The 54,839-nt window shown below is 66.6% G+C and carries 53 protein-coding genes and 1 tRNA gene (1 of these 54 running past the window's edge); 29 read left to right on the top strand and 25 right to left on the bottom strand.

The annotated features are described in order from the left end of the window. The 4 genes from kdsA to ftsB form a co-directional block, all read left to right on the top strand. On the top strand, window positions 1-734 hold the 3' portion of the coding sequence (gene kdsA / locus ACGLHR_RS18205) for a 3-deoxy-8-phosphooctulonate synthase (RefSeq protein ID WP_267606122.1). Its footprint begins 139 nt before the window's first position; the window shows 734 of its 873 coding nt (coding positions 140-873); its start codon lies off the left edge, out of view; the stop codon is at window positions 732-734. 90 nt (window positions 735-824) lie between these two features. After that, complete coding sequence (locus tag ACGLHR_RS18200; RefSeq protein WP_006160203.1) at window positions 825-1,115, top strand: DUF1330 domain-containing protein; 291 nt, start codon at window positions 825-827, stop codon at window positions 1,113-1,115. 124 nt (window positions 1,116-1,239) lie between these two features. Continuing rightward, a complete protein-coding gene (gene eno / locus ACGLHR_RS18195; protein WP_043344931.1) occupies window positions 1,240-2,529 on the top strand; it encodes a phosphopyruvate hydratase in 1,290 nt (429 codons plus the stop codon). Between the two features lie 82 nt (window positions 2,530-2,611). Continuing rightward, entirely contained in the window at window positions 2,612-2,950 is a 339-nt protein-coding gene (ftsB, locus tag ACGLHR_RS18190; RefSeq protein ID WP_174422818.1) for a cell division protein FtsB, read from the top strand. 107 nt (window positions 2,951-3,057) lie between these two features. On the opposite strand, the gene ACGLHR_RS18185 is transcribed toward ftsB, so the two are convergent. The 3 genes from ACGLHR_RS18185 to ACGLHR_RS18175 form a co-directional block, all read right to left on the bottom strand. After that, complete coding sequence (locus ACGLHR_RS18185; protein ID WP_400095670.1) at window positions 3,058-3,453, bottom strand: hypothetical protein; 396 nt, start codon at window positions 3,451-3,453, stop codon at window positions 3,058-3,060. Between the two features lie 112 nt (window positions 3,454-3,565). Beyond that, entirely contained in the window at window positions 3,566-4,594 is a 1,029-nt protein-coding gene (locus tag ACGLHR_RS18180; RefSeq protein WP_400095668.1) for an Hsp33 family molecular chaperone HslO, read from the bottom strand. A gap of 47 nt (window positions 4,595-4,641) precedes the next feature. Then, complete coding sequence (locus ACGLHR_RS18175) at window positions 4,642-5,166, bottom strand: gamma carbonic anhydrase family protein (protein ID WP_400095667.1); 525 nt, start codon at window positions 5,164-5,166, stop codon at window positions 4,642-4,644. Window positions 5,167-5,292: 126 nt separating this feature from the next. Here ACGLHR_RS18175 and ACGLHR_RS18170 point away from each other — a divergent pair, with 126 nt between their 5' ends. Continuing rightward, window positions 5,293-6,180: a ferritin-like domain-containing protein gene (locus ACGLHR_RS18170; protein WP_400095665.1), complete on the top strand. Its 888-nt coding sequence runs from the start codon at window positions 5,293-5,295 to the stop codon at window positions 6,178-6,180. Here the strand turns inward: ACGLHR_RS18170 and ACGLHR_RS18165 are convergent. Then, window positions 6,174-6,533 (bottom strand): hypothetical protein, encoded by a 360-nt coding sequence (locus ACGLHR_RS18165; protein ID WP_400095664.1) that lies wholly within the window; start codon window positions 6,531-6,533, stop codon window positions 6,174-6,176. The two genes, ACGLHR_RS18170 and ACGLHR_RS18165, sit on opposite strands and share 7 nt — an antisense overlap. 408 nt (window positions 6,534-6,941) lie before the next feature. Beyond that, a complete protein-coding gene (locus tag ACGLHR_RS18160) occupies window positions 6,942-8,675 on the bottom strand; it encodes an acyl-CoA synthetase (protein WP_267606132.1) in 1,734 nt (577 codons plus the stop codon). A 171-nt stretch (window positions 8,676-8,846) separates the two neighbouring features. Here ACGLHR_RS18160 and ACGLHR_RS18155 point away from each other — a divergent pair, with 171 nt between their 5' ends. Beyond that, a complete protein-coding gene (locus tag ACGLHR_RS18155) occupies window positions 8,847-9,740 on the top strand; it encodes an alpha/beta fold hydrolase (protein WP_400095662.1) in 894 nt (297 codons plus the stop codon). Between the two features lie 28 nt (window positions 9,741-9,768). On the opposite strand, the gene ACGLHR_RS18150 is transcribed toward ACGLHR_RS18155, so the two are convergent. Continuing rightward, on the bottom strand, window positions 9,769-10,881 hold the full coding sequence (locus ACGLHR_RS18150; protein WP_400095660.1) for an FAD-dependent oxidoreductase: 1,113 nt from the start codon (window positions 10,879-10,881) through the stop codon (window positions 9,769-9,771). Between the two features lie 214 nt (window positions 10,882-11,095). Between ACGLHR_RS18150 and ACGLHR_RS18145 the strand changes: the two genes are divergently transcribed. The 8 genes from ACGLHR_RS18145 to ACGLHR_RS18110 all read left to right on the top strand — a co-directional run bounded on the left by ACGLHR_RS18145 (window position 11,096) and on the right by ACGLHR_RS18110 (window position 18,468). Continuing rightward, the gene (locus ACGLHR_RS18145) at window positions 11,096-11,941 is read left to right on the top strand and encodes a 3',5'-nucleoside bisphosphate phosphatase (RefSeq protein WP_400095658.1); all 846 of its coding nucleotides are present in this window, start codon (window positions 11,096-11,098) and stop codon (window positions 11,939-11,941) included. 141 nt (window positions 11,942-12,082) lie between these two features. After that, window positions 12,083-12,706 carry an L-threonylcarbamoyladenylate synthase gene (locus ACGLHR_RS18140; RefSeq protein WP_267606633.1) on the top strand — a complete coding sequence of 208 codons (624 nt, stop codon included), beginning with the start codon at window positions 12,083-12,085 and terminating at the stop codon, window positions 12,704-12,706. 48 nt (window positions 12,707-12,754) lie between these two features. Then, complete coding sequence (locus ACGLHR_RS18135; protein ID WP_400095656.1) at window positions 12,755-13,420, top strand: site-2 protease family protein; 666 nt, start codon at window positions 12,755-12,757, stop codon at window positions 13,418-13,420. A gap of 88 nt (window positions 13,421-13,508) precedes the next feature. Further along, window positions 13,509-14,711, top strand: a complete 1,203-nt coding sequence (locus tag ACGLHR_RS18130; RefSeq protein ID WP_400095655.1) for a tryptophan--tRNA ligase — start codon at window positions 13,509-13,511, stop codon at window positions 14,709-14,711. Then, window positions 14,708-15,304 (top strand): class I SAM-dependent methyltransferase, encoded by a 597-nt coding sequence (locus ACGLHR_RS18125; RefSeq protein ID WP_400095653.1) that lies wholly within the window; start codon window positions 14,708-14,710, stop codon window positions 15,302-15,304. Before ACGLHR_RS18130 ends, ACGLHR_RS18125 begins: the two co-directional genes overlap by 4 nt. Before the next feature lie 150 nt (window positions 15,305-15,454). Next, window positions 15,455-16,339 (top strand): 4-hydroxy-tetrahydrodipicolinate synthase, encoded by an 885-nt coding sequence (gene dapA, locus ACGLHR_RS18120; protein ID WP_400095651.1) that lies wholly within the window; start codon window positions 15,455-15,457, stop codon window positions 16,337-16,339. Window positions 16,340-16,385: 46 nt separating this feature from the next. Then, window positions 16,386-17,600 carry an outer membrane protein assembly factor BamC gene (gene bamC, locus ACGLHR_RS18115; protein WP_400095649.1) on the top strand — a complete coding sequence of 405 codons (1,215 nt, stop codon included), beginning with the start codon at window positions 16,386-16,388 and terminating at the stop codon, window positions 17,598-17,600. A 79-nt stretch (window positions 17,601-17,679) separates the two neighbouring features. Next, entirely contained in the window at window positions 17,680-18,468 is a 789-nt protein-coding gene (locus ACGLHR_RS18110) for an MBL fold metallo-hydrolase (RefSeq protein WP_400095647.1), read from the top strand. Between the two features lie 99 nt (window positions 18,469-18,567). On the opposite strand, the gene ACGLHR_RS18105 is transcribed toward ACGLHR_RS18110, so the two are convergent. Further along, complete coding sequence (locus tag ACGLHR_RS18105) at window positions 18,568-18,813, bottom strand: hypothetical protein (RefSeq protein WP_400095646.1); 246 nt, start codon at window positions 18,811-18,813, stop codon at window positions 18,568-18,570. Between the two features lie 199 nt (window positions 18,814-19,012). Further along, the gene (locus ACGLHR_RS18100) at window positions 19,013-20,221 is read right to left on the bottom strand and encodes a JmjC domain-containing protein (RefSeq protein ID WP_400095644.1); all 1,209 of its coding nucleotides are present in this window, start codon (window positions 20,219-20,221) and stop codon (window positions 19,013-19,015) included. 11 nt (window positions 20,222-20,232) lie between these two features. On the opposite strand from ACGLHR_RS18100, the gene ACGLHR_RS18095 reads away from it, so the two are divergent. Further along, window positions 20,233-20,766 carry a peptidylprolyl isomerase gene (locus ACGLHR_RS18095; protein WP_267606142.1) on the top strand — a complete coding sequence of 178 codons (534 nt, stop codon included), beginning with the start codon at window positions 20,233-20,235 and terminating at the stop codon, window positions 20,764-20,766. A 95-nt stretch (window positions 20,767-20,861) separates the two neighbouring features. Here ACGLHR_RS18095 and ACGLHR_RS18090 read toward each other — a convergent pair whose 3' ends face one another. The 6 genes from ACGLHR_RS18090 to ACGLHR_RS18065 all read right to left on the bottom strand — a co-directional run bounded on the left by ACGLHR_RS18090 (window position 20,862) and on the right by ACGLHR_RS18065 (window position 30,071). Further along, a complete protein-coding gene (locus ACGLHR_RS18090; RefSeq protein WP_400095641.1) occupies window positions 20,862-21,920 on the bottom strand; it encodes a hypothetical protein in 1,059 nt (352 codons plus the stop codon). Further along, window positions 21,917-24,631, bottom strand: coding sequence for a DNA mismatch repair protein MutS (gene mutS / locus ACGLHR_RS18085; protein WP_400095640.1), 2,715 nt, complete (start codon window positions 24,629-24,631; stop codon window positions 21,917-21,919). The genes ACGLHR_RS18090 and mutS overlap by 4 nt, the downstream gene beginning before the upstream one ends. Before the next feature lie 224 nt (window positions 24,632-24,855). Then, window positions 24,856-25,875: a potassium-transporting ATPase subunit C gene (locus ACGLHR_RS18080; protein WP_400095639.1), complete on the bottom strand. Its 1,020-nt coding sequence runs from the start codon at window positions 25,873-25,875 to the stop codon at window positions 24,856-24,858. A gap of 46 nt (window positions 25,876-25,921) precedes the next feature. Further along, on the bottom strand, window positions 25,922-28,066 hold the full coding sequence (gene kdpB / locus ACGLHR_RS18075) for a potassium-transporting ATPase subunit KdpB (RefSeq protein WP_400095637.1): 2,145 nt from the start codon (window positions 28,064-28,066) through the stop codon (window positions 25,922-25,924). Window positions 28,067-28,124: 58 nt separating this feature from the next. Further along, window positions 28,125-29,939, bottom strand: coding sequence for a potassium-transporting ATPase subunit KdpA (gene kdpA, locus ACGLHR_RS18070; protein WP_400095635.1), 1,815 nt, complete (start codon window positions 29,937-29,939; stop codon window positions 28,125-28,127). Between the two features lie 36 nt (window positions 29,940-29,975). Next, window positions 29,976-30,071: a potassium-transporting ATPase subunit F gene (locus ACGLHR_RS18065; RefSeq protein ID WP_267606146.1), complete on the bottom strand. Its 96-nt coding sequence runs from the start codon at window positions 30,069-30,071 to the stop codon at window positions 29,976-29,978. 446 nt (window positions 30,072-30,517) lie between these two features. Between ACGLHR_RS18065 and ACGLHR_RS18060 the strand changes: the two genes are divergently transcribed. Continuing rightward, window positions 30,518-30,943, top strand: a complete 426-nt coding sequence (locus tag ACGLHR_RS18060) for a universal stress protein (protein ID WP_267606147.1) — start codon at window positions 30,518-30,520, stop codon at window positions 30,941-30,943. A 20-nt stretch (window positions 30,944-30,963) separates the two neighbouring features. Here ACGLHR_RS18060 and ACGLHR_RS18055 read toward each other — a convergent pair whose 3' ends face one another. Together ACGLHR_RS18055 and ACGLHR_RS18050 are read right to left on the bottom strand one after the other, a co-directional pair. Then, the gene (locus tag ACGLHR_RS18055) at window positions 30,964-32,931 is read right to left on the bottom strand and encodes an APC family permease (RefSeq protein WP_400095632.1); all 1,968 of its coding nucleotides are present in this window, start codon (window positions 32,929-32,931) and stop codon (window positions 30,964-30,966) included. Window positions 32,932-33,117: 186 nt separating this feature from the next. Further along, window positions 33,118-34,590, bottom strand: a complete 1,473-nt coding sequence (locus ACGLHR_RS18050; protein ID WP_400095630.1) for a PLP-dependent aminotransferase family protein — start codon at window positions 34,588-34,590, stop codon at window positions 33,118-33,120. Window positions 34,591-34,749: 159 nt separating this feature from the next. Between ACGLHR_RS18050 and ACGLHR_RS18045 the strand changes: the two genes are divergently transcribed. Together ACGLHR_RS18045 and ACGLHR_RS18040 are read left to right on the top strand one after the other, a co-directional pair. Further along, window positions 34,750-35,445, top strand: coding sequence for a pyridoxamine 5'-phosphate oxidase family protein (locus ACGLHR_RS18045; RefSeq protein WP_400095628.1), 696 nt, complete (start codon window positions 34,750-34,752; stop codon window positions 35,443-35,445). A gap of 14 nt (window positions 35,446-35,459) precedes the next feature. Continuing rightward, window positions 35,460-35,765 (top strand): EamA family transporter, encoded by a 306-nt coding sequence (locus ACGLHR_RS18040; RefSeq protein ID WP_400095627.1) that lies wholly within the window; start codon window positions 35,460-35,462, stop codon window positions 35,763-35,765. Window positions 35,766-35,804: 39 nt separating this feature from the next. On the opposite strand, the gene ACGLHR_RS18035 is transcribed toward ACGLHR_RS18040, so the two are convergent. Next, window positions 35,805-36,626 (bottom strand): inositol monophosphatase family protein, encoded by an 822-nt coding sequence (locus ACGLHR_RS18035; RefSeq protein ID WP_400095626.1) that lies wholly within the window; start codon window positions 36,624-36,626, stop codon window positions 35,805-35,807. Window positions 36,627-36,763: 137 nt separating this feature from the next. Here ACGLHR_RS18035 and ACGLHR_RS18030 point away from each other — a divergent pair, with 137 nt between their 5' ends. Genes ACGLHR_RS18030 through cysE form a run of 3 tightly spaced genes read left to right on the top strand, consistent with a single transcriptional unit; the run spans window position 36,764 to window position 39,315 of the window. Further along, window positions 36,764-37,777, top strand: a complete 1,014-nt coding sequence (locus ACGLHR_RS18030; RefSeq protein WP_400095624.1) for an RNA methyltransferase — start codon at window positions 36,764-36,766, stop codon at window positions 37,775-37,777. Between the two features lie 4 nt (window positions 37,778-37,781). Then, complete coding sequence (locus tag ACGLHR_RS18025; protein WP_400095622.1) at window positions 37,782-38,363, top strand: PrpF domain-containing protein; 582 nt, start codon at window positions 37,782-37,784, stop codon at window positions 38,361-38,363. Between the two features lie 31 nt (window positions 38,364-38,394). Continuing rightward, complete coding sequence (gene cysE / locus ACGLHR_RS18020; protein WP_318230752.1) at window positions 38,395-39,315, top strand: serine O-acetyltransferase; 921 nt, start codon at window positions 38,395-38,397, stop codon at window positions 39,313-39,315. 57 nt (window positions 39,316-39,372) lie between these two features. Here the strand turns inward: cysE and ACGLHR_RS18015 are convergent, their stop codons facing one another. The 4 genes from ACGLHR_RS18015 to ACGLHR_RS18000 all read right to left on the bottom strand — a co-directional run bounded on the left by ACGLHR_RS18015 (window position 39,373) and on the right by ACGLHR_RS18000 (window position 42,130). Beyond that, window positions 39,373-40,161: a UDP-2,3-diacylglucosamine diphosphatase gene (locus tag ACGLHR_RS18015; RefSeq protein WP_400095620.1), complete on the bottom strand. Its 789-nt coding sequence runs from the start codon at window positions 40,159-40,161 to the stop codon at window positions 39,373-39,375. An 82-nt stretch (window positions 40,162-40,243) separates the two neighbouring features. After that, window positions 40,244-40,744, bottom strand: coding sequence for a peptidylprolyl isomerase (locus ACGLHR_RS18010; protein WP_267606156.1), 501 nt, complete (start codon window positions 40,742-40,744; stop codon window positions 40,244-40,246). 32 nt (window positions 40,745-40,776) lie between these two features. Then, window positions 40,777-41,361, bottom strand: coding sequence for a peptidylprolyl isomerase (locus ACGLHR_RS18005; RefSeq protein WP_318230754.1), 585 nt, complete (start codon window positions 41,359-41,361; stop codon window positions 40,777-40,779). 70 nt (window positions 41,362-41,431) lie between these two features. Next, window positions 41,432-42,130: a tetratricopeptide repeat protein gene (locus ACGLHR_RS18000; protein ID WP_400095618.1), complete on the bottom strand. Its 699-nt coding sequence runs from the start codon at window positions 42,128-42,130 to the stop codon at window positions 41,432-41,434. A 243-nt stretch (window positions 42,131-42,373) separates the two neighbouring features. Between ACGLHR_RS18000 and cysS the strand changes: the two genes are divergently transcribed. The 7 genes from cysS to ACGLHR_RS17965 all read left to right on the top strand — a co-directional run bounded on the left by cysS (window position 42,374) and on the right by ACGLHR_RS17965 (window position 49,750). Then, window positions 42,374-43,762 (top strand): cysteine--tRNA ligase, encoded by a 1,389-nt coding sequence (cysS, locus tag ACGLHR_RS17995; RefSeq protein ID WP_400095616.1) that lies wholly within the window; start codon window positions 42,374-42,376, stop codon window positions 43,760-43,762. Then, entirely contained in the window at window positions 43,759-44,682 is a 924-nt protein-coding gene (locus tag ACGLHR_RS17990; RefSeq protein WP_400095615.1) for a DNA-3-methyladenine glycosylase family protein, read from the top strand. The genes cysS and ACGLHR_RS17990 overlap by 4 nt, the downstream gene beginning before the upstream one ends. 114 nt (window positions 44,683-44,796) lie before the next feature. Beyond that, a complete protein-coding gene (locus tag ACGLHR_RS17985; RefSeq protein WP_006163150.1) occupies window positions 44,797-45,768 on the top strand; it encodes an acetyl-CoA carboxylase carboxyltransferase subunit alpha in 972 nt (323 codons plus the stop codon). Beyond that, a complete protein-coding gene (gene tilS, locus ACGLHR_RS17980; protein WP_400095613.1) occupies window positions 45,734-47,191 on the top strand; it encodes a tRNA lysidine(34) synthetase TilS in 1,458 nt (485 codons plus the stop codon). Before ACGLHR_RS17985 ends, tilS begins: the two co-directional genes overlap by 35 nt. A gap of 164 nt (window positions 47,192-47,355) precedes the next feature. Beyond that, a complete protein-coding gene (locus ACGLHR_RS17975; protein WP_183030978.1) occupies window positions 47,356-48,606 on the top strand; it encodes an aspartate kinase in 1,251 nt (416 codons plus the stop codon). A gap of 150 nt (window positions 48,607-48,756) precedes the next feature. After that, window positions 48,757-48,850: transfer RNA gene (locus tag ACGLHR_RS17970), tRNA-Ser, on the top strand. A 357-nt stretch (window positions 48,851-49,207) separates the two neighbouring features. Then, window positions 49,208-49,750 (top strand): gamma carbonic anhydrase family protein, encoded by a 543-nt coding sequence (locus tag ACGLHR_RS17965; RefSeq protein WP_400095612.1) that lies wholly within the window; start codon window positions 49,208-49,210, stop codon window positions 49,748-49,750. Between the two features lie 24 nt (window positions 49,751-49,774). Here ACGLHR_RS17965 and ACGLHR_RS17960 read toward each other — a convergent pair whose 3' ends face one another. From ACGLHR_RS17960 to wrbA, 3 genes are all read right to left on the bottom strand, one after another. Continuing rightward, window positions 49,775-51,196 (bottom strand): FAD-binding oxidoreductase, encoded by a 1,422-nt coding sequence (locus tag ACGLHR_RS17960; protein ID WP_400095610.1) that lies wholly within the window; start codon window positions 51,194-51,196, stop codon window positions 49,775-49,777. Window positions 51,197-51,282: 86 nt separating this feature from the next. Then, entirely contained in the window at window positions 51,283-51,714 is a 432-nt protein-coding gene (locus ACGLHR_RS17955) for a DUF2069 domain-containing protein (protein ID WP_400095608.1), read from the bottom strand. Then, entirely contained in the window at window positions 51,711-52,316 is a 606-nt protein-coding gene (wrbA, locus tag ACGLHR_RS17950) for an NAD(P)H:quinone oxidoreductase (RefSeq protein ID WP_267606164.1), read from the bottom strand. Before wrbA ends, ACGLHR_RS17955 begins: the two co-directional genes overlap by 4 nt. A 156-nt stretch (window positions 52,317-52,472) precedes the next feature. Here wrbA and ACGLHR_RS17945 point away from each other — a divergent pair, with 156 nt between their 5' ends. Further along, window positions 52,473-53,837: a YihY family inner membrane protein gene (locus ACGLHR_RS17945; RefSeq protein ID WP_400095606.1), complete on the top strand. Its 1,365-nt coding sequence runs from the start codon at window positions 52,473-52,475 to the stop codon at window positions 53,835-53,837. 12 nt (window positions 53,838-53,849) lie between these two features. On the opposite strand, the gene ACGLHR_RS17940 is transcribed toward ACGLHR_RS17945, so the two are convergent. After that, window positions 53,850-54,167, bottom strand: a complete 318-nt coding sequence (locus ACGLHR_RS17940) for an Mpo1-like protein (protein ID WP_400095604.1) — start codon at window positions 54,165-54,167, stop codon at window positions 53,850-53,852. Window positions 54,168-54,839 lie beyond the last annotated feature (672 nt).

The raw sequence follows: 54,839 nt of genomic DNA, 5'->3' as shown, positions 1-54,839 counted from the left end.
TTATCTACAAGTCCTCGTTCGACAAGGCCAACCGCTCGTCGGGCCGGACCTTCCGCGGCCTGGGCATGGAGAAGGGGCTCGAGATCCTCGCCACCGTCAAGCGCGAGATCGGCGTGCCGGTGCTGACCGACATCCACGAGATCGACGAGGTCAAGCCGGTGGCGGCTGTGGTCGACGTGCTGCAGACGCCGGCCTTCCTGTGTCGCCAGACCGACTTCATCCGTGCCTGCGCGCAGAGCGGCCGCCCCGTCAATATCAAGAAGGGGCAGTTCCTCGCGCCGCATGACATGAAGAATGTCATCGACAAGGCGCGCGATGCCGCGCGCGAGGCCGGGCTGCCGGAAGACAGCTTCATGGCCTGCGAACGCGGCGTTTCCTTCGGCTACAACAACCTGGTCTCGGACATGCGCTCGCTGGCGATCATGCGCGAGACCGGCGCGCCGGTGGTGTTCGACGCCACCCACTCGGTGCAGCTGCCGGGCGGCCAGGGCACCAGCTCGGGCGGCCAGCGCGAGTTCGTGCCGGTGCTGTCGCGCGCGGCCGTGGCGACGGGTGTTGCGGGCCTGTTCATGGAAACGCATCCGGACCCGAGCAAGGCCATGTCGGATGGCCCCAACGCCGTGCCGCTGTCGCGCATGAAGGAACTGCTGTCGGTGCTCAAGGATCTCGATACGCTGGTCAAGCGCTCGGGCTTCCTCGAAGACAATTTCGGCTGGCCGGCGGCTTGCGCCTGAGCTTGCCGTGCCACCGCGATCATGGCCGTCATCAGGCGGCCATGATCAGCCAAGTAGAATCAACATCATAAGAACATACGGAGATACGCCATGGCCAGCGGCTATATCATTGCCCACGTCGATGTCACCGATCCCCAGCAGTATGAAGAGTACAAGGTGCTCTCCAGCCATGCCATGAAGGTGCATGGCGCCGAGGTACTGGTGCGCGGCGGCAAGACCGAGAAGCTGGAGGGCGACTGGGCCCCGACGCGCGTGGTCGTGCTGAAGTTTCCCAGCTATGACGCGGCAAAGTCGTTTCACGACAGCGAGGAATACCGCGCCGCGCGCAAGTCGCGCGAGCACGCCGCGCGCATGAACATGATCGTGGTGGAAGGCGCTTAAGCGTTGTTCGGCGTTAGTCGGCGTTAGTCAGCGTTAGTCAGCTTCTCATTCAGTCAGCGGTAGTCCAGGGCATGGCGCCCGTGTAGTAAGAAGTCATCAAGCATCAACAGTCCAAGAGGAATCCATGAGTGCAATCGTAGATATCATCGGTCGCGAAGTTCTCGACTCGCGCGGTAACCCGACGGTCGAGTGCGACGTCCTGCTCGAATCCGGCGTGATGGGCCGCGCGGCAGTGCCGTCGGGCGCATCCACCGGCTCGCGCGAAGCCATCGAGCTGCGTGACGGCGACAAGTCGCGCTACCTCGGCAAGGGCGTGCTGAAGGCGGTCGAGCATATCAATACCGAAATCTCCGAAGCCATCATGGGGCTGGACGCTTCCGAGCAAGCGTTCCTGGACCGCACCTTGATCGACCTCGACGGCACCGACAACAAGGCCCGCCTGGGCGCCAACGCCACGCTGGCCGTGTCGATGGCCGTGGCGCGCGCCGCTGCCGAAGAGGCCGGCCTGCCGCTGTACCGCTACTTCGGTGGTTCGGGCGCCATGCAGATGCCCGTGCCGATGATGAACATCGTCAACGGTGGCGCGCACGCCAACAACAGCCTGGACATCCAGGAATTCATGATCATGCCGGTGTCGCAGACGAGCTTCCGTGAAGCCCTGCGTTGCGGCGCTGAAGTGTTCCACGCACTGAAGAAGATCCTGTCCGACAAGGGCATGTCCACGGCGGTTGGCGACGAGGGCGGCTTTGCCCCCAACTTCGCTTCCAACGAAGAGTGCCTGAACACCATCCTCCTGGCCATCGAGAAGGCCGGCTACCGCGCTGGCGAGGACGTGCTGCTGGCGCTGGACTGCGCGGCGACCGAGTTCTATCACGAAGCCGAAGGCCAGTACCACCTGGACGGCGAAGGCCTGAAGCTGACCTCGACCCAGTTCGCCGACTACCTGGCCAACCTGTGCGACAAGTTCCCGATCGTGTCGATCGAGGACGGCATGGGCGAAGGCGACTGGGACGGCTGGAAGGTGCTGACCGACAAGCTGGGCAAGCGCGTGCAGCTGGTGGGCGACGACCTGTTCGTCACCAACACCAAGATCCTGAAGGAAGGCATCGAGAAGGGAATCGGCAATTCGATCCTGATCAAGATCAACCAGATCGGCACCCTGACCGAAACCTTCGCCGCCATCGAAATGGCCAAGCGCGCCGGCTACACGGCCGTGATCTCGCACCGTTCGGGCGAGACCGAGGACAGCACCATCGCCGATATCGCGGTGGGCACCAACGCCGGCCAGATCAAGACCGGCTCGCTGTCGCGTTCGGACCGTATCTCGAAGTACAACCAGCTGCTGCGCATCGAGGAAGATCTCGGTGATATCGCCAGCTACCCGGGCAAGAGCGCGTTCTACAATCTGCGCTAAGCTCGTGTCCTGCGCCGGCCGCGCTCAATGCCGCGGCCGGCGCAGGACGCAACTCCCTTTTTTTGCTTAAGCGCCAGAACCCATGCGCCTGATCTCGTTGCTGTTGTTTGTGCTGTTGCTCGCCATCCAGTATCCCTTATGGCTGGGCAAGGGCGGCTGGCTGCGTGTGTGGGATATGGACAAGCAGGTGCAGGAACAGAGCGCGCACAACCAGGCGCTCAAGCTGCGCAATGCCAAGCTGGAAGGGGAAGTGAAGGACCTGCAGGATGGCACCGGGGCCATTGAAGAGCGTGCCCGCTACGAGCTGGGCATGGTCAAGGATGGCGAGGTGTTCGTGCAGTTCGTGGCGCCGGCCCCCAAGGTCAGCGCCACGCCGCCGCTGCCGCCTCCGGCGAACTCCCCGGCATTCAATCGCCATTGACTGGCGTCAGCCTCGATCGGTAGCGGGCGCCCGCCCCCTCTCCCGCTGAGGGGCGAGGGAGCAAACACCGTCGTCATTTCAGTCGGTTTTGGCGCATTCCCGCAAGCTCACCACCAGTATGGGTAGCCGCCCCAACCCCGGTAGTATCCCGGGCTGCTGAAGCCAACCCCGCCGCCCCAGTGGCCACCTCCCCATCCGCCGTAATACAGGTTCCAGCTTGGCGAAGGATAGCCATAGGTTGCGGCCCGCGCCATGGCCTCCGCCTGTTGCTGGCGGGCAATCGCGGCCTCCTGCTCGCGCAGCACCTGGCGGTTCAGCGCATCGATCTTCTGGATATCTTCTGCGGTGACGGGAGGCGGCGGCACGCCATTGGGCGCCAGGCGGGCAGTCGGCGGCGAGCCGTTGATGTCGCGCGGCAACTGGGCGCAGCCGCCGCAGGCCAGTACGGTGCCTAGAAGCAGGGCGCTGATCGTGGCGCACGGGTGAGAAGGCAAAGCGGGCATGATGACTCCCTGACTCTGGTGGGTCGCTGACGCTTGGACCCCGGCGCAGGGCAGAAAGGTTCCTGCCGCTGCGCCTGGTGTCGTCGCTTGCATCGTCCGCCGGCGCTGCCGCTCAGTGCTGCTGGCCCGCGCCGTCGCCGGCGCCGGTAGCCACGGGGACCGGCGTGAACAGCTGCGCGCAGTCGACCGGGTCGAAGTGGTATTGCTGGCCGCAGAAATCACACTGGATTTCCACTTCGCCGCGTTCCACCAGGATGTCTTCAATCTCCACGCGGCCCAGGTTCTGCAGCATGCCCGCCACCTTGGCGCGCGAGCACGAGCACTGGAAGTGCGGGGTCAGCGGCTCGAACACACGCAGGCCGGTGGCTTCCAGGTCTTCCCAGAACAGGCGGCGCAGCAAGGTATCCGGCGTCTCGGCCAGCAGTTCGGCGTCCTTCAGCGTGGCGCCGAGCTGGCAGGCACGGTCCCAGGTGTCGAGATCCTGTGCGCGGCCGCTTTCCCCTAGCGGCGCACCGGTTTCGCCGACTTCCGCGGGCGGGCGTTCGGCGTGGCCTTCCAGCGTGCCGCCGTAGGACGGCAGCTTTTGCAGCAGCATGCCCGCGGCGATCTTGTCGTCGGCGGCCAGCCACAGCCGCGTGTCGAGCTGCTCGGACGTCTGCATATAGTGCTCGAGCACGGCGGTCATGGATGCCATCGGGCCATGCTTGTCGGCCAGCGGCACGATGCTTTGGTAAGGCTGCTGCCCGGGGAGCTTGTCCTGCGGGTCCAGCGTGATGGCGAAGCGGCCGTGGCCGCTGACGTTGACGAGATCCGCCAGCGTGGCGTCGTCGGCCAGCGTCACGCCTTCGGCGAGCTTGGCGGTTGCGCGCATCGACAGGTCGGACAGGCACTCCACCACCAGCATGCGCACCGGGCCGTCGCCGTGCACTTGCATCACCAGCGCGCCGTTGAACTTCAGGTTGGCTGAAAGCAGGGCGGCGGCCGACATCATTTCGCCCAGCAGCCGGCGCACCGGCGTGGGGTAATGATTGCGGCGCAGCACTTCTTGCCAGGTGGCCTGCATGCGTACCAGCTCGCCGCGCACGGGGGCCGCGTCGAACAGGAATTTCTGCAGGGTGTCAGGGGTGGTGGTGTCAGTCACGATGATCCGTCGGTAAATCGGTGCCGCTGGCGCGGCGCCTTGGTCGCTTAGTCGATGCGTTTGAGTTGCGTCTTGTACATGGCCTGGCGCGTGGCGTAGGTCTCGGCATTGCGATACAGGTTGGCCACGTCCTGCTCGGTGAGCTCGCGCACCACCTTGGCCGGCGCGCCGAGGATCAGCGAGCGGTCCGGGAAGACCTTGCCTTCCGTGACGACGGCGCCGGCGCCGACCAGGCACTCCTTGCCGATCACGGCACGGTTCAGGATCACCGCCTGGATGCCGATCAGCGAGCCTTCGCCCACCGTGCAGCCGTGCAGCATGGCCTGGTGGCCGATCGAGACCTTGTCGCCGATGGTCAGCGGGTAGCCGGGGTCGGTATGGAGCACGGTGCCTTCCTGCACATTGCTGGACTCACCCACCACGATCGGCTCGTTGTCGCCACGGATCACCACGCCTGGCCAAACGCTGGCACGTGACTTAAGCGTCACGTTGCCGATGATGGTGGCCTCCGGCGCCACGTAGGCATCCGGATCGATGGTGGGGGCAACGTCGCCGAGCTGGTAAAGCGCCATGGGGTCTCCTGCACAAGTTCGTATGGGTATATGGGGTTTGCCGCCAGGCTTTAAAGGGTGCGGGGCGGGGGTGCGACTGCGCGGTCCGCGGCACCCTACAATGGCGGCAACCCGGATTTTACGCTTATGCCAGCAAACCTTCCTGATCCCGATGCCGGCGGCGCGCCGCTTGCTGCACCTGAGCTGCCGCGCGGCTTCGCATCCCTGTCCTTGCGCCGCCAGGCGCTTGCCATCCTGTGCCTGAGCGATGCGCACCATAAGGCCGCCGCCACGCGCTGGATGCGGCAGGCGGTCGCCGCCGTGACGCCAGAGGCGCTCGGCATCGATGAGTCGATCCTGGCCGAGCTGCCGGTACCGGGCCGGCCGCCACTGCCCGAACTGGTGCCTCCGCAAAGGGTGGAACGGCGGCGCTCCATCCATACGCCGGCCGGCCGCGCGGCGCTGATCCACGCGCTTGCGCATATCGAGTTCAATGCCATCAACCTGGCGCTGGATGCGATCTGGCGCTTTGGCGGGATGCCGCCGGCCTTCTACGTGGACTGGCTGCGCGTGGCCGACGAAGAAGCGCTGCACTTCAGCCTGCTGGCGGGGCACCTGGCCACGCTGGGCGCGCGTTACGGCGACTTGCCCGCGCACAACAGCCTGTGGGAAATGGCGGACAAGACCGCTGGCGACGTGCTGGCACGCATGGCGCTGGTGCCGCGCACCCTGGAGGCGCGGGGGCTGGACGCCTCGCCGCCGGTGCGGGCCAAGCTGGCCGCGGCCGGCGATCATGACGCCGCCGCTATCATAGACATCATCCTGCGCGATGAGGTTGGCCACGTGGCGATCGGCAACCACTGGTATCGCTGGCTATGCGCGGGCCGTGGCCTCGACCCTGTCGCCACCTACGCAGAACTTGCCGAGCGCTACCAGGCGCCGCGCCTGCGCCCGCCTTTCAACCTGGCGGCGCGGCGCGCGGCGGGCTTCGACGAGATCGAGCTGGCCTTGCTGGAAGGGCAAGCGGCTCAGTAGTAGTCGGCCATCAAGACGATGCCTTGCCGGCTGCTGCCGGGATCGTTGCCTTTCACGAACTGCACGGCCTGGACGGATGTCCGTGCAGTCTTCAGCATGGCCACCTTGCCGGGCACCGGCGGCAGCGCGGCGAATTCCGCGGAATGGCTGCCGTTCGCCGGACAACTCACCGAGGGGGTTCCGCTCGCGCTCATCTGTGCGGTGCAGGACGGCGCCACGATGGCTCCCTGGAAGATGATGACGCCATCCGCGGCCCACGCGCAGACGGATAGCGCTGCACTCGCCAGGACGAGAGGCAGGCGCCTTGCGAGTTGTTGGGCGGCGCAGTGGCCGGTGAGTTCAAACGTGCTCATCGTGACCCCCTGTTCAGCATCGAGTTGAAGCGCGTTAGGAAATTTCTGCGCGCTCTTTGGGAATTTTATTTCCAATAATCAGAAAAAATATTCACGCTAATCTGAATTTTCCTAAACATATTTTTGCACTATTCTGTTTGGTCAGATTGGCGCTGATAGGTGTATTGAGCGCGGCAGAGAGCGGTCATAGGAATATTCCTAGTTTAAAAGGGGATCTGGTTTGTTTTCAGGGTTTTTATAAGAACATTCTTATAAATATTCCTGGAATTTTGAATTGCCATAGGCGACTCCCCGGGCCTGGCGTTGCATGTCCTTGCTAACGTCAGATTCGGGGAATACTTGACCGGGGGGAGGGGGCGATGAAAGGCGATAGGCGGGCGGCAGCCTTGCGGCCGCGCCCGCGCCAGGCTACGGGCGCGTAGCGGTATTGCGCTTGGCTTCCATCTCGCGCAGCAGGCGGCGCTGGATCTTGCCGGTGGTGGTCATCGGCAACTGCGCGATGAACTCGATGGCCTTGGGATATTCATACGGCGCAAGCTGGCCGCGCACATGCTGCTGCAGCTCGGCAACCAGCGCGGCGTCGGCTTGCGCCGAACGCGCGACCGATGGCACCAGCACGATGAACGCCTTGACCACCGCGCCGCGCTCCGGGTCCGGCGAGGGCACCACCGCGCAGTTCGACACGGCGGGATGCTTGAGCAGGCAGTTCTCGATCTCGCTCGGGCCGATGCGGTAGCCGGAGGATTTGAAGACATCGTCGGCGCGCCCCTGGTACCACAGGTAGCCGTCTTCGTCGATGCGCGCCAGGTCGCCCGTGCGGCACCAGCGCAGCCCGTCACGCTCCAGGTACTTGCCGGCAGTGGCGTCCTCGTTGCGCCAGTAGCCGAGGAAGAACACGGGGTCGGGGTGGCCGTGGACGTCGGTGCTGCACACGGCCACCTCGCCGTCCTCGCCCGCCGCGCAGGGCTTGCCCTCGTCGTCGACCACGGCGATGCGGTGGCCGGGGTAGGGCCGGCCCATCGAGCCCGGGCGCGCCGGCCAGCCTAGCTGGCCATCGTCGTTCTGCGCGGTGCAGTTGCCCACGATGTAGTTGATCTCGGTCTGGCCGAACATTTCGTTGACGACCACGCCAAGCGCGTCGCGGCACCAGGCGAACACGGTTTCCCCCACGGCTTCGCCCGCGCTCATCAGCGCGCGCAGGTGCAACTGATAGTGCTCGCGCGGCGCGGGGCAGGTCTTCATCATCTGCTTGAGCGCGGTGGGAAACAGGAAGGTATTGGTGACGCGATAGCGCTCCATCAGCGCGAAGGCGGTTTGCGCGGAGAACCTGCCCTGATAGCCCACGATGGTCTTGCCGAAATACAGCGTGGGCATCAACGCATCCCACAGCCCGCCGGTCCAGGCCCAGTCGGCCGGGCTCCAGAACACGTCGCCGGCTTGGGGAAACCAGTTTTGCGAACAGACGAAGCCGGTGAGATTGCCGATCAGCGCGCGGTGCGGGATCAGGGCGCCCTTGGGCTGGCCGGTGGTGCCGCTGGTGTAGATCAGCACCGCGGCCTCGTCAGCCTTGGTTTCCACGGCGGTGAATTCAGGCAGTTCCGCGGCGAGCATCACGTCCCAGTCATGCTCCGCGCGGCCCACGGCAGCGCCGACGCCGATCACCGAGGCCAGGGCGGGGCACTGTGCGCGCGCGGCCAGCACGTTGTCGATCGAGGATTCGTCGGCGATGGCCACGCTGGCCTCGCTGTGCTGGAGGCGGTAGGCCAGCGCTTCCGGGCCGAACAGCATCGACAAGGGCATGGCAATGGCGCCGAGCTGGTAGATCGCCATGTGCGCAATCACCGTCTCGATGCGCTGGGGCATGACGATGCCGACGCGGTCGCCGCGTGCCACCCCCAGCGTGCGCAGCGCCCGCGAGAGGCGATCGGCCTCGGCCTGGATGAAGGCGTAGCTGTAGCTGGCGCGGCGCCCGTCCTCATGCTCGGTGTGGACCGCGATGCGGTCCATCGTGGCGGGGTCGCGTGCCCAGCGGCCGCAGCATGCGTCGGCCAGGTTGAATAACTCGGGCACATGCCAGTGGAATTGCGTGTAGAGCGCGGGATAATCGTCGCGCCGGCTTGCTGGCAGGGCGGGTGCGGCCATGCTGGGTCTCCTGGGTTGCGCTCGCTTTGCGCCGGAGGCGGGCCGGGATGTGGGCCGGGCCGGCTTGCCGCTATAATCCGCAAACGAACGATCGTTCTATTTTTAGGCTTCCCCGTTGTCGCGGGTGAAAGCGTCCGCCACGATCAGGGAAAAGGCACCCGGGGAGACACCATGACAATAAGAGAAACCTCGCGCTCGGAATTTATCACGTTGCGCGGCCTCAACATGCACGTGCGCCATTGGGGCGAGCCCGGCGCGCCCACCTTGTTCCTGCTGCACGGCTGGATGGACGTGGCGGCCTCGTTCCAGTTCATGGTGGACGCGCTGGAACGCGAGTGGCACGTGATCGCCCCGGACTGGCGCGGCTTTGGCCAGACCGACTGGCCCACGCGCTATCCCGGCACGGAGTCCTACTGGTTTCCCGACTATGTCGCCGATCTCGAGGCCGTGCTCGACCACTACCAGCCGGACGCGCCGGTGAACCTGGTGGGGCATAGCATGGGCGCCAACGTGGCCTGCTTTTATGCTGGCATCCGTCCCGAGCGGGTGCGCCGCGTGGTCGACCTGGAGGGATTTGGCATGACGGGCACGCGCGCCGAGCAAGCGCCCGGTCGCTATGCGCGCTGGCTCGATGAGTTGCGCCAGCGCCAGCCGTTGCGGTCCTATGACAGCGTGGGGGCGGTGGCGGCACGGCTGCAGAAGACCAACCCGCGCCTGCCCGATGACCGCGCAGCTTTCCTGGCTGAGCACTGGTCAGCGCGCAATGCGGATGGCCGTTGGGAGGTCCTGGGCGATGCCGCGCACAAGATGGTCAACCCGGTCCTGTACCGGCTCGACGAGGTGATGGCGATCTGGGCGCAGGCCACCGCGCCGGTGCTGCATGTGGAAGCGCGCAATTCGCAGACGCTCAGCCATATCGCAAAGGGGCAGCCGCTGGAGGCGTTCAAGCAGCGCTTCAAGGCGTTCCGCGATTTCCGCGAGGCCGTTGTCGATGACGCCGGCCACATGCTCCATCACGACCAGCCGCGGATGGTTGCCGGTCTGGTGGAGTCCTTCTGCGCCTGAAGCTGCGCGGCTGTCGCTGCTGACGCGCTCAGGCGTGCGTCAGCTTTTCCTTGAGCGTGGCGTTGTTGCTGGTGTGGACATGGACCAGCGCCTTTTCGGGGAAGGCGTAGTGATACGCGCGCCGCAGCGCCAGCGCGGCCTCGTGGAAGCCCGACAGGATGAGCTTTTGCTTGTTGGGGTAGAAGGCGATGTCGCCCGCGGCGAAAATGCCGCGCCGGGATGTCTCGTAGGTGGTGGTATCCACCATGATGCGCCCGGCGTGCATGTCGAGGTCCCATTGGGCGATCGGGCCGGGCTCGGAGACCAGGCCGTACAGCGCCACGAGTTCGTCGGCGGGCAGGCTGATGGTGTCGTCGCGGGTACGGATGTCGACGCTGGCCAGGGTGTCGCCCTCGGTCTTGATCGCGCCCAGCATGCCCACCACGAAGTCCATCTCGCCGGCGGCGACAGCCGCGCGCATCTCGGCTACCGTGCCGTCGGCCGCGCGAAAGGCTTCCCGGCGATGCAGCAGCGTGACGCGCGCGGCGGTCTTGCGCAGCGCCAGCGCCCAGTCCAGGGCGGAGTCTCCGCCGCCGGCCACCACCACGCGCTTGCCCTTGAAGCGCGCGGTATCGCGCACGGCGTAGTGCAGGTGGCGGTCTTCCAGCGCGGCAGCCTCGGGCAGCGCCACGCGCTGCGGGGCGAAGGCGCCGGCGCCGGAGCACACCAGCACCGCGGCCACGTCGAAGCGCCTGCCGGTGTCGGTTGTGACCAGCAGGCGGTGCGCGTGCTCATGGCCGGCCGCGGCGTGATGTTCGCGCGGGATCTCGGTCAGTCCGTTGGCGCGCTCGTTGAAATGCATGGGAAAGGCGAACGGCGCGCATTGCTCGAGCAGGCGGTCGACCAGGTCCTGCGCCAGGCAGCCGGGCACCGCGGGGATGTCGTAGATCGGCTTTTCCGGATAGAGCTCGGTGCACTGGCCGCCGGCGCGGTCCAGCACGTCGATGAGCTCGCACTTCAGCCCCAGCACGCCCGCCTGGAAAGCGGCGAACAGGCCGACCGGGCCGGCGCCGACGATCAGCACATCGGTGCGGATCACGTCGGTCGGGACGGTTGGGGGGCGGGCATCGGGCGTGGCGGAAGCAGGGGCTTGGGTCGGCATGGCTTGGCAGGCGGCGCGCGCGGCGGCGCCAGGCAGGAGGGTCGTCAGGCCCCAACTATACCGCGCAGGGCCGGGCCGGCCGCCTACGCCAGCGTTGGCGGCAGGGCTATCGGCGCGAATGTGTGGGCCAGCCCACGCGGCGCGCATTGGCGCGGGATTAAAGTCGGATTGAAGTTGGATTAACGCGGAATTATCGCGAGAGTAGAATAGACGTATGCAAAATTCACACGCAATCAACGCAGATCTGCATTGCCATTCCACGGTTTCCGACGGCATGTTGTCCCCCGAGGAGGTTGCCGCGCGCGCACACGCCGGCGGCGTGGCGTTCTGGGCGCTGACGGACCATGACGAGGTCAAGGGCCAGGCCAGGGCGCGGGCCGCGGCCGAGGCGCTCGGCATGCGCTACGTGCCCGGGGTGGAGATCTCGGTGACGTGGGCCGGCCAGACCGTGCATATCGTCGGCTTGCAGATCGATCCTGACTGCCAGGTGCTGGTCAATGGCCTGGCCGCCACGCGCTCCGGGCGCGCGGCCAGGGCGCAGGACATCGGCGAGGCGCTGGCCGCGATCGGCATCGAAGGCGCCTATGAGGGCGCGCTGCGCCATGTCGGCAATCCCGACCTGATCTCCCGCACCCATTTCGCGCGCTGGCTGGTGGAGCAAGAGCGGTGCAAGACCATCAGCGAGGTGTTCGACGATTACCTCGGCGAAGGCTGTCCGGGCTATGTCGGGCACCGCTGGGCCAAACTGGCCGATGCGGTGAAGTGGATCCAGGCCGCCGGCGGCATTCCGGTGATGGCGCACCCGGGCCGCTACAACTACACGCAACTCCAGCACGATGCGCTGTTCGACGAGTTCAAGCAGCTCGGCGGGGCGGCGGTCGAGGTGGTCACCGGCAGCCATACGCCGGAGCAGTACCGCCAATATGCCAATGTCGCGCATCACTACGGCCTGCTGGCCTCGCGCGGCTCGGACTTCCATGGGCCGGGCGAGGGACGGATCGAGCTGGGCTCGCTGCCGCCGCTGCCGTCGTCGGTCACCCCGGTCTGGCATGACTGGTAAGCAGCGCCGGCCACTGCCCGCCCGGCGCCAAGGCCGCCCGAATCCGCCATGCGCTCCCTTCGCATCTCCCCATCGCAGAACCGGCCCGGTGTGCGCGCGGCGTTTGCGCGGATCCCGCGGCTGGCCGCCCCAGGCCCGCACATGTCCCAATACTTCGAAATCCATCCGCTCAACCCGCAATCCCGCCTGATCAAGCAGGCCGCGCAGATCATCGGGCAGGGCGGGCTGATTGCCTTGCCCACCGACTCCAGCTACGCGCTGGCCTGCCGGCTCGACGACAAGGCCGCGGTGGAGCGGCTGCGCCGCCTGCGCGGGATCGACGACAAGCACCATCTGACCCTGATGTGCAGCGACTTGTCAGAGCTCGGCAACTTCGCGCGGGTGGACAACCGGCAGTACCGCTGGCTCAAGGGCGCCACGCCCGGGCCCTATGTCTTCATCCTCGAGGCGACCAAGGAAGTGCCGCGCCGGCTCTCGCATCCCGCCCGCAAGACCATCGGCGTGCGGGTGCCCGACCATCCCATCCCGCTGGCGCTGCTGGCCGAAGTGGGCGAGCCGCTGATTTCGGCCACCCTGCAGCTGCCGGGAGACGAAGCCCCGCTCAACGAACCGGAAGTGATCCGTGCCCGGCTGGAAAAGCTGCTGGAACTGGTGATCTGCGGCGGTGCCGCGCCGGCGCAGCCGACCACGGTGATCGACCTGACCGCCGGCGAGCCCGAGCTGGTGCGCCAGGGGGGCGGCGATATCGAACGTTTCGGCCTCTGATTGCCACCGAACAGTCGCTTTGCCGCGGTCCCGGTACAATAGCGACCCATGGATTCTTCCCTGATTCAGACCCTAGCGGTCTACGCCCTGCCGGTCCTGTTCGCCATCACGCTGCATGAGGCCGCGCACGGCTACGTGGCCAAGCTGTTCGGCGACAACACCGCCTACTCGATGGGCCGCGTCAGCCTTAACCCGGCGCGCCATATCGATCCCATCGGCACCATCGCGGTGCCGCTGCTGCTCTATTTCATGACCAGCGGCCAGTTCGTCTTCGGCTACGCCAAGCCAGTGCCGGTCGCCTTCGACCACCTGCGCAATCCGCGTTGGCATGGCATGTGGGTGGCGCTGGCGGGCCCGGGCAGCAATGTGCTGCAGGCCTTCCTGTGGGCGCTGATGGCGGTCGGCCTGGTGGTGGCCAGGGTGCAGGAGCCCTTCTTCACCCAGATGGCGCAGGCCGGCGTGCTGGTCAACCTGGTGATGGCTGCGTTCAACCTGTTCCCCGTGCCGCCGCTCGACGGCGGCCGCGTGCTGACTGCGCTGTTGCCGCAGCGGATCGCGCATGCGGTGTCGCGCATCGAGCCCTACGGCATCTTCGTGGTGCTGGCGCTGGTGGCGGCTGGCGTGATCACCAAAGTGTGGATGCAGCCGGTGATGGGGGCGCTCAGAAGCCTGGTGCTGCTGATGCTGCAACCCATCCTGGCGCTGGTGCAGTAGGCCGCGCCGCGGCGCCGGCGCCCATGGCGGCGCCGACGTCGAATACGAGTACCCGTACCTGCACCGACTCCCACAAATACAGATAGACATGTTCCCCGATCGCGTTCTTTCCGGCATGCGGCCTACCGGCGCGCTGCACCTGGGTCACTATCACGGCGTACTCAAGAACTGGGTCCAGCTCCAGGCCGAATATCCCTGTTTCTTCTTCGTGGCAGACTGGCATGCGCTCACCACGCACTATGAATCGCCGGAGGTGATCGGCGAATCGGTGTGGGAGATGCTGATCGACTGGCTCGCCGCCGGCGTCGATCCCGAGCGCGCCACGCTGTTTATCCAGAGCCGCGTGCCCGAGCATGCCGAGCTGTTCCTGCTGCTGTCGATGGGCACGCCGCTGGGCTGGCTGGAGCGGGTGCCGACCTACAAGGACCAGATCGAGAAGCTCAAGGACAAGGATCTCTCCACCTACGGCTTTCTTGGCTATCCGCTGCTGCAGGCCGCCGATATCCTGATCTACCGCGCCGGCCGCGTGCCGGTGGGTGAGGACCAGGTGCCGCACGTGGAGATCACGCGCGAGATCGCGCGCCGCTTCAACTATCTGTACGGGCGCCAGCCGGACTTCGAGGCGCAGGCGCAGGAAGCCGCCAAAAAGCTGGGCGGCAAGCGCACCAAGGCTTATCTGGAACTGCGCCGCGCCTATCAGGAACAGGGCAAGGCGGAGGCGCTGGAAGAGGGCGGCGCGCTGGTGGCGCAGTCGCAGAGCCTGGCCGCCGAAGACCGTGAATTGCTGCTGGGCTACCTGGGCGGCTCGCGCAAGACCATCCTGGTCGAGCCGCAGGCGCTGCTGACCGCGGCATCGCGCATGCCCGGGCTGGACGGCCAGAAGATGTCGAAGTCCTATGGCAACACCATCCGCATGCGCGAGGACAAGGCGTCGGTGGAAAAGAAGGTGCGCACCATGCCAACCGATCCAGCCCGCGTGCGCCGCACCGATGCCGGCGAGCCGGCGCGTTGCCCGGTGTGGCAACTGCACCAGGTCTATACGGATGCGCCCACCCGCGAGTGGGTCGAGAAGGGATGCCGCAGCGCCGGCATCGGCTGCATCGAATGCAAGCAGCCGGTGATCGAGGGCATCCTGCGCGAGCAGCAGCCCCTGCTCGAGCGGGCGCAAAAATACATGGACGATCCCGTGCTGCTGCGCGCCATCGTCGACCACGGCTGCGACCAGGCCAGGCGGGTGGCGCGCGAGACGATGCGCGACGTGCGCGCCGTCATGGGCCTGGGGTACCGGTGAGCACGGCGGCGGGCCTCCCCCACGCGCCGCTGGGCGCGCCGTCGCCGTGGGTGACGCGCTGGGCACATCTGGTGCGCCCTGGCGGCCGCGTGCTCGACCTGGCCTGTGGCAACGGCCGCCACGCCACCTGGTTCGCGCGCCGCGGCCATGTGGTGCTGGGCGTCGATCGCGATGCGGCGGCATTGGACGCGCTGGCGGCATTGGCCGAAGGCGTCGCCACGCGCCCGGCCGACCTGGAGCAGGGCGCGTGGCCGCTTGCGGACGAGCCGGGTTTCGACGCGATCGTGGTCACAAATTACCTGCACAGGCCTCTTTGGCCGCATTTGTTCGCTGCGCTGGCGCCCGGCGGCGTGCTTCTTTACGAAACCTTCGCGGCCGGCAACGAGACCGTGGGCAAGCCTTCGAACCCTGATTTCTTGCTGCAGCCGGGCGAGTTGCTGGATGCCGTGCGCGGCATCTTGCGGGTGGTTGCCTTCGAAGATGGTATGCTGGAAGTGCCTAAAACTGCCTTTGTGCAGCGTATTTGCGCGATTCGCGAAGAATCAGGCAAAACGGGCGGCCGAGCGCCGCCGCGGTATCCTTTGCCGGGCTGAAGTGCGGCCCCGGTTATGTGCGGGCCCGGTCGGCGAGACCTGGGCTTCACGCGTTGAACTGCCTTGGGTTTTCCCCGGTCGAAGGTGCGGTCGGAAGGCCTTGGGTATCCGGTACAATCGCGGTATTCGTTTCTCGAATTCTCAAACGTTATGACACAGATTAACGGCAGCATCGTCGCTATCGTGACGCCGATGCAGGAAGATGGCAGCCTGGATTTCCCCGCGCTGCGCGCCCTGGTCGACTGGCACGTGGCCGAGGGCACCGATGGCATTGTGATCGTCGGCACCACCGGCGAGTCTCCCACGGTGAACGTGGATGAGCATTGCGAGCTGATCCGCGTTGCCGTGGAGCAGGCCGACAAGCGCATCCCGATCATCGCCGGCACCGGCGGCAACTCGACCAAGGAAGCGATCGAGCTGACCGCGTTCGCCAAGCAGGTCGGCGCCGATGCGTCGCTGCAGGTGGTGCCCTACTACAACAAGCCCACCCAGGAGGGCATGTACCGCCATTTCCGCACGATCGCGGAAGCGGTGGAACTGCCGGTTGTGCTGTACAACGTGCCGGGCCGTACCGTGGCCGACATGCAGCACGACACCATCCTGCGCCTGGCGCAGGTGCCGGGCATCATTGGCGTGAAGGAAGCGACCGGCAACATCGACCGCGCCGCGCAGCTGATCAAGGATGCGCCGGAAGGCTTCGCCATCTACAGTGGCGACGATCCCACCGCGATTGCCCTGATGCTGCTGGGTGGTCATGGCAATATCTCGGTCACGGCCAACGTGGCGCCACGCAAGATGCACGAATTGTGCGTGGGTGCCCTGAAGGGCGACGCTATCACCGCGCGTCGCATCCATATGGAACTGGTTGCGCTGAACAAGGCGATGTTCGTCGAGGCCAACCCGATTCCCGTCAAGTGGGCGCTCCAGCAAATGGGCAAGATGCAGGGCGGTATCCGCCTCCCGCTCACCCCGCTGTCAACGGAATACCACGAAGCGGTGCGCAAGGCGCTGTCGGCGGCCGGCCTGCTCGGCTGATCGTCCGGTGTTTTGCCGTCATCCCATCAACTAGGATTGCGTGTCAATGAAACTCAAGCTTAACCGCCACGGTGCAACGCAAGTTGGCCGTGCCGCCCTGATCTTGCCCGTGCTAGTGGCAAGCGCGATGTCCGGTTGCAGCAGCATCAACGACGCGATGGCGCCCGACAAGATCGACTACAAGTCCGCTGCCAAGCGCACCTCCACGCTGGACGTGCCGCCGGACCTGACCAAGATCGAAGGCGATCGCCGCTACTCCGTGCCGGATCAGAACGGCACCTCCACGCTGTCGACCTACAACCAGGCGACCAAGACCGTGCAACAGCAGGCCGGTAGCGAGAACGTGCTGCCCTCCACGCAAGGCATCCGCATGGAGCGCGACGGCAACCAGCGCTGGCTGGTGATCAGCAACGGCATGCCGGCGGACAAGCTGTGGCAGTCGATGCGTGAATTCTGGCAGGAGAGCGGTTTCCTGCTGGTGCAGGACTCGCCCGAGACCGGCATCATGGAAACCGACTGGGCCGAGAACCGCGCCAAGATCCCGCAGGATTTCATCCGCAATACGATCGGCAAGGTCTTCGATGGCCTGTACTCGACGTCCGAGCGCGACAAGTTCCGCACGCGCGTGGAGCGCTCGCAGAACGGCAACCTTGAAGTCTTCATCAGCCATCGCGGCGCGCAGGAACAGCTGACCGGCATCGACAAGTCGAACACGATCTGGACGCCGCGCCCCTCCGATCCTGAGCTGGAAGCCGAATTCCTTTCGCGCTTCGCGCAGCGCCTGGGCGTGCAGAAGGAGCAGGCCGACCGCATGGCCAAGGACCCCGCCGCACCGGCAGCCGCTGCTGCGGGCACGACGGCGGCAGCCGCAAAGGGTGCTGCGCCTAGCGCCAATTCCAACCTGACCCAGGTCAATGGCAGCCAGGCATTGCAGCTGTCCGAGCCGTTCGACCGCGCCTGGCGCTCGGTCGGCCTGGCACTGGACCGCGTGAACTTCACGGTAGAAGACCGGGACCGCGCGCAGGGCGTGTACTACGTGCGCTATGTCGACCCGCGCGACACCGTGGACAATCGTGGCTTCTTCTCCAAGCTGTTCACCAAGACCGGCACCGAAGACAGCAAGAAGGCGAAGAAATATCGCGTGGCGCTGAAGGGCGACGGCACCGGCACGACCGTGACGGTGCAGAACGATGCGGGCCAGCCGGAAGGCACCGAAGTCGGCAAGCGCATCCTTTCCTTGCTCGACGAGCAACTGCGCTGACCGGCGTGCGGGTCACGCAAACCAGCCCGCGGCGCCCGGCCGCGGGGTGGCCTGCCGGGCTGCAAGGGGAGGCAGGCGCATGATGCGCTTTGCCTTCCTCGGTAGCGGCAGCGAGGGCAATTCCCTGTTGATCGAGTCGCAAGAGGGCATCACCACGACCAGGGTGCTGCTCGATTGCGGATTTGGCATTCGAGAAACCGCACGGCGGCTCGAGCGGCTTGGCGTCACGCCGGACCAGCTCGATGCCGTGCTGGTCACCCATGAGCACGGCGATCATGTCGGCTCGGCCTACGCCTTTGCTTCCCGTCACGATTTGCCGGTGCACACCAGCCACGGCACCTGGCTTGCCACCTCGCATATGCGCGGGGCGGACAAGGCCGACGTGCGCGTGTGCGGTGCCGACCATCCGCTGCTGATCGGCAGCCTCCACATACTCCCGTACACCGTGCCGCACGATGCGCGCGAGCCATTGCAGTTCGTGCTAAGTGACGGCGACGCCCGCCTGGGCGTGCTGACCGATGCCGGCATGGGGACGCCTTACGTCACCGCGCGGCTGGCTGGGGTGCATGCGCTGGTGCTGGAGTGCAACCATGATCGGGAGATGCTGCGCAATTCCGCCTATCCGTATTCGCTGAAGCGGCGCATCGGTGGCGACTTTGGCCACCTTGCCAATGAAGTTGCGGCCGGCATCCTGGAGCGGGTGGCGCATGCGGGGCTGCAGCGCGTGGTGGCCGCGCACCTGAGCCAGCAGAACAATACCCGGGAACTGGCTACCCAGGCACTGGCGACCGTGCTTGGCGTGTCGCCCGACGAAATCCTGGTGGCGGACCAGCACGAGGGGCTGGACTGGCAGCCGGTCAGAGCCTGAGGCGGGGCGGGCAATACGCCGACGAAACCTGCAAGTGCAGATGCTGCAGACGTAAAAAAAGCCGACCCGAAGGTCGGCTTTTTTATCGGTCGAGACCGATTACTGCTTAGCAGCTGCAGCCGATGCGTCAGCAGCCGCGCCGGAAGCTTCAGCAGCCGAGGTCGCTGCGCTCGAAGCAGCAGCCGTTGCGTCAGCAGCAGCAGCCGATGCTTCGGCAGCAGCAGCCGGAGCGGCAGCGGCCGGAGCCGAAGCTTCCGGTGCCGGAGCAGCGGCTTCTTCTTTCTTGCCGCAAGCGGCGAGAGCAACGGCGGCGAGCAGCGATGCGATCAGGAGAGACTTCTTCATTGTTCGTCCTTTAACTTTAATAACAGAAAAACAGGCGATGAATAATTACCGGTAATTATCGCTCTTGAACTGCAAAATAGAGGCTCTCCCGGGTGCCGACAAATGCAGTGGTACACAGTACTAGCCAGCCGGTGATTATATCCGCGTTTTCCCGGCTTGTGTAGCGCTGTCTTTTCCTGTTTTTGGTTGTTACGGATTATTACAGCGACGCGGGTCCGAATTGCAGCCAGCCTTCCAGCGCCCAGTGATGGAAAGTCTCCATCAGATCCGGCAGATCCGCGCAGGCAGCCACTTCCGCGGCGCTCAGGCAGCGCTGGTCCGCCAGCAGGCGCAGCCAGCGCGCCAGCGCCGAGGGCGGTTCGTAGGCTTCGCCATTGATAAAGAAATGGGTGCGGTCATACAACGCAATGGATCCCGGCGCAAGTACTACGCCGTGAGACAAGGCGAGTTTGTTGTATTTCTTCAGCGTGATTTCGGGTATTTCCGCAAACTCCACGCCAGGCTTGGGCTCCGATAGATGCGCGCCCAGAAACTCCGAAACCATGCTACCCGACCAACGGAGGGCGCTCAGTTTTTCGGTCACCGCCCGCACCATCTTGGCCGGCAGCTGGGCCGGATGTGCCGTTGCCGGCTCGCCGGGGTCAGCGTAGCGTCCGCTCAGGTCCTCGTTGTCCTCGACCGTTTCCGACAACCAGGCCAGGAAGTGCCCCGCCAGCTCGCGGTAGGCCGGTGCGCGAAAACCGACCGAGTATGTCATGCACTCGCCCTCGGCCACGCCGTCGTGGGCGTACTGAGGTGGCAGGTACAGCATGTCGCCTGGCTCCAGCACCCATTCCTCTTCGGCCGTGAAGTCCGCCAGGATCTTGAGCGGCAGGTCCGGGACCAGGTCGAGCTTGGTCTGGGACGAGATGCGCCAGCGCCGCCGGCCCGATACTTGCAAGAGAAAAACGTCGTAGGAATCGAAGTGCGGGCCCACGCCGCCGCCGTCGGTGGCGTAGCTGACCATCAGGTCGTCCAGGCGCGCATCCGGGGCGAAACGGAATTGCCCCAGCAAGTCCGCGGCTGCACTATCGTGGAGGTTAACGCCCTGCACCAGCAGCGACCATTGACGGGCTTTCAGGGAGGGCAGGTTGTCAGCGGCGAAGGGGCCTTGCTCGAGCTTCCAGCGGTTGCGAAAGTGCGACACCAGGCGCGACTCGACATCGTCGCGGTCGGCCAGTTGGAAAAGCGACTCGCGCGATACCGGCGGCACGATTCCCGGTACGGCTTGTCGAATCAGCAGGGGTTTGCGGTGCCAGATATCGCGCATGAAAGCAGCTGGCGTCATGCCACCCAGGAGGGTGAGCGGCGCGTCAGGATCGACGGGGCCGGGGGGCAAGGCCTGCGCGTATAATGCGGAATCGTTCATGGAGTCAAGAATTGAAAATCGCTAAGAACACGGTGGTATCCGTGGTGTACAAGCTGTCGGATGCGCAGGGCAATCTGATCGAGGAGTCGGATGAGCCGATGGTTTACTTGCACGGCGGATATGATGGCACGTTCCCCAAGATCGAGGAAGCGCTGGAAGGCCATGAAGCCGGCTTCGAAACCCAGCTGCAGCTCGAGCCCGAGGAAGCCTTCGGCGATTACGACGCCGATATGGTCAAGGTAGAGCCGCGCGACCGTTTCCCCGAGCCGCTGGAAGTCGGCATGCAGTTCGAAGGCGTGCCCGAAGACGGCGACGACGAAGACTCGATCATCTACACCGTGACCGACGTGGCCCAAGACAAGGTCGTGCTGGATGGCAACCATCCGCTGGCCGGCATGGCACTGCGTTTCTGGCTGCAGGTAGCGGAAGTCCGCGAAGCCACGGCCGACGAAGTGCAGCACGGCCACGCGCACGGTGCCTCGGGCATCGAAGTCGTGGACGAGGATGAGGACGACGAAGGCGACAGCAGCCGCACGCTGCACTGAGTGCGCGACGCGCGCGAGCCCTCGCGGAAGGTCCCACGAATAAAGCCGGCATCGCCGGCTTTTTCTTTGTGCTCGCGGGGTTGGACTGACGCCATTCATTCCGCCTCGGGGCCATCCTTGAGCGTGACTTCAAACAGCGAAGGCGACCCCGGCGTGATCGCCAGTTCCGTGTACTGGCCGGGCGCGCCGCTTGGCAACACCACGCGGGAAACATTGCGCAGCGTCTTGCCGCTGGCATCTTTCATCGGCCTGTCGATGCCGAAGCCGCCCAGGCCGGTATGCACCAGCAGGACCTGGCCCCGGTAGCGTCCGGCCAGCTCGCGCAGCTGGCGCTTGAACTCCAGGAAGCCATCGCGCGCGCGCCGGCGCAGGAAACCGTCGAACAGGGAGGGATTGCCGCGCTGCTCCCAGCCGTTGCCGAACTGCGGGTCGGCATGCGTGAGCAGCACGATGCCGGGCAGGTTCTGCTGCTGTGCCAGCGAAAACGCGCGCGCCAGCCATTGGCGGTTGGCCTCGCGGCGATCCTCGAACTCGCCGTTGCGCCCGCCTTCCGAGCGATAGTGATTGTTGTCGCCCGGCAGGTTCAACCCCACCAGCATGACGCTGCCAGCGTGCCAGCGCACGTTTTCCCGATAGCTGCGAAAGGTTGCCTGCTCGGACTGCCGCATCAGCGGCAGCACCCGCTGGCCCAGCGTGGTATCGGCCGGATAGAACAGCTCGCGCAGGCGGTTCAGCCGCTCCACCGCATCGAAGCGCCCGTTGGCGGCGCGAGCGCATTCCGCCCAGTCGGTCTCGCCTGGCAGGTAGACGAGCGGCAGGGGCGACTGGTCGAGCAGCCGCTGGCGAGCGGAAAGCAAGGTGTCGCCGCAGGATTCGGTATCGCCCTTGATGCCGCCCAGATGGACGACAAATTCCAGCCGCCGCGCGGCCAGGAATTCGAGCAGGCGGGCGGTGCCCGCTTCGGCGGCCGGCCACTGCGGCTGGTCGGCGATTAGGGCCACGCGTATCGTTTCCGCGGCCGGAACCTGAGCCGGAACCCGGGCGCGGTTCGCCAGCGCCTGGCCCGGCAGCGCAGGCAGCGCCAGCAACACGCCGAGCATGGCCAGTCCGGCCAGGCGCTGCCAGCGCTGGCGCACGATCCCGATGGGCGTCATGCGGTGGCTACAGCATCCTTGGCGAGCGCGCGCAGCCGATAGAGCGCATCGAGCGCGTCGCGCGGCGTCAGACTGTCCGGGTCAAGCTCGGCCACCGCGTCGAGCAGCGCGGCCTGCTGCGCAGAGATCGCGTTGACCGTCTGGCCATCGCCAATGCGCTCGCCATTGCCTTCGGCTTGTTCCAGGTAGTCGTCGTCATCGTCCGGGGGCGAGGGCGGCGCGGCGAACAGGTCCAGCTGCGGCGTGGGCGTGGCGTCCGCCGACTGTTGCTCCAGCCAGGCCAGGTGCTTGCGCGCAGCCCGGATCACGGGCTGCGGCACGCCTGCCAGCTGCGCCACCTGCAGGCCGTAGCTCTGGCTGGCGGGCCCGTCCTGCACGGCGTGCAGGAAGACGATGCCGTCGCCATGCTCGACCGCGGACAGGTGGACATTGGCCGCCTGCGTGAACTCCTGCGGCAGCTGCGTCAGCTCGAAGTAATGGGTGGCAAACAGCGTATGGCTGCGGTTGTGCGCCAGCAGGTGGCGCGCAATCGCCCATGCCAGCGCGAGGCCGTCGAAGGTCGACGTGCCGCGGCCGATCTCGTCCATCAGCACCAGGCTGGCCGGCGTGGCGTTGTGCAGGATGCTGGCGGCCTCGGTCATTTCCACCATGAAGGTGGAGCGCCCGCCCGCCAGGTCGTCGGCGGCGCCGATGCGGGTGAAGATGCGGTCGATCGGGCCGATCACCGCGCGCCGCGCCGGCACATAGGCGCCCACGCAAGCCAGCAGCACGATCAGCGCGGTCTGGCGCATGAAGGTCGATTTACCGCCCATGTTCGGGCCGGTGATCAGCAGCAGCTTGCGCGCTTCCGTCAGCTGGCAATCGTTGGCGATGAACGGCACGGATTCCGCTGCGAGCTGGCCCTCCACGACCGGGTGGCGGCCCTGGGTGAGGTCGATCACGTTCTCGGCGACGCGCTCGGGCTGGGTCCAGTCCAGCGTCTGCGCGCGCTCGGCCAGCGCCGCGAGGACGTCCAGGCGCGCCAGCGCGCCGGCGACCCGCTGCAACTCGCCGATATGCGGCAGCAACTGCTGCAGCAACGCGTCATACAGCTGCTTCTCGCGCACCAGCGCGCGGTCCTGCGCGGACAGGGCCTTGTCCTCGAAGACCTTGAGCTCGGGCGTGATGTAGCGCTCGGCGTTCTTCAGCGTCTGGCGGCGGCGGTAGTCGTCGGGGACCTTGTCGGCCTGGCCGTTGGTCACCTCGATATAGAAGCCATGCACGCGGTTGTATTCCACGCGCAGGTTGGCGATGCCGGTGCGGGTGCGCTCGCGGGCTTCCAGTTCCACCAGGAACTGGCCGCAGTTCTCGGAGATATCGCGCAGCTCGTCGAGCGTGGCATCGTAGCCGCGGGCGATCACGCCGCCATCGCGGATCACGGTGGCCGGCTCCGGCGCCACCGCGCTGGCCAGCAGGGCATGGCATTCCCACGGCACCGCCAGTTCCGTCAGCGTCTGGTTGAGCAACGGCGCGGCATCGTCGGCGCGCAGGCAGGCCTGCACGTCGGGCAGGGCGGTCAGCGTGTCGCGCAGCGAGGACAGGTCGCGCGGGCGCGCATTCATCAGGGCGAGGCGCGCGGTAATGCGCTCCACGTCGGACAGCCGGCGCAGCGCCGCGCGCAGCGCATCGGTGCCTTGGCCGATCAGCGCGCCGATGGCTTGCTGGCGCGCCTGCGGGATGGTGCTGTCGCGCAGCGGATGGTGCAGCCAGTGGCGCAGCAGGCGGCTGCCCATGGCGGTGGCGCAGGTGTCCAGCAGCGAGAACAGCGTCGGCGACTCGCCGCCGCGCAGGGTCTCGGTCAGTTCCAGGTTGCGCCGCGTGGCGGTGTCCAGGCCAACGAATTCGGATTCGCGCTCGACCGTCACGCCCTTCACGTGGCGCAGCGACTGTCCCTGGGTTGTGGCCGCGTAGTTCAGCAGCGCGCCGGCGGCGCCCAGCGCCGCGCCCAGCCCGGCACAGCCGAACGGATCGAGGCTGGCCACGCCGAGTTGCTCGCGCAGGCGGCGGGTGCCGGCTTCCTGGTCGAAATGCCATTCCGGCAGCCGGGTGCGCGCGCACTCCAGCGCAGGCAGCTCGATGCCATCGGCATACAGCAGCTCCGCCGGGCGGATCCGCTCCAGTTCGCGGCCGAACTGCGCGACATCGCACTCCATCAGGCGCAACTCGCCGCTGGCCAGGTTGAGCCAGGCCAGCCCGGTCTTGCTCACGCCGCGGCGCGTGGTTTGCTGGTGCACCGCCATCAGGTAGGTATCGACCTTGTCCGGCAGCAGCGCCGCGTCGGTCAACGTGCCCGGCGTGACGATGCGCACCACCTTGCGCTCCACCGGCCCCTTGCTGGTGGCCGGGTCGCCGATCTGCTCGCAGATCGCCACCGATTCGCCCAGCTTGACCAGCCGCGCGAGGTATTGGTCCACCGAATGGAAGGGGATCCCGGCCATGCGGATCGGCACGCCGTTGGAGCTGCCGCGCGATGTCAGGGTGATGTCGAGCAGGCGCGAGGCCTTTTCGGCATCGTCGTGGAAGAGCTCGTAGAAGTCGCCCATCCGGTAGAACAGCAAGGTGTCCGGATGGTCGGCTTTCAGGCCGAGGTACTGCGCCATCATGGGCGTGTGCTTTTCCGCGTTGCCGGCCTTGGGCTCGGTCTTGGCGGACTGTCGGGGTTCTACGGACATGCAATCCTCTCGGGCGGTTTTGGCGAAACCACCTGTTTTCGGGTACTCCGGCGGCCCGCGGGCCTGGCGCGGCGTGCGCGGCAGGCGCCGTGGATGGGCGGGCGCGGATAAAACCGGCATTTTACTGCGAGCCGGGCGCCGAAGGGGGCGAGAAGGGGACAGAAGGGTGCAGGAAGGGGGAAGGGGCGGGAAGGGGCGGGGTCCGCGCGAGCCGGCAGCCCGCGCTAGCCTGCCGGTTGGCCGTAGCGCTTGCGCAGTTCGAGGTTGATGGCCAGCACATTGACCATCGGCTCGCCGGCCAGGCCGCCAAGGGGGGCCTTGGCCCGCTGCTGCAACAGGTCTGCGATTTCCTGGCGCACCGGGCCGGCGTCGCGCTTGGTATCGCGCGCCCATGCGCCCGCGACGCGCTCGAGCTGGAATAGTGCGTTAGCCAGGGTGATGTCGGGGTCCAGGCCGGAGCCGGAGGTGGTGACCATGTCGGCGGGCACCGGCGCGATGTCGGCTTGCGGATGGTCCTGCCGCCACATGTCGAAGAAGACCGACTGGATGTCGCTGCCTTCCCGCACGGCCTCGACCGTGCTGACGGTCTTGCCGTCCGCGCCGGGATGGGAAACGTCACTTGGGAACCTGCCGGGTTGCGCGATGGAGAAGGCTTCGAAGAAGGGTACGGCCAGGTCGGCTGCCTTGGGTTGTGGCGTGCCTGGATTGTCCTTGACCCACGCCGCCACCCGTTGCGGGTTGTGCTTTGCCCAAGTGTCGACATAGGCGCCATGCGCCGGGCTGGCGCTGACCCAGGCTTGCGCCAGGCTGCCGTGCGCCTGCGCCCACTGCGCAACCAGGTGCGGCTGCCCCTGGAAGCGGTCGGCCTGGAACCACCGTTCCACATCCGGCCCCACCGCTTGACCCTGCTGCGGCCCGCTGCCATAGCGCGCCACCGGTCCGAGCGAGCGCGCCACGCGGTCGCGCAGCGCGTAGTTGCTGGGCGCCAGCGACGACGAGCCCGAGGCGGAGGCGTCGTACGAGACCGCCGATGGGCGCGGCTGGAAGTATTCGTCCTTGCTGAACGGCTGCGCGATCAGCAGGGAACCGACCAGCTTGCCATCGGGGCCGGCGACCATGCTGCCGTTGGCCTGGAAGGGAAACGCGCTCTGGCCGATGACCCACAGCGCGGCCGGATAGAGGCCGCACACCACCACCACCACGCTGACCAGCAACCCTATGCTCTTGATGACATGGCGAAACATGGCTTTCTCCTTTCATGTCCTTTCGTGTCCTTTCGTGGCACGAGCCTCAGCCCGCCAGCTGCAGCGCCACCAGCAGCAGGTCGATCAACTTGATGCCGATGAAAGGCACCACCACGCCGCCCAGCCCCCACACCAGGAGGTTGCGCCGCAGCAGGGCATCGGCACCCAGCGGCCGGTAGGTGACGCCCTTGAGCGCGATCGGGATCAGCATCGGGATGATGAGCGCGTTGAAGATCACCGCCGAGAGGATGGCCGAGGTGGGCGAGTGCAGTTGCATCACGTCCATCCCCTTGAGCCACGGCAGCGTGCCCGCGAACAGCGCCGGCACGATGGCGAAGTACTTCGCCACGTCGTTGGCGATGGAGAACGTGGTCAGCGCGCCGCGGGTCATCAGCAACTGCTTGCCGATCTCGACCACTTCGATCAGCTTGGTCGGGTCGCTGTCGAGGTCGACCATATTGCCGGCCTCCTTGGCGGCCTGGGTGCCGGAATTCATGGCCAGGCCGACATCGGCCTGGGCCAGGGCCGGGGCGTCGTTGGTGCCGTCGCCCATCATGGCCACCAGCTTGCCCTCGGCCTGTTCGCGCCGCAGGTAGGTGAGCTTGGCCTCCGGCGTCGCTTGCGCGATGAATTCATCCACGCCTGCGAGGTCCGCAATCGTGGCGGCGGTGAGGGCGTTGTCGCCGGTCACCATCACGGTATGCAGTCCCATCTTGCGCAGGTGCAGGATGCGCTCGCGGATGCCTTCCTTGAGCACGTCCTCCAGCACCACCACGCCGAGGATGGCATTGCCGGAGGCCACCACCAGCGGCGTGGCGCCCTTGCCGCCGATCATCCTGAGCATGGCGTCCAGTCCGGGCGGCACCGTGCCGCCGAGCTTGCCGACGTGGGCCAGGACCGCATCCGGCGCCCCCTTGCGCAGCACGCTCCCATCCGGCAGGTCGATGCCGCTCATGCGGCTCTGCGCCGAGAAGGGCACGATGATGGTGCCATGGGGCGGTGCATTGGCGCTGCGGCCAAGGGCTGCCGTCACGATGCTCTTGCCCTCGGGAGTCTGGTCGCCGGCGGAGGCGAGCGCCGCCAGCCGCTGCAGCTCGGCCTCGGAGCAGGTGGCCACGGGCAGGAACTGGGTGGCGCGGCGATTGCCCACAGTGATGGTGCCGGTCTTGTCGAGCACCACGGTGTCGATATCGCCCGCCACCTCGACCGCCTTGCCGCTCTTGGCAATGATATTGGCGCGCATCGCCCGGTCCATGCCGGCGATGCCGATGGCCGCGAGCAGGGCGCCGATGGTGGTGGGGATCAGGCATACCAGCAGGGCCACCAGGGTCGGGATATCGGTGCCCAGGCTCTTGAGCGGCGTGGCCAGCCCGAGGTACGACGTCATGTACTGCTCGGCGTTCAGGGCCATCGGCCACAGTGGCACCACCACGATCAGGAAGATCAGGGTGAAGGCGGACAGGACCAGCGTCAGCGCGATCTCGTTCGGTGTGCGTTGCCGTACCGCGCCTTCCACCAGGCGGATCATGTGGTCGATGAAGGTGTCGCCGGCGCGCGCGGTGATGCGGATGGTGATTTCGTCGGAGATCACCATGGTGCCGCCGGTCACGCCGGTGCGGTCGCCGCCGAACTCGCGGATCACCGGCGCGGACTCGCCGGTGATGGCGGATTCGTCCACCGCCGCCGCGCCCTCGACCACTTCGCCGTCGCTGGGGATGATCTGCCAGGCCTTGACGATCACCAGGTCGCCCGGCACCAGCTTGGTCGATCTGACGGTCTCCACGCGATCGCCCTGCAGCCGGTAGGCCACCGTGTCGTGGCGCGTACGGCGCATGGATTCTGCCTGTGCCTTGCCGCGCTCCTCGGCGATGGCCGTGGCGAAATTGGCAAACAGCACGGTCGCCCACAGCCAGCCATCGAGCGCGACGAAGTAGGTCAGCGGAACCTGGCTCACGGCGTGGCCAAGCGCCACTTGCACGGTGTAGAACAGGGTCAGCAGCGCACCGAGCTCCACCACGAACATCACCGGGTTTTTCCATTGCACGTCCGGCCGCAGCGCCAGCACCGCCTCCCACATGGCGGTGCGCACCAGCGGCCAGGGGAAGAGTTCGTGCGGCATCAGGCTGCGCGACGGCTTCAGCCCGGTGGGCAGGCCGGCAACCGCATCGTGAGGTGTCTTGATGCTAGCCATGACAGGGTTCCTTCGATAGAGGCATCACTGCAAAACTGCAACCGGGGGCGCTCCCTGGCTAACCCCCGAACGGGATCGGCCCGAGATACTCGGCCAGAGGCCCAAGCGCTGCTACCGGCAGGAACAGCAGCGCACCCACGATGGCAATGGTGCCCAGCAGCAGCAGGCCGAAGGTCAGGGTGTTGTCGCGCATGGTGCCCAAGGTCGTCGGCGCCACCTTCTTGCGCCCGAGGAAGACCGCCATGGCGATCGGCGCGATGATCGGCAGGTAACGGCTGAACAGCATCACCAGGCCGGTCGACACGTCCAGCGGCACGGCCGACGGTGGCGGGGCCGGGTTGGCGTTGGGGCCATAGCTGACTGCCAGTCCATCGAAGGCGGATCCATTGTTGGCCGAGGCCGAGGAGAACTGGTAGGTGATCTCGGTGAAGGCGTGCGGGCCGGCATTGGGCGCGGCCTTGGGGCCCCAGTCGGTCGCGGAGACGATGCCGGTGGGGCCCAGGATCAGGATCGGATGGATCAGCAGCGCGATCATGGCCAGCTTCATTTCGCGCGCGCCGACCTTGCGTCCCAGGTACTCCGGTGTGCGGCCCACCATCTGTCCCGCCAGGAACACGCCCACGATCAGGAACAGCAACAGGTTGATCATGCCGACGCCCTTGCCGCCGAACACGCAATTGATCCACATGCCGATCAGCGGCGCGAGCCCCGCCATCGGATGCAGGCTGTCGTGCTCGGCATTGACGGCGCCGCAGGTCACATCCGTCGTGATGGCGGCAAAGGTCGCGCCGGCGGAAGTGCCAAAGCGTAGTTCCTTGCCTTCCAGGTTGCCCAGGTGCTGGTCCACCGGCAGTGCGGGCAGCGCCGGTATCGTCAGCATGGCGGGCGAGCCCGCTGCCTTGCCGGGCATCGGGTAGCTGCGTGCCACCGGATGCGGCGTCAGCGCGGGATTGGGCTGCAAGGCGTCCCAGTAGATCGTCCAGCCGATCAGGCTGACCATCATGGTCAGCATCACGCCGTAGATCACCACGGCGTGGCGCAGCCGCCCGAGCATGCGGCCGTACATCAGCACGAGCGCGAACGGGAACACCATCATGGCAACGGTGGTCAGCACATTGCTGGCCGCCGTCGGGTTTTCAAAAGGATGCGCCGCGTTCATGCCATAGAAGCCACCGCCATTGGTGCCGAGCATCTTGATCGGCACCACCGCCGCGACCGGGCCGACGATGATGGTCTGCGTCTTGGGCTCGCCATTGTCGGCCGTGCCCATCGCGGCTGGCTCCAGCGTGCTCACCTGGTACGCGCTCTGGTAGGTCATGGGCGTGCCTTGCTGGATGAAGATCACGCCGCACACCAGCGCCGCCGGCAAGAACATGTAGATCACCACCCGCCACATGTCCACGAAGAAGTTGCCCAGGGCGGGCTCGCCGCGCAGCGCGCGGATGATGGCTGCCAGCGCGCACAAGCCAACCGCCGCCGACAGGAACATGTTCGGCAGGATGAAGAAGATCTGGCTGAAGTTGGAGAGGTGCTGGTCGCCCGAGTAGTGCTGCAGGTTGGTATTGGTGATGAACGAGATGACCGTGTTGAAGATGGTCGATGGCGCCAGCATGCCGCGGCCCATCGGGTTGAGCGGCGTGACGGGCTGCAGCGATAGCACCACGTAACCATAGACGAACAGCAAGCCATTGAATACCAGCAAGGCCAGCGTGTATTGCTTCCAGTCCTGGGGCCCGCTATCGAGGAGCGCTTCGAACCAGCGCAGGCCCGGCAGCGGCCGGTACTTGCCATCCATGATCCACGCCATGTAGCGGCTGAGCGGGATCGACACGGCAATGGCGAGGGCCAGGATGAGCAGGGGGAGGGTCCACATAGGTCGCTCCGGGAAGTGACGGCGAATTTCGCCGCGCTAGAACCATTCCGGCCGGATCAGGGCCAGCACCAGGTACACAAAGACGAACAGGGACAAGCCCGCGGCAAGCCAGGTCATGGTGGGTATCTCCAATGCAATCGAGCCGCCCCGGCGGCCTTCAGATGCGTTCGCAGCCGAGCAGGAACAATCCGCACAGGCCGATGCCGGCAAGGCCCAGCGCGAACAGCAGGGGAAGCCATAGGAAGAGGTTCATGAGCGTGTGCTCCACGTCGCCTGAAGCGCTGTGCCGGCCCGTCGGAGGCTGATACGGGAGGGCGCGCGATATCTGCATTAGCTATAGCCGTGCCGGCGGCATCATGCGGTAAAGATGGGCGGGCCCGATGTCAAATTTCCGTAAACAAAAAAAGGCGGCGTGCCGCGGCGCGTTCGCGGGCGAAGGATGTTTACGAAAAAAATATGCGGCCATCTGTGTCTTTACAGAATCTTTGCGGGATCCGAACTTATATGGAATCGAGATGACTGGCCGATACACGCCGGTCGCGAAACGATCAAGGATCGAGACAAGGGAAGGGGGCGACATGCTGAGAGTTCTGGTACCCGTCAACGGCTCCGCGCACGCGCTGGATGCGGTGCGTCATGCCGCCTTCATGTTCCGGGACCGCTGTGTGTCCGAGGTGGTCCTGCTCAATGTCCAGCCGCCGCTGGAATTCGGCCGCGCCTCGGCCTTCCACTCGCTGGCCGCGTTGCGCAAGCTGGAGGAGGCGAGCGGGGAGGCCGCGCTGCGCGATGCACGCAGCATCCTGGACGACGCCGGGGCCAGGTATGTTGCGCAGATCAAGGTGGGCGACGTGGCGCACACCATTGCGCAGGCCGCGGCCGCGAACGACTGCGATGCCATCGTGATGGGCACGGCCGGGCGCACGGCCGTGGGCGCGTTGCTGGCGGGACGGCTGACCAACAAGCTGATACGCATGTCGAGCGTGCCGGTGACGCTGGTCAAGTAGCTCGCACTCTCACGGCACTCTCACGCCACGTTCATCGGCAGCAGCACCATCTGCTTTCCTTGCAGGTGCAGCCGTGCCTGAAGCTCGGCGGGGGTCTGGTTGTGCAGCCTGGCGGTGAGGAAATTGACGTGCTGGAAGATCAGCTTGCTGGCAAAGCAGACGCTGTTCGGGTATTCCGCCGTCACGGCATCGACCAGCGTCATGAACTCGAGCACCGGGTTTGTGCCGAATGCCGCGCGCGAATCGGCCGCCAGGCCGTGGCGCTGGCAATTGGCGACGTAGTAGCGCAGTGACTCGCCAATCGCCTGCTGAAGGTGGTGCAGGGTTTCCTGGCCCTCGTAGCTCTGCGCATCGACCTCTCCCACGGCCAGGAAGATCATGTTCTTGAAGTGTCCCGGAAACAGGCGCTCGACCCAGAGCAGTGCATGCATGCTGGCGCCGCGGTGCTTGCCCACCAGTACGATCGCGGTGGGCATTGTGCGGTCGAGCGGCCGCACGCGGCTCGCATCGACCAGCGGCGGGCTGCCTGCGAACAGGGCATCCGCGCGGGCGAGCTCGGTGCGGGTGGCCGTGTAGTGCCGCTTGACCAGCACGCACAATGCGATCACCAGGCCCGTTACCAGCACGGTCAGCCAGCCGCCGGCGGTGAATTTTTCCACCAGCGTGATCACCAGGACCGTAGCGGTGACCGTCAAGCCCAAGAGGGACAGGGCGAAGCGCACGATCCAGCGCGGCTCGCCGCGATGGCGCCACCAATAGATGCACAGGCCAAGCAGCGACAGGCTGAAGGTCAGGAACACATTGATGCTGTACAGCACCACCAGGACCGCAACCTGGCCGTGCGTCCACAGCAGGATCAGCAAGCTGGCCACGCCCATGACGATGACGCCGTTCTGCCGCACCAGCCGGGCGGAGAGATCGCGGAAATGCCGCGGCACCCAGTAGTCCGCCGCCATGTTCGACAGCACCGCCGGGCCGTCCAGGAAGCCGGTCTGCGCCCCTACGAGCAGCAGCCCGGCCTCCGAGGCCAGGATCGCCGCGAGCAGCGCTTGGTGGGACCATGCCGAGCCGAAGCCGAGATGGTCGATGATGCGGTCGAAGACCACGGCGTTCAGCGTCTTGCCCTCCACCGGGGATGCGTTCCAAAGCATATACAGCAGGATGATCCCGCCCGCCGTGAAGGCCAGTGAAGTCGCCATGTAGAACATCGTCCACTTGCCGTTCGGCACCCGCGGCTCGGCCAGCATGTTCACGTTGTTCGAAACCGCCTCCAGCCCGGTGTAGGTACCGCCACCCAGCGAGAACGCGCGCATCAGCAGCGCAGCCACCACGATCGGCCCCATCGCCTGCGACATCCCGGACGCCTCGCCAATGGCGTTGGGCACGACCGCGCCAAGGTGATCGCCGTGCGCGGCAACGCCATACACGATCAGCCCGAGATGCAAGACCACGAAGGCCAGGAAAATCGGCATCAGCACCAGGATCGATTCCTTCATGCCGCGGAAATTGAGCCCCGTCATCATGACCACGATCGCCAGCTCGGTTGCCAGCTTGAGGGGTTGCGCCTCGACCGGCAGCAGGCTGAAGAACGCGTCGACGCCGCTGGCCAGCGAGGTCGCGACGGTGAGCACGTAATCGACCAGCAACGCCGCGCCCGACACCAGTCCGGGGCGCGGCCCCAGCAAGGCCGTGGCCACGCGGTAGCCGCCGCCGCCGGTGGGGAACAGCTCGATGACCTGGTTGTAGCCGACCGCGATGATGAATACCGTGCTGGCGGTGGCAAGGGCAAGGAAGAGTGCCAGCGGCGTGTGGGTGCCCAGGGCCAGGAATGCCTCCTCGGGCCCGTAGCACGAGGAGGAAAGCCCGTCGGCGCCCAGCCCCACCCAGGCCAGCACCGGCACCACGGCGATCGCGTGGCGGGTTTCCGGCGCGAGCGGGTCGAGCGGCTTGCCGGCCAGGTGCCTCCACCACTTCGACAATGCCGCCATGTTCGCCACTTGGGATGCGATTGGGACGCGACTGGGACGCGACTGGGACGCGATTGGGACGCGATTGGGACGCGATTGCGGCTGGCGGCGTCGCTGCCCGCGTGCCAGCACAGGGAGCTCGGCACTCCCATGGAAGTAATGTAGGCGGCGAGCGGGCCGATTCGCAAGCACGGGTTCAGCGCCGTGCTACGACGCCGGCTCGCCCCGCAGCGCGTCGATCACCTGTGCCAGCCGCGCGATCAGCCCGTCGATGGCGCCGGCCGGCACGCCGGCATAGCCGAACACGAAGCCGTTGTACTGCGCCAGCGGCGTGCCGGGCAAGCGGTAGGTGCTCAGCGGCCGCACGATCAGTCCCTGCGCGCGGGCCGCGCGGGTGACCACGGTATCGGCAAGAGGCAGTTCCAGGCGCGCGGACAGGTGCATGCCGCCAGCGCTGGCCGATACCGTCAAGCTGCCGCGCAGGTGGCGCGCCAGTGCGGCCTCCAGGGCGTCGCGGCGCAGTCCGTAGCGCTGGCGCATGCGGCGCAGGTGGCGGGCGAACTGGCCGCTGTCGATGAAGTCGGCCAGGGCGATCTGCTCGGCCACGTGGCCACGCCGGGTGATTTCGCCAAGCGTGCCGGCGATGGTCTCGGCCAGGTAGCGCGGCACCACCATGAAGCCCAGGCGCAGCGCCGGGAACATGGTCTTGCTGAACGTGCCCAGGTAGATCACCGGCGCATCCTCGCTGAGCCCCTGCACGGCCGAGAGCGGCACACCGCCGCGGCGGAACTCGCTGTCGTAGTCGTCCTCGACGACCCAGGCGCCGGCGGCGCGGGCATCTTCGATGAGCTTGAGGCGCCGTTCCAGGCTGAGGATGGAGCCCAGCGGATACTGATGGGATGGCGTGATGTAGATCAGCCGGGGCGGGGCGTCGCGCCATTGCTCGGGGCGGGGCGCCAGTCCGTCCGCATCCACCGCCACGGGCTCGAGCACAAGCCCGGCCGACTGGAAGGCGGCCCGCGCGCCGCCGTAGCCGGGATTCTCGATCCAGGCCGTGTCGCCGGCATCGGCCAGGATGCGCGCGCACAGGTCCAGGCTGGTCTGCGTGCCGTCGGTGATGAAGACCTGGTCCATGTCGCAGCGCACCCCGCGCGAGACCTTCAGGTACTCGGCGATGGCGTGGCGCAGCGCGGGCTGCCCTTCGACCTTGCCGTAGCCAAGATGGCGGGGACCGAGCTGGCGCCAGGCGCGTTCGATGCAGCGCCGCCACGCGGCCAGCGGAAAGCCATCGAGGTCGGGCACGCCCGGCACGAAAGGCAGCAGGTCGTGCATGCCGTCGGCATCGCGCCGCAGTCCGCGCACGCGCTGCGACAACGCGGCTCGCTTGACCGCCCCCGCGCTGTGGCCGGCTTGCACCAGGCCCACGCGCGCCACCGTGGTGCCGTGCCGCGTCGGCACCACGAAGCCTTCCGCCGCCAGGCTCTCGTAGGCGTAGATCACCGAGTTGCGTGCCATGCCGAGCTCCGCCGCCAGCGTGCGCGTGGCGATCAGCTGGCTGCCCTGGGCGATCCTGCCGTCGAGGATGGCGCCGCGCAGGCATTCGTACAGGAGCCGCTGCTGGGTGAGCTTGCGGCCATCGAGCTGGCGCGTGAAGGTCGAGACCAGCAGGCCGTAGTCCATATCGTGGTTTCCGTGGGTTCCGTGTTTTCCGTGGTTCTAAAAACTGTGCGTCGATTGGGTCTAGCCATGGTGCCACGAAAACCCTATCTTGGCTGCATCGCCGCAACGCGATGCATTGCCGTGCGGCAAGCCCCCCCAACCCCATGACAAGGAGCCACCATGAGCCAGAAACCCATGCCGCCGAGCGAACGTACCCGCGTGCGGCGCGTTGCCGAGCGCGGCCATTACGATCGCGCGACCCTGCATGCGATCCTCGACGATGCTTACCTGTGCCACCTGGCCTTCACCGACGATCACGGCATCCACTGCATTCCCACCGCGTGCTGGCGCGAGGGCGAGCACCTCTACATCCATGGCTCCAATGGCAGCCGCATGCTGAAGCTAGCCGCGACAGGCAGCCAGGTCTGCGTAACCGTGACGCACCTCGACGGCCTGGTGATGGCGCGATCCGCGTTTCATCATTCGATGAACTACCGCTCGGCGGTGATCTACGGCAGTTTTGAAGTGGTGGGTGGCGCGGCGAAGGCGGCGGCGATGGATGCCTTCCTGGAGCGCATTGCGGTGGGGCGTTCGGGCGAGGCGAGGCCAGGGGATGCCAATGAGCTGGCGGCGACCACGGTGTTGCGCATCGGGCTGGAGGAGGCGGCCACCAAGATCCGCAGCGGCGGGCCCAAGGATGACGAGGCCGATATGGCGTTGCCCGTATGGGCGGGCGTGCTGCCGCTGAGCCTGCAGGGGCAACGGCCGGTGCCGGATGGCTTGCAGCGCAGCGTGCCGGACTATGTGCGGCGCTGGGGGGAGGGCGCCTGCGCCGAGGCGGAGGTGCCGGACAGGGCTGTCGCGGTTGATGCTTGAGCCGGCAGCACGCCATGGCCATCCCTGTGCTTTCACGTCGAGAGGCCATCGCGCTGCTGGCCGTGCTGGGGCTGCTGTACGGCGGGGTGTTCGGTATCGCGCTGGCTTACCTGGCGCTGACCACGGTGAACCGCGCACTGCCGGCCATGGCGACGTCGCTCGGCCTGCTGGGGGTGCCGGTGTTCGGCAGCCTGTGTTCGGCCCTGGTGCTGGGCGAGCCGCTTGGGCGGCCGCTGCTGGGCGCAATGGCGATGATCGTGGGCGGCGTGGCAGTCGGCATCTGGCATCCTGCCGGGGCGCCGCCGCGCCCGTCACGCTGAGCGCGGTCAGGCGGCCGCGGTGCGTCGCTGCCGGGGTCCTTAGCGGGCCGGCTTGGCGTTGTCCACCGAGAACGGGGACAGCAGGCGCACCATCTGCGCGAACGCCTTGGGGTTGCCGGCCAGCACTTCGCCCTGCTCGAGCTGGCGCGCTTCGCCCGAGTAGTTGCCCACCAGGCCGCCGGCCTCGGTCACCAGCAGCATGCCGGCGGCCATGTCCCACGGGTGCAGGCCTTGCTCGAAGAAACCATCGGTGCGGCCGCAGGCCACGTAGGCCAGGTCCAGCGCCGCGGCGCCCGGGCGGCGCAGGCCGGCGCAGCTTCGCGTCATCAGCGCGAACAGTTCCATGTACTGGTCCAGGCCTTCCATGTCGCGATAGGGGAAGCCGGTGCCGATCAGGCAGTCGGCCAGCTTGTCGCGGCGGGACACACGGATGCGGCGGTTGTTCAGGAACGCGCCGGCGCCCTTGCTGGCTGTGAAGAGTTCGTCACGCGCCGGATCGTAGACGACGGCTTGTGCCGGCACGCCCTTGTGCAACTGGGCGATGGAAACCGCATACTGCGGGAAGCCATGGATAAAGTTGGTGGTGCCGTCGAGCGGGTCGATGACCCAGACGTATTCGCTGGTGGGTTCTTCGCCCTCGCCCCAGGACTGGCCGGACTCTTCCGCTAGAATGGCGTGATCCGGGTAGGCCGTGCGGATGATCTCGACGATCGCGGCCTCGGCGGCGCGGTCGACTTCGGTGACGAAATCGTTGTGCTGCTTGCGGGAGACCTGAACCCGGTCGACGTCCATCGACGCGCGGTTGATGACGGAACCTGCCTTGCGGGCCGCCTTGACGGCAATATTTAGCATCGGATGCATGAATCTCTCCAGGCCGGCCAAGGGTGCGCGGCCTGGCGCAAAAGGCCGGCGCGCTGCCCTTCGGGGCGGCTGACAACACAACGGATTGTAGAAGAACGGGCGCGTCGCTATCGCATAAAACGGGCGGCGCACCGAAGATGAAGCCTGAATTGTATATGAACCCGCAGAACCAGACGAGCGCGGACGCCAGCGGCGCCCCCGCCGCAGCCCCCGCCACCCAGGCCGGCCCGGAGCTTGATCCCCCATCTGGCGCGCCTTCCCAGGCAGTTTCCGCTGTCGCTGCGCAGGCCGCAGCCGCTGCGGCCCTGATGGCCCCCGCCGCGTTCGCCGCCGTGCGCTTCGTGCTGGTCGAGACCAGCCACCCCGGCAATGTCGGTGCCGTCGCGCGGGCCATGAAGACCATGGGTTTCGGTACCGAGCCGGGCAGCCTGGTGCTGGTTTCGCCACGTGAGCCGGCGGTGCGCGAGCATCCGGATGCCATCGCCATGGCCAGCGGCGCCGACGACGTGTTGGCAGGCGCGGTGATCGTCGAGAACATCGAGGCCGCTCTGGCCGGCACCGCTTACGCAGTGGCGCTCACTGCACGCCAGCGCGAGTTCGGGCCGCCCCGCCTGCTGCCGCGCGACGCGGTGGCGCAGGCCGGGGCCCGCATTGCCGCCCTGCAAGCCACCCCGCAAGCCATCCAGCAAAGCACCGCCGCCGCCGGTGCCCACGTAGCCTTCGTGTTCGGCAATGAGCGTTTCGGCCTGCCCAACGAGGTGGTCGACCGCTGCTCGGCGGTCACCCATATTCCCGCCAATCCCGCTTACACCTCGCTCAATCTTGCCCAGGCCGTGCAACTGGTGGCCTACGAGATGCGCCTGGCGCTGCTGGAGGTGAGGGCGACGCCGCTCGCCGAGATCGGCTATGCTGGCGAACCGGCCACGGCCGAGCAGATCGAGGCCATGTTCGGCCACCTGCAGTCGGGGCTGGAAGCCATCGGCTTCCTCGATCCGGCCAGCCCGAAGAAGCTCATGCCGCGCCTGCGCCGGCTGCTCGCACGCAGCGGCCTGGAGCGCGAGGAAGTCAATATCCTGCGGGGCATCGCCAAGCACATGCTGGCGGCCGCGCAAGGCCCCGGCGCACGGGCGCCAACCAAACAGGAGAAGTGAGCAGGTGGAGATTCCGGCCTACTACATGCGTGGCGGCACCAGCAAAGGCGTCTTCTTCCTGGCTGACGACTTGCCCACCGATCCGGGCGACCGCGACGGCGTGCTGCTGCGCGTGATCGGCTCGCCCGATCCGCATGGCCGGCACAGCGATGGCATGGGCGGCGCCACCGCCAGCACCAGCCATGTCGTGCTGGTGCGTTCCTCGCAGCGTCCCGATTGCGATGTGGACTGCCTGTTCGGCGCGGTGGCCATCGGCGAGCCGCGCATCGACTGGGCCGGCAATAGCGGCGACCTGCTGGCGGCGGCGGGCCCGTTCGCGATCTGGCGCGGTTTTGTGCCCGCGCGCGACAGCGTCACCTCCGTGCGCATCTGGCAGCAGAACGTGGGCCAGGCCTGCGTTGCCCGCGTGCCTTGCCGCAATGGCCATCCGCTCGAGGATGGCGATCTTGCCGAGGACGGCCTGCCGTTTGCGGCGGCCGGGATCGTGCTCGACTACCTCGCGCCCGCGGGTGCGTCATTGCCTTCGCGCCCCACCAGCGCGCGCCGCCTGATGACCGGCCTGGTTCACGTGCCCGAGCGATGTTGATGGCAGGCGCCGCCTGTCCCGGATGTTCCACATGTCCCGCGGACCAGCCGGCGTCATTGCAGTCAATGTCCATGGCGGCAGCAGGGTAGCAAATCTCTTACACTCCCTGATCCCGTTTTCACCGGCCAATGACCATGCTGGCGATCGCGCGCCAGCCCTGGTGACCCAGGGCGCGCGGCGCACCGCGTGGCAACACGACACGACCAAGATGTTCACTCGCCTGAAGGAAGATATCGACGCCATCATGCGGCGCGACCCCGCCGCACGCAGCCGTCTGGAGGTACTGACCTGCTATCCCGGCTTTCACGCCGTGATGTTCCATCGCTTCGCGCATGCCTGCTGGAATGCAGGGTTTCACTGGCTGGGCCGCTGGATTTCGCACTGGGCCCGCTTTTTCACCGGCATCGAGATCCACCCCGGCGCCAAGGTGGGGCGGCGCGTGTTCATCGATCACGGCATGGGCGTGGTGGTGGGCGAGACCGCGGAGATCGGCGACGACTGCACCATCTACCAGGGCGTGACCCTGGGCGGGACCTCGCTCTACAAGGGCGTGAAGCGCCATCCCACGCTGGGTGCGAATGTGGTGGTGAGCGCCGGGGCCAAGGTGCTCGGCGGCTACACCATCGGTGACGGCGCGCGCATCGGCTCCAATGCCGTGGTGCTCAAGCCGGTGCCGCCGGGCGCCACCGCGGTCGGCATTCCGGCGCGCATCATCTTGCCGGACGCGCCCAGCGGGCAGCAGGGCGCCAAGCAGGAGTTCTCCGCCTATGGCATCACGCCGAACGCGGACGACCCGGTCTCGCTGGCGCTCAAGAGCCTGATCGACAACGCGGCGCAGCAGCACGAACGGCTGGAGACCGTGATGGCCGCGCTGGATCGCCTGGGCGAGCATCTCGAGAACACGCCGAACGACCGCTTCGATGCGAGCGAGTTGCGCAAGTTGATGAAGTGAGCTGACGAAGTGATTTGACGAAGCAGGCGGATGCAGCAGGAAAGGGGGGATTCGGCGTCAGCCCACTTGCGGCAGCACGCTGAATCCACCCGCGTCGAGTTGCAGCACGGCGGCGCGCGGCCGCTTGCCGTCGAGGTCCCAGTCGGTCAGCACCCAGCGCACGCCTTCCGGGCTTTCATGCCGGGCGGGGCGGTGGGTGTGGCCATGCACCAGGGCCGGCGCCTGGCTTGCGCGCAGTAGTGCGGCCACGGCCTGCGGGGTGGTGTCGCCGTAATCGGGCGGGGCATCGCGGCGGGCCTGTGTGCGGCCGGCCTCGCTGTCCGCGCGCAGCCGGCGCGCCACGCGCAGCCGCAGCGTCAAGGGCAGCGACAGGAAGACACGCTGCACCCAGCGTTTGCGGGTCCAGTGGCGAAACCGCATGTAGCGTGCATCGTCGGTGCACAGCATGTCGCCATGGCTGAGCACCACGCGCTGGCCGGCGCAGTCGATCACGGTGGGGTCGGGCAGCAAGGTGGCGCCTGCGGCGCGCGCAAAGCGCTGCCCCAGCAGGAAGTCGCGGTTGCCGTGCATCAGGTAGACCTTGGCGCCGCGCTCGGCAAGCCGGCGCAGGCTGGCGGCCACCTGCGCCGCGAAGGGGCTGTCGGTTTCTTCGTCGCCAACCCAGAATTCGAAAAAATCACCCAGGATGAACAGGGCGCGCGCCTCTTGCGCCGCGCGTTCGAGCACGTGCTCGAAGGACGCCAGCGTGCGCGGCATGCCGGGGGTGAGATGCAGGTCGGAAATGAACCACGCCGGCGCTGGCACCGCGAGGGCGCCGGCGGCCGGCGTGGATGGGGTCACAGTCATGCGGTTGGAAAGAGAAGCTGGCCTGACGTCATGGTGCGACCCCGCGGGGCTCGGTGAAACGTGTCCCGGGATGGCCAGTGGCTTATTCGACCACCACGGCCTTTTCGATGACCACGTCTTCGAGCGGCACGTCCTGGTGGAAGCCAGCGCTGCCGGTACGCACGCCCTTGATCTTCTCGACCACGTCGGTACCGTCGACAACCTTGCCGAACACGGCATAGCCGAAGCCTTGCGGGGTCGGCGAGGTGAAGTTCAGGAAGTCATTGTCGACCGCATTGATGAAGAACTGCGCGGTGGCCGAGTGCGGTGCGTTGGTACGCGCCATGGCAACCGTGTAGCGATCGTTCTTCAGGCCGTTGCCGGCTTCGTTCTCGATCGGGGCATCGGTGCCCTTTTGCTTCATGCCGGGTTCGAAACCGCCGCCCTGGATCATGAAGTTCTTGATCACACGGTGAAAAATGGTGTTGTCGTAGTGACCCTTGCGCACATACGACAGGAAGTTTTCAACCGACTTCGGTGCCTTTTCAGCGTCGAGTTCGATGGTGATGACACCCTGGTTGGTGTGGAGCTCTACCTTGGACATTGGATTTCCTTTGTTCGGTGTTTGTTCGGCGGTTATTTGACAACGGTAGCCGATTCGATCACGATCGGCGTGGCCGGCACATTGCGCATCGGGCCATACGAGGTGGTGGGCGCGTTCTTCATCTTGTCGACGGTATCCATGCCTTCCACCACCTTGCCGAACACGGCGTAACCATTACCGTCCGGCTGCGGATAGTCGAGACTGGAATTATCCACCACATTGATGAAGAACTGGGCGGTGGCGGAGTTCGGATCGCTGGTGCGTGCCATGGCCACCGTGCCGGCCTTGTTCTTCAGCCCGTTCTGGGCTTCCAGCGGGATCGGCGCGCGCGTGGGCTTTTGCTTCATGTCCCGGTCGAAGCCGCCGCCTTGCACCATGAAGCCGTTGATGACGCGGTGGAAGATGGTACCGCTATAGAAGCCGCTCTTCACGTACTCCATGAAGTTCGCGACGGTCTTGGGCGCGGCGTCCGGATAGACCTCGAGCGTGAACTTGCCGGCGCTGGTGACGAACTGCACCCGCTCGGTTTTTGTCTGCTGTGCCTGCGCGGCCAGCGGCGAGAGCGCCATGGCGGCGGCGGCGATGCCGGCAAGGACGAGGCGACGCGAAAAGATCATGCTTGACTCCGTGGATCGGGGAAACGATAGGGCCGGGCAGGGTCGCGGCCCCGCCCGTTGGGCAAGGTAATTAAGGTTTGGGCGCGGCGGCCGGCTCGCTGGCGGCCGCGCCTGGCTTGCGGGTGCCGACGGCCGGTGGCTGGGTGGCCGCGACAGGCTGCAATTGCTTGAGGCCGGCAGCGGCGCCCGCATCCTTGGGATTGCGGCGCAGGGCGTTGCGGTAGGCATTCTCGGCCATGCGGCGGTAGACATCGCCAAGGTTGGCATAGCCCACGGCGAAATCGGGCTTGACATCGATCGCGAGCAGCAATTCCGCTTCGGCGCGCTTCAAGTCCCCGCGCTTGGCATACAGCAACGCCAGGTTGTTGTGTGGTTCGGGCAACTCCGGGAAGTCCTGGGCCATGGATTGCAGCGCCGCGATGGCCTCGTCCTCGCGCCCGGCCTGGGCCAGGGCCCATGCACGCTCGAAGCGCGCCTGGGCATTGCGCGGGTTGGTGGCCAGCACGCGGTCGAAACGGTCGATGGCCTCGCCATACTGCTTCTGCGCCGCCGCCTTTTCGGCGTCCACCATGCCGGGGTCGGCCGAGCGCACGCCGCCGGGCGCGGTGCCCGGCACCGCGAGCGATAGCGGACCGTTCTGCGCGCGCGCGGGCGCTGCGACGGCAACGAGGCCTGCCAGGATCGCCGCCAAGGCGAAGGAGGCGGCCGCAAGGCGTTGGCGCGCGGGCTGGGATGAAGCGGTTGCTATGGTGGGCAGGAACAGGCTCATGTATGGGCGGTCCGTTATACTCCGCGGCATTCTAGCAAAGCGCGGGCATGCCGGCCCGGGTATCGGTGCGATGGCCTCGCCGCGCGGGCTTGCGGTACTGCGGCGCAAGGCGCGGCAACGGCCCACCGCGCCCGGGCGCTTCCGGTAAGATATGGGTCGCGCCAGGCTTTAGGCAGGCGCCAGGTAGCCGGTCTCGCGAATGGCGCGACAATGGCGCAATCCCTCATCCATTCACCTCGTTTCATGCATCCTCTGAATATCTACAACACGCTCGCGCGTGAAAAGCAGCCTTTCGTGCCAATCGAACCCGGCCGTGTACGCATGTATGTCTGCGGCATGACGGTGTACGACTATTGCCACGTCGGCCATGCGCGCGTGATGGTGGTATTCGACATGGTGCAGCGCTGGCTGCGCACCGCCGGCTACGACGTGACATATGTCCAGAACATCACCGATATCGATGACAAGATCATTCGCCGCGCCGCGGAGAATGGCGAGACCATCGGCGCGCTGACCAACCGCTTCATCCGCTACATGCACGAGGATGCCGACGCGCTCGGCATCCAGCGCCCGGACCATGAGCCGCGCGCCACCGACTACGTGCCGCAGATGCTCGACATCATCAGCAAGCTTGAATCCCGCGGCCTGGCCTACCATGCCAGCGACGGCGACGTGAACTACGCCGTGCGCAAGTTCCCCAACTACGGCCGCCTGTCGGGCAAGTCGCTGGAGGACCTGCGCGCCGGCGAGCGCGTGGCCACCAACGAAGCCAAGCACGATCCGCTCGACTTCGTGCTGTGGAAGTCCGCCAAGGAAAGCGAGCCCGCCGAAAGCAAGTGGGACTCCAAGTGGGGCTCGGGCCGCCCTGGCTGGCATATCGAGTGCTCGGCGATGAGCTGCGCCTTGCTGGGCGAGCATTTCGACATCCACGGCGGCGGCGCCGACCTGCAGTTCCCGCACCATGAGAACGAGATCGCGCAGTCCGAGGGTGCCAGCGGCAAGACGTTCGTCAACCTGTGGATGCACAACGGCTTCGTGCGCATCAATGACGAGAAGATGTCGAAGTCGCTTGGCAACTTCTTCACCATCCGCGACGTGCTCAAGGAGTACGACGCCGAGGTGGTGCGCTTCTTCATCCTGCGCGCGCACTACCGCAGCCCGCTGCACTACAGCAATGTCCACCTGGAAGACGCCCGTCACTCGCTGACGCGCCTGTACACGGCGCTCAAGGACGTGCAACCCGATGTCCTGCCGCTGGACTGGGAAGAGGCGCATGCGCGGCGCTTTGTCGACGCAATGGGCGACGACTTCAATACGCCGATCGCCATGGCCGTGCTGTTCGACCTGGCCGGCGAAGTCAATCGCACTGGTTCTTCCGTGATGGCGCGCCAGCTCAAGGGGCTGGCCGCCACGCTGGGCCTGCTGGGGCGCGATGCCCATGCGTTCCTGCAAGGCGGCAAGCCGGCCGATGGCCTCGAGCCGGAGCAGATCGAAGGGCTGATCGCGGCGCGCAAGCAGGCCAAGGCCGATCGCAATTTTGCCGAAGCCGACCGCATCCGAGCCGAGTTGCTCGCGGGCGGCGTGGTTCTCGAAGACAAGCCCGGCGGTGCTACCGAGTGGAGGCGCGCTTGAACGCTGCCGTGCGCAAGACGGCGACGCCCGCGGCGCCGTCCAAGACTGCTGCGACCACCAAGGCCAAGTCCGCGGCCAAGCCGCTGGCGCCCGCGAAACTGCTTAAGGCGAGCACGGCGGCGAAGGTGGCCAAGCCAGCCAAGCCAGTGAAGGCGGCCGCCAAGGAAGCTGGCAAGTCACTTGGCCCGGTGTTAAAGGCGGACGGCAAGCCCGCGCTCAAGACCGGCGCGCGCGCGGCCAGGGGGCCTGTGCTGCCTGAAGCCGAGGCGCTGCCGCTGCCGGTTGAAACGGTGGTGGATGCCGTGCGTCCGGCTTACTGGGATGAGGCCTGCGCCGACCTGATGAAGCGCGACCGCATCCTGCGCAAGATGATCCCCACCTACGGCCCCGCGCACCTGATCTCGCGTGGCGACCCGTTCATCACGCTGGCCCGGTCCGTAGTGGGCCAGCAGATCTCGGTGAAGGCCGCGCAGACGGTGTGGGAGCGGCTGGTGGTGGTCTGTCCCAAGCTCACGCCGGCGCAGATGCTCAAGGCGGGCCACGACAACCTGGCCGCCTGCGGCCTGTCGCGCCGCAAGGCGGAATACATCGTCGATCTTGCCGAGCATTTCAAGGCAGGGCGCGTGCATGTGAATAGCTGGACCGAGATGGATGACGAAGCCGTCATCGCGGAGCTGACGCAGATCCGCGGCATAGGCCGCTGGACCGCCGAAATGTTCCTGATGTTCAACCTGATGCGGCCCAATGTGCTGCCACTCGATGACGTCGGCCTGATCAACGCCATCTCGACGAATTATTTCAGCGGCGAGCCCGTCACGCGCAGCGAGGCGCGCGAGGTTGCGGCCAACTGGGAGCCGTGGCGCACCGTCGCTACCTGGTATATGTGGCGTAGTCTTGATCCCTTGCCTGTGACGTATTAGGCTGGAAGGCAGCAAAATTTGCACGGAAGTGCGCGAGACTGCATCCGCAGACTTGCGGTTTAGTGGGCGAATTCCGGTAGAATGCGCTCCTTCACAGACAGGTACGCGAGTCTCATGAAAACCACCTTCCTAGATTTTGAGCAGCCTATTGCCGAACTCGAGGCAAAGATCGAAGAACTGCGATTTGTGCAGGACGATTCGGCTGTCGATATCTCCGAAGAGATTTCGCGGCTGGCCGGCAAGAGCCAGCAGCTTACCAAGGACATCTACGCGAACCTGACCCCATGGCAGGTGGCACAGATCGCCCGGCACCCGCAGCGTCCTTACACGCTGGACTATGTGCGGGAGATCTTCACCGATTTCCACGAACTGCACGGCGACCGCGCCTTTGCCGACGATCTGTCGATCGTGGGCGGCCTGGCTCGCTTCAACGGGCAGGCGTGCATGGTGATGGGCCACCAGAAGGGCCGCGACACCAAGGAGCGCGCGCTGCGCAACTTCGGCATGTCCAAGCCCGAGGGCTATCGCAAGGCCAAGCGCCTGATGGAACTCGCCGACAAGTTCGGCCTGCCGATCTTCACCTTCGTCGACACCCCGGGGGCATTCCCCGGCATCGACGCCGAAGAGCGCGGCCAATCCGAAGCCATCGGCCACAATCTCTATGTCATGGCAGGCCTCAAGGTGCCCCTGATCGCCACCATCATCGGTGAAGGCGGCTCGGGCGGCGCACTGGCGATTGCCGTAGGCGACGTGGTGCAGATGCTGCAGTTCGCCACCTACGCCGTGATCTCGCCGGAAGGCTGCGCGTCGATCCTGTGGAAGACCGCCGAGAAAGCGCCGGAAGCTGCCGAAGCCCTCGGCCTGACCGCGCACCGCCTCAAGGCGCTCAGCCTGATTGACAAGATCGTGAGCGAGCCGCTGGGCGGCGCGCACCGCGACGTCAAGGGCATGGCTGCCATGCTCAAGCGCTCGCTGGCGGATTCGCTGCGCCAGTTCCAGGGCATGAGCGTGAAGGAGCTGCAGGCACGCCGTCATGAGCGCCTGCTGGCCTATGGCAAGTTCAAGGAAACCGGCGCACCGGGCTGACCCGTCCGCCGGCCTGACCGACAAGGTCGCACAGGCGCTTCAGGCCGGTGCGGCCTTTGTTGTTTCTGGCGACGGCGCGCGGGCAGGCACGGTGGCGGTGGCCCTTTCCGGCGGACGCGATTCGGTCGCGCTGCTGCACGCGCTGCGTGCGGCCGTGGTGGCGTCGTCGCTGCCGCTGCGCGTTGTCGCACTGCATGTGCATCATGGCCTGCAGGCCGAGGCGGACCAGTGGGACGCTTTCTGCGCCTCGCTGTGCAGCGACTGGCAACTGCCGTTTTTCAGCCGCCGCGTCACCGTGACCCAGGGGCAGGGCGAAGGGCTGGAGGCAGCAGCGCGGCGCGCGCGCTACGCTGCGCTCGAGGCCATGTGCGACGAGGCCGGGGCGCAACTGCTGCTGTTCGCGCATCACCTGGACGACCAGGTCGAGACCGTGCTGTTGCGCCTGTTCCGCGGCAGCGGGCTGGCCGGGCTTGGCGGCATGCCGCGCCTGCGCCGGCTTGGGGAGAGGCAGCAGATCGTATTGCTGCGTCCCTGGCTTGAGGTCGGCCGCGACGACATCGATTCGTACTGCGCCATCCACGCGCTCCCCTGGATCGACGATCCTTCCAATGACGATGCCCGTTTCGCCCGCAACGCGCTGAGGCAGCAGATGCCGGCGCTGGCTGCCGCGTTTCCTGCATTGCGTGCCAACGTGGCGCAGGCTGCAGCGCACCTGGCGCAGGCCGGCGAATTGCTCGACGCGCTCGCCACGCAGTGGATGTCGGGGCTGGTGCGCACGCCGCGCGATGCCAGCACGCTGGCCGAGCTGGATCTCGCGGGGCTGCGCGCGCTCGCGCCGGCCCAGGCCGATGCCGTGCTGCGCCTGTGGCTGCGCGAGCTCGGCACGCAGGCCCCGTCCACCGCGCGGCTGTCCGCCATGCGCGCGCAACTGATCGAACACGAAGGCGGCGAGCCCGCCATCCATCACGAGGCCCTGGTCTTGCATCGCTTCCAGGGGCGCGTGCTGGCACGCCGCGCCGGGCCGGCCATCGCGTCGGAAGACCTGGCGCTGCATTGGCAGGGCGAAGCAAGCCTGCCTGTGCCCGCGTGGCATGGCGAGCTGCGCTTTACGCGCGACGATACCTTCGGCCTGCCGGAAGCGGCACTGCGCCGCCCCATGCGCCTTGCTGCGCGGCAAGGCGGCGAGCGCATCGTGCTGCGCCCGGGCGGGCCCGCGCGCGCGCTCAAGCAGGCCTACCAGGAAGCTGGTGTGCCGATGGCGCGCCGCGCGCGGCTGCCGCTGCTGTGGTCTGGCGACCAGCTTGTGTTCGCGGCTGGCCTGGGCATGCACCGGCGCTGGCCGGATGCGCCGGCCGCGCCGCGCTGGCGTGTCGAATGGGTCGAGTGGGTGGATGCGCCGGGCCACATCGCGCCGATCGATTAAGCCTCGGTAAGCCGCCTTCGGGCCGCTTTCAGGCCGCTTTCTGGCCGCAGCAACCCTTGCGCGCCACTTGCCGCGGCCGTCGTCCGATGCCCTCACGCCTTGCCTTGGGTCGCCCCTTCGTGTATTTTCAGGGGTTTTGCACAATCGCTGGTGTCGACAAACAGATGGCTCTCATCGTTCACAAATACGGTGGCACTTCGATGGGTTCTCCGGAACGCATCAAGAATGTCGCCAAGCGCGTTGCCAAATGGCATCGTGCAGGTCACCGCGTAGTCGTGGTGCCTTCGGCCATGTCGGGCGAGACCAATCGCCTGCTTGGCCTTGCTAAGGAAATTTCGGCGCAGCCGAGCCCGCGTGAGCTGGATATGCTGGCCGCCACCGGCGAGCAAGCCAGCTCCGCCTTGCTCGCGATTGCGCTGCAAGGTGAGGGCGTCGACGCGATCAGCTACACCGGCTGGCAAGTGCCGGTGAAGACCGACTCGTCCCACACCAAGGCCCGCATCGAGTCCATCGATGACGAGCGCATCCTGGCCGATCTCGACGCCGGGCGCGTGGTGGTGGTCACGGGCTTCCAGGGCATCGACGACAACGGCAATATCACCACGCTGGGCCGTGGTGGCTCCGACACCTCGGCAGTGGCGATCGCCGCCGCCATCGAGGCTGAGGAATGCCTGATCTACACCGACGTGGACGGGGTCTACACCACCGATCCGCGCGTGGTCGAAGACGCTCGCCGCCTGGACCAGATCACCTTCGAGGAAATGCTGGAAATGGCCAGCCTGGGCTCCAAGGTGCTGCAGATCCGTTCGGTGGAATTCGCCGGCAAATACCGCGTGAAGACCCGCGTGCTGTCGTCGCTCACCGACCCCCTGATGCCCCTCGAGCAAGAAATGCACTCGGGCACGCTGATCACTTTTGAGGAAAATTCTGAAATGGAAGCAGCCGTCATCTCCGGCATCGCCTTTGCCCGTGACGAGGCGAAGATCACCGTCCTGGGCGTGCCCGACAAGCCCGGCATCGCGTACCAGATCCTGGGCCCGGTTGCCGACGCCAACATCGACGTCGACATGATCATCCAGAACCAGTCCGTCGACGGCAAGACCGACTTCACCTTCACCGTGCCGCGCGGCGAATACCAGCGCGCGCTCGCCATCCTCAACGATGGCGTGAAGGCCCATATCGGCGCTGCCAGCGTATCGGGCGACCCGAAGGTGTCGAAGGTCTCGGTAGTCGGCGTGGGCATGCGCTCGCACGTCGGCATCGCCAGCAAGATGTTCCGCACGCTGTCCGAAGAAGGCATCAACATCCAGATGATCTCCACCTCGGAAATCAAGATCTCGGTGCTGATCGACGAGAAGTACATGGAGCTTGCCGTGCGCGCGCTGCATAAGGTGTTCGAGCTGGATCAGGCGTGATCCATGCGAAGCAGGCCGCGTGCGGCCTGCGCTTCTGACGGGCCGACCAAGTTTTTTAAATTAGTCATCGAATCACCGTTGACCAATTGAAATTGGCCCGATAGAATACGCGCTTCGTTGTGTGGCCTCCCTCACACAACGGCAGATTTGGGAGACGTGGCCGAGAGGTCGAAGGCACTCCCCTGCTAAGGGAGCATCCGGGCCAAAACCTGGATCGAGGGTTCGAATCCCTCCGTCTCCGCCACTACACATCGTATTGGCGGCGGAACCCCGGAAGATTGCGGTCTTCCGGGGTTTTGTTTTTTGTGGCGTCGAATCGCGCGAGCGTGCGGCATGCGCGTTTCGGCGCGGAGTGGCACAGCGATTGCCACTAGATGAAATCGCGCGGCAGCGCGATGAACATCGACGACGGCGCCAGCCGGACCTGAGCCAGGTGCTGGAGCGGATGGCGGGCTTCATCAAGGACCGCGTGGGGCACGGCTGAGAGCGAAGATCGGATTAGAATGCGCGTGCCAGCGCATGTTCACGCCTGACCCGGCGCCACCCCGGCGCGGCGGCGCATGCGTTTGATTGGCGGCTTTCAGGTTTTCAGGCTTACATCGTGACCATTCGCAGCTTCCAGGGCAAGGCCCCCCAACTCGGCGACCGCGCGTTCGTCGACCCCAGCGCCGTCGTGATCGGCGACGTAGAGATCGGCGCGGACAGTTCCATCTGGCCGCTGGTGACCATCCGAGGCGACATGCATCGCATCCGCATCGGCGCGCGCACCAGCGTGCAGGACGGCAGCGTGCTGCACATCACGCATGCCGGGCCGTTCAACCCCGAGGGCTTTCCGCTCACCATCGGCGACGACGTGACGATCGGGCACAAGGCGCTGTTGCATGGCTGCACGGTGGGCAGCCGCATCCTGATCGGCATGGGCACCATCGTGATGGACGGCGCGGTGATCGAGGACGAAGTGATCCTCGGCGCCGGCAGCCTGGTGCCGCCGGGCAAGGTGCTAGAGAGCGGGCATCTCTATGTCGGCAGCCCGGTGAAGCAGGCGAGGCCGCTGACGGAGAAGGAGCGCGGTTTCTTCCGCTATACGGCGGCCAACTACGTCAAGCTGAAGGACCAGCACGTGGCGGAGTTGAAGGGCACGTGAGCGCCTGCCCGCCGCCGCATTCGCCTAGACCACCTTGCCCGGATTCATCCGCCCCTGCGGATCCAGCGCCTGCTTGATCGCCCGCATCATCGCCAGTTCCACTTCGCTCTTGTAGCGCCGGTTCTCTTCACGCTTGAGTTGGCCGAGCCCGTGTTCCGCCGATATCGATCCCCGATGCGCGTGCACACTGTCATGCACGATCAGGTTGATGGCTTCCGAATTGCCGAGGAATGCATCATGGCTCTCGCCCACCGGGGGCGAAACGTTGTAATGCAGGTTGCCGTCGCCAAGATGGCCGAAGGTGACCATGCGCGCGCCGGGAAAGGCTTGCTGGATCAGGGCGTCGGTGGTGTCGATGAAGTCCGCGATGCGCGAGATGGGCAGGGCGATGTCGTGCTTGATGTTCTTGCCTTCGTCGACCTGGGCGAGCGGGATATGCTCGCGCAGGTTCCAGAAGTCGCGCGACTGCTGCACGGATTCGGCGACTACCGCGTCTTGCACCACGCCGGCTTCGAAGGCGGTTTCCATCAGCGCTTCGAAGATGGCGCGCGCATGGTCTTCGCTTTCGTTGTCGGAGAGCTCCAGCAGCACGACTTGCGGATGCGGCCGGTCGAACGGATAACGCAGTTGCGGGTAGTGGGTCGTGACCAGCGACAGGCACCGCTCCGACATCAGCTCGAAGCCGGTGAGCATGGCGCCGGCGCGCTGCTGTGCGATAGCGAGCAAGGCCAGCGCCGCGCGCGGGTTGGCCACGGCGGCCAGCGCGGTGACGCGGGCGCGTGGCAGCGGGTAGAGTTTCATCACGGCGGCGGTGATGATGCCGAGCGTGCCTTCCGCGCCGATAAAAAGGTCGCGCAGGTCGTAGCCGGTGTTGTCCTTGCGCAGGCCACGCAGGCCGTCCCAGATCTCGCCGGCAGGCGTTACCACTTCCAGCCCCAGGCAGAGCTCGCGCGTATTGCCATAGCGCAGCACGGCCGTGCCGCCCGCGTTGGTGGAGAGGTTGCCGCCGATGGTGCAGCTGCCTTCCGCGGCCAGGCTCAGCGGGAACAGCCGGCCGTGCTCGCGCGCGGTGTCTTGCAACTGCTGCAGGATCACGCCGGCTTCCACGGTGATGGTGTTGTTGAGCGGGTCCACCTGCCGCACCCGGTTCAGGCGCTGCAGCGAGATCACCACCGACGCGGGTTCCGCCTGCGGCGTGGCGCCGCCGCATAGCCCCGTATTGCCGCCTTGCGGCACCACGGCCAGCTTGTGCGCGTGGCAGGCGTGCACGGCGGCGGCGACTTCCTCCGCCGAGCCCGGCCGCAATACCGCCACTGCCTCGCCCGTGTAGCGCTTGCGCCAGTCGGTCAGGTAGGGGGCCTTATCGGCGGCGTCGGTCAGCACGTGCTGCTCGCCGAGCGCGGCGCGGCAAAGGGCAAGGAAGGAGTCGAGGTGCGAGGCGTTCATGGCGGTGGGTCCGGGAGGGCGGCCGCCGTGGCGGCGGCCGCGCTGGGATGGATCGGTGCGGGCTGACGGCGAGCTCGCCGGCGTGGTCATTTGCCGGGCTTGGCCGGCTGCAGGGCCTTGGCGCGGCGCTTGTAAGGGCGCAGGTAGAGGACGGTGCCGAAGAAGAACACAAGCGTCAGCGCGACCTCGATCCACGCCAGCGTGGAAGATGGCGCGCGGTCGCTGGTGGCGCGCACGATGCCTTCGGTGAAGAACAACAGGATCAGCATCGAAGACCACTGCATGGTGTAGCGGTTGCGGGTCAGCACGCCGCGCAGCGGCAGCAGCAGTGGCAGGAACTTGAGGATCAGCCAGGAGCCGCCAGGACGCAGCGGCGCCAGGAACCATTCCCAGGCGATGCACAGCACGATCAGCGCAATCAGGCTGCCCGCGCTCAGGCGCCACAGGGCGGCGTTGTGCAGCGCGCCGTCGCTGGCGTTGGCGGCGGACGGTGCCGCGGGGTTCGGGGCGGCGCTCATGCGCGGCTCCCGCCGGCCAGCCGCAGCGCGGTCTCGGCCAGGCGCTTGCCCATGGCGCGCGCGAGCGCGGCTTCATCCTCGGACACCGGCGCGCTGTTGTCCACGCGCGCGTGGTGGCTCGGACCGTAGGGCGTGCCGCCGCCGGTGGTGGTCATCAGCGCGCTTTCCGAATAGGGCAGGCCCATGACCAGCATGCCGTGATGGAGCAGGGGCAGCATCATCGACAGCAAGGTGGTTTCCTGGCCCCCGTGGAGGCTGCCGGTGGCGGTGAACACGCAGGCGGGCTTGCCGGTGAGGGCGCCCGACAGCCACTGGGCCACGGTGCCATCGAGGAAGTACTTCATCGGCGCGGCCATGTTGCCAAAACGCGTGGGGCTGCCCAGGGCCAGGCCGGCGCATTCCTCCAGGTCGCGCAGTTCCGCGTACGGCGGGCCATCCGCGGGGATATCCGGGGCGGTGGCTTCGCTCACTGTCGAGACGGGCGGCACCGTGCGCAGGCGCGCCTGCGCGCCGGGCACGCTGTCGACGCCGGTGGCGATGCATTCGGCCAGCTTGCGGGTGCTGCCGTGGCGGCTGTAGTAGAGGACTAAGAGTTCGGTCATGGACAGGGCTGCGGCGCCCCACGGGTAACCGGGGGGCGCCAGGATGGGGCGGTCCCGGGAGGCAGGCCGGGTTTGTGCCTTGCGCGGCGCGCGAAGGCAATGCGCGTATTATAGTTGCGGCCCCGCCACTGAATCCGGTTAGGAGTTTGCCCCAGCATGTTTGCCGCCCGCATCGTTCGCCTGCGCAGGGAATGGAACCTGCAAAAACTGCGCGCGCTCACCCGCTACGCGCTGCGCCGCGCCGGCGAAGGCCGCTTGCCGCAGGTCGCGGCCAGCCTGACATTCACCACGGTGCTGGCGGTGGTGCCTGTGCTGACGGTGGCCTTTGCCTTGCTGGCGGCCTTCCCGGTGTTCCGCGAGTTTCGCAGCGAGACCGAGTCATTCCTGTTCCAGAACCTGATTCCGGGCAACGTCAGCAATTCCATTACCAGCTACCTCGGCCAGTTCGCCAAGAACGCCAAGGGCCTGACCGCCGTGGGCCTGGGCGGCCTGATGGTGACTTCGGTGCTGACCATGCTGACGGTGGAGGACGCGCTCAACGCGATCTGGCGGGTCAAGCAGCGCCGCCCGCTGGCGCAGCGCGTGCTGGTCTTCTGGGCCGTGCTGACGCTGGGCCCCGTGCTGATCGGCGCCAGCCTGTCGATCAGCTCCTACCTGATCTCGGTCTCGGCCGGCTATGTCGGCACCATGCCGTTCGGGCTGGGGCTGGTGGTGAGCCTGACGCCGGTGCTGCTCTCGGCGGTGGCTTTCGCCTTTCTCTACACCGCCGTGCCCAACGCCAACGTGGAATGGCGCGATGCGATTGCCGCCGGCCTGGTGGCGGCGCTGGCCTTCGAGCTGGCCAAACGCGGCTTCGGTTACTTTGTCACCCATATCCCGACCTACACCGCGGTCTACGGCACCTTTGCCGCGCTGCCGATCTTCCTGCTGTGGATCTACCTGAGCTGGCTGGTGACCTTGCTGGGCGCCACCATCGCCGCCAACCTGCCGGTGATCCGGCAGGGCTACTGGCGCCGCCGCACCTTTGCCGGCAGCGAGTTCTTCGACGCGCTTGGCGTGCTCTACCTGCTCTACCGGGCGCGGGACGAAGTGCCGCGCAGCGTCGGCGAGCTGGACCTGGGGCGCAAGCTGCGGGTCGAGGCGGATTACCTGGCGGACCTGCTGGGCAAGCTCAAGGCCATGCATCTGGTCGGCAGGCTGGCGCAGGATCGCGGCCAGGCGCACTGGGCGCTGCTGTGCGACCCGGGGCAGGTGACGCTGCGCACGCTGCACGACCGGTTGGTGCTGAACCTGCCGCGCCTGCCGCGCACGGCCCTGGCGCAGCAGCTGCAGGGCGCCGATGCACTCAAGCAGGTGCTGGACAACCCACGCCTGGACCAGCCGCTGGAGGCGGTTTTCCGGCGCCGGCAACAGGATCAGCAGGGGCAAGCGCAGGCAGGGTCGGCAGCCCAGGAACGCCCGGCCGATCCCGCACGGCGCACCCTTGAGGTGGTGCCGCCCGGCTGGCACGGCCAGGTTTGATAGCCTCGTGGGCTAGAAGGGAATCCTGCCGCGCCACATCTCGCTGTACATGACCCAGTCGCCCATCAGGCTGTAGAGCGGATGGCGGAAGGTGGCGGGGTGGTTCTTCTCGAAGGCGAAATGGCCGACCCAGGCGAAGGCATAGCCTGATACCGCGGCCGCTGCCAGCCACCACCAGTTGCCGCTGAGGATCAGCGCGAGCAGGCACAGCAATGCCACTGTGGAGCCGGCGAAATGCAGGCGGCGGCAGGTGGGGTTGCGGTGTTCGTTCAGGTAGAACGGGTAGAAGGCGGCGAAATTCTCGAACTCACGGGGGTGGGCCTGGGGCATGGCGGGTTCCTGTGGGGGGTTCGGGGGAGGTTTTAGTTTATGTGGGGTGTGGTGGCGGCTGCAACTGCAACTGCAACTGCAACTGCTTAACGTCAAAAGCAACTGCAGTTTCACCACCCCTGCGGGGCGGCGACCTACTTTTTTGTCTTGCCAAAAAAGTAGGCAAAAAAGGCGCGCCGGATGGGGCGACACCCCCTCGGGATTCGACGAAAAGAGCGGCCGGGACCCAAACTCGCATCGCCTTAAGGCGATACTCAGACATGGGTCCCTCTTTTCCGCTCTTTTCGCCGAATCCCGAGGCGCCCCATACGGCCTCTGCACACCTTGACGGCTCGCTTCGCATCGCGCTGGGATGTGGCCCGCCCTTCGGGCGCTTCACACGGCTACACCAGTTGGTTGATCTTGCCGCTGGTTGGCTCCCCTCTCCCACTTGTGGGAGAGGGGCCGGGGGAGAGGGCGGGCGCTCGCTACGCCGCAGCGTTCAACCTGCCGCTACCACCTTGCGCGCGAACGCCGCCAGTGCGTCGAGTACCTCATCCGGCCTTTCCCCCATCAGCGCATCACACGGCTACCACAATGGGTCGATCAGTTGAACGGTTGATCTTGCCGCTGGTTGGCTCCCCTCTCCCACTTGTGGGAGAGGGGCCGGGGGAGAGGGCGGGCGCTCGCTAC

Source organism: Cupriavidus sp. CuC1, assembly GCF_044627735.1.
GTDB lineage: Bacteria > Pseudomonadota > Gammaproteobacteria > Burkholderiales > Burkholderiaceae > Cupriavidus > Cupriavidus ulmosensis.
This window is presented reverse-complemented; position numbering and strand designations above follow the sequence as displayed.

Bases quoted from the DNA above. Each gene is read 5' to 3' on its own strand.
- ACGLHR_RS18140 (WP_267606633.1), top strand. From the start codon at position 12,083: ATGTCCCAATACTTCGAAATCCATCCGCTCAACCCGCAATCCCGCCTG.
- wrbA (WP_267606164.1), bottom strand. From the start codon at position 52,316: ATGACCGAACTCTTAGTCCTCTACTACAGCCGCCACGGCAGCACCCGC.
- ACGLHR_RS18200 (WP_006160203.1), top strand. From the start codon at position 825: ATGGCCAGCGGCTATATCATTGCCCACGTCGATGTCACCGATCCCCAG.
- kdpB (WP_400095637.1), bottom strand. From the start codon at position 28,066: ATGGCTAGCATCAAGACACCTCACGATGCGGTTGCCGGCCTGCCCACC.
- mutS (WP_400095640.1), bottom strand. From the start codon at position 24,631: ATGTCCGTAGAACCCCGACAGTCCGCCAAGACCGAGCCCAAGGCCGGC.
- ACGLHR_RS18100 (WP_400095644.1), bottom strand. From the start codon at position 20,221: ATGAACGATTCCGCATTATACGCGCAGGCCTTGCCCCCCGGCCCCGTC.
- ACGLHR_RS18185 (WP_400095670.1), bottom strand. From the start codon at position 3,453: ATGCCCGCTTTGCCTTCTCACCCGTGCGCCACGATCAGCGCCCTGCTT.
- ACGLHR_RS18055 (WP_400095632.1), bottom strand. From the start codon at position 32,931: ATGGCGGCATTGTCGAAGTGGTGGAGGCACCTGGCCGGCAAGCCGCTC.
- ACGLHR_RS18035 (WP_400095626.1), bottom strand. From the start codon at position 36,626: ATGCATCCGATGCTAAATATTGCCGTCAAGGCGGCCCGCAAGGCAGGT.
- ACGLHR_RS18145 (WP_400095658.1), top strand. From the start codon at position 11,096: ATGCAAAATTCACACGCAATCAACGCAGATCTGCATTGCCATTCCACG.
- ACGLHR_RS18005 (WP_318230754.1), bottom strand. From the start codon at position 41,361: ATGATCTTTTCGCGTCGCCTCGTCCTTGCCGGCATCGCCGCCGCCGCC.
- ftsB (WP_174422818.1), top strand. From the start codon at position 2,612: ATGCGCCTGATCTCGTTGCTGTTGTTTGTGCTGTTGCTCGCCATCCAG.
- ACGLHR_RS18060 (WP_267606147.1), top strand. From the start codon at position 30,518: ATGCTGAGAGTTCTGGTACCCGTCAACGGCTCCGCGCACGCGCTGGAT.
- ACGLHR_RS17975 (WP_183030978.1), top strand. From the start codon at position 47,356: ATGGCTCTCATCGTTCACAAATACGGTGGCACTTCGATGGGTTCTCCG.
- ACGLHR_RS18165 (WP_400095664.1), bottom strand. From the start codon at position 6,533: ATGAGCACGTTTGAACTCACCGGCCACTGCGCCGCCCAACAACTCGCA.
- ACGLHR_RS18155 (WP_400095662.1), top strand. From the start codon at position 8,847: ATGACAATAAGAGAAACCTCGCGCTCGGAATTTATCACGTTGCGCGGC.
- eno (WP_043344931.1), top strand. From the start codon at position 1,240: ATGAGTGCAATCGTAGATATCATCGGTCGCGAAGTTCTCGACTCGCGC.
- ACGLHR_RS18040 (WP_400095627.1), top strand. From the start codon at position 35,460: ATGGCCATCCCTGTGCTTTCACGTCGAGAGGCCATCGCGCTGCTGGCC.
- ACGLHR_RS18175 (WP_400095667.1), bottom strand. From the start codon at position 5,166: ATGGCGCTTTACCAGCTCGGCGACGTTGCCCCCACCATCGATCCGGAT.
- ACGLHR_RS18105 (WP_400095646.1), bottom strand. From the start codon at position 18,813: ATGAAGAAGTCTCTCCTGATCGCATCGCTGCTCGCCGCCGTTGCTCTC.
- ACGLHR_RS17960 (WP_400095610.1), bottom strand. From the start codon at position 51,196: ATGAACGCCTCGCACCTCGACTCCTTCCTTGCCCTTTGCCGCGCCGCG.
- ACGLHR_RS17955 (WP_400095608.1), bottom strand. From the start codon at position 51,714: ATGAGCGCCGCCCCGAACCCCGCGGCACCGTCCGCCGCCAACGCCAGC.
- ACGLHR_RS18090 (WP_400095641.1), bottom strand. From the start codon at position 21,920: ATGACGCCCATCGGGATCGTGCGCCAGCGCTGGCAGCGCCTGGCCGGA.
- ACGLHR_RS18130 (WP_400095655.1), top strand. From the start codon at position 13,509: ATGTTCCCCGATCGCGTTCTTTCCGGCATGCGGCCTACCGGCGCGCTG.
- ACGLHR_RS18170 (WP_400095665.1), top strand. From the start codon at position 5,293: ATGCCAGCAAACCTTCCTGATCCCGATGCCGGCGGCGCGCCGCTTGCT.
- ACGLHR_RS18030 (WP_400095624.1), top strand. From the start codon at position 36,764: ATGAAGCCTGAATTGTATATGAACCCGCAGAACCAGACGAGCGCGGAC.
- ACGLHR_RS18045 (WP_400095628.1), top strand. From the start codon at position 34,750: ATGAGCCAGAAACCCATGCCGCCGAGCGAACGTACCCGCGTGCGGCGC.
- ACGLHR_RS18015 (WP_400095620.1), bottom strand. From the start codon at position 40,161: ATGACTGTGACCCCATCCACGCCGGCCGCCGGCGCCCTCGCGGTGCCA.
- ACGLHR_RS17945 (WP_400095606.1), top strand. From the start codon at position 52,473: ATGTTTGCCGCCCGCATCGTTCGCCTGCGCAGGGAATGGAACCTGCAA.
- ACGLHR_RS18135 (WP_400095656.1), top strand. From the start codon at position 12,755: ATGGATTCTTCCCTGATTCAGACCCTAGCGGTCTACGCCCTGCCGGTC.
- ACGLHR_RS18150 (WP_400095660.1), bottom strand. From the start codon at position 10,881: ATGCCGACCCAAGCCCCTGCTTCCGCCACGCCCGATGCCCGCCCCCCA.
- ACGLHR_RS18050 (WP_400095630.1), bottom strand. From the start codon at position 34,590: ATGGACTACGGCCTGCTGGTCTCGACCTTCACGCGCCAGCTCGATGGC.
- ACGLHR_RS18110 (WP_400095647.1), top strand. From the start codon at position 17,680: ATGATGCGCTTTGCCTTCCTCGGTAGCGGCAGCGAGGGCAATTCCCTG.
- tilS (WP_400095613.1), top strand. From the start codon at position 45,734: ATGGCAAGTTCAAGGAAACCGGCGCACCGGGCTGACCCGTCCGCCGGC.
- ACGLHR_RS18160 (WP_267606132.1), bottom strand. From the start codon at position 8,675: ATGGCCGCACCCGCCCTGCCAGCAAGCCGGCGCGACGATTATCCCGCG.
- dapA (WP_400095651.1), top strand. From the start codon at position 15,455: ATGACACAGATTAACGGCAGCATCGTCGCTATCGTGACGCCGATGCAG.
- ACGLHR_RS18000 (WP_400095618.1), bottom strand. From the start codon at position 42,130: ATGAGCCTGTTCCTGCCCACCATAGCAACCGCTTCATCCCAGCCCGCG.
- bamC (WP_400095649.1), top strand. From the start codon at position 16,386: ATGAAACTCAAGCTTAACCGCCACGGTGCAACGCAAGTTGGCCGTGCC.
- cysS (WP_400095616.1), top strand. From the start codon at position 42,374: ATGCATCCTCTGAATATCTACAACACGCTCGCGCGTGAAAAGCAGCCT.
- kdpA (WP_400095635.1), bottom strand. From the start codon at position 29,939: ATGTGGACCCTCCCCCTGCTCATCCTGGCCCTCGCCATTGCCGTGTCG.
- ACGLHR_RS18080 (WP_400095639.1), bottom strand. From the start codon at position 25,875: ATGTTTCGCCATGTCATCAAGAGCATAGGGTTGCTGGTCAGCGTGGTG.
- ACGLHR_RS17940 (WP_400095604.1), bottom strand. From the start codon at position 54,167: ATGCCCCAGGCCCACCCCCGTGAGTTCGAGAATTTCGCCGCCTTCTAC.
- ACGLHR_RS18010 (WP_267606156.1), bottom strand. From the start codon at position 40,744: ATGTCCAAGGTAGAGCTCCACACCAACCAGGGTGTCATCACCATCGAA.
- cysE (WP_318230752.1), top strand. From the start codon at position 38,395: ATGTCCCGCGGACCAGCCGGCGTCATTGCAGTCAATGTCCATGGCGGC.
- ACGLHR_RS17985 (WP_006163150.1), top strand. From the start codon at position 44,797: ATGAAAACCACCTTCCTAGATTTTGAGCAGCCTATTGCCGAACTCGAG.